Raw genomic sequence first — 56752 nt, 5'->3', positions numbered from 1 at the left:
ACCGGACTGCGACATTGACCTGTATCCCTTACTTCGCCTGGCTGCCGACATCCTTCTCCCAGCGCTCGATCAGGCGCTTGCGTTCGGCCGCCGTGCCATATTTGGCGAAATCGTAATTGATCAGCTTGGTCGCTTCGAGACGCGGCGCCTTGGGCGGCAGCGGCGTATCGACGTTGGACGGCACCTGATAGGACTTGCCGCGCACCGCCAGTGCCTGGCCTTCGGCCGACAGCGCATATTCATACCACTTCCTGGCATTCTCCGGGTTACGCGCGCCTTTGATGATCGACATCGAACCGATCTCATAGCCGGTACCTTCGCAAGGCGCCTGTACGGCAACCGGGAAGCCTTCGACGGCTTCGGCGACGGCGTCATGCAGGAACATTACGCCGATCATGGTTTCGCCGCGCGCGGTGTTGCGCGCCGGCGCCGGGCCCGAGCGGGTATACTGGTTCACGCTGCCATGCAGCTGCTTCAGATAGGCGAAGGCCTGATCTTCGCCCATCAGCTGCACCAGCGTGGCGATCGCGGTGTAAGCCGTGCCCGAGGAAGACGGATTCGAGATCTGGATTTCGTCCTTGAACTCCGGTTTCAGCAGGTCTTTCCAGCATTGCGGTGCGGCGGCGCCTTTCTTCTTGGCTAACAGCTCGGTGTTGTAGGCAAAGCCAAGCAGGCCGGCATAAATGCCGACCGTGCGGTATTTCGACTGTTCGGCCTGCTGGCGTGCCCAGGGATGCAGCTTGGCCAGCGTCGGCGAGCGGTATTCTTCGCTCAGGTTCAGCTCGGCCATCTGCAGATGCGGGTCGCCGGTGCCGCCCCACCAGATGTCGCCCTTCGGGTTGCTGGCCTCGGCGCGGATCTGCGCGAAGGTTTCGCCTGAGCCTTTCTGCGTCATGGTCACCTTGACGCCGGTTTTCTTCTGGAACTCGTTGCTCATCAGCTGGCACCAGTCGATCAGCGCGCTGCAATAGACGGTCAGTTCACCGGCGGACTGTGCCTTGGCTTGCGGAGCGGCAAAGGCGGCGAGGCCCGCGACAGCTAGCGCGGGCAGAAGACGGACAGACATGGTTTCCTCCTGTTATGAAATCTTGGCGGGTTACTTGGGCAGGCTGGAGATTTCTTTCTCCCAGCGATCCAGAATGCGCTTGCGCTCGGATGCCTGGCCGTATCTGGCGAAGTCATAGTTGATCAGCTTCACCTCTTCCAGCTTCGGCGTGTTGGGTGGGATTGGCGCATCGACATTGCTGGGAATCTGGAAGCTCTTGGCCTTCACGCCGGTCGCCTGCGCAGCAGGCGTCAGCGCGAATTCATACCACGTCTTCGCATTTTTCAGGTTGCGGCTGCCCTTGATGATCGACATCGATCCGATCTCATAGCCGGTACCCTCGCAGGGCGCTACGGAGGTGACCGGCGCGCCGAGTTGGGCTTCGGCCACGGCAGCGAACATCCAGGTGATCGCGGTAACGGATTCGCCGCGCGCCACATTGGCCATCGGCGCCGCCCCCGAGCGCGGATACTGGTTGATGTTGGCATGCAGCGCCTTGAGATAGGCGAAGGCGGGCTCCTCGCCCATGATCTGGATCAGCGTCGCCAGCATCACGTAGGATGTACCCGAGGTCGTCGGGTTCGACATCTGCACTTCCTCGCGATAGGCCGGCTTCACCATATCCGACCAGCAGCGCGGGGCGGGCAGTTTGCGTTTGGCCAGCGCTTCGGTGTTCCACACGATACCCAGCGTGCCGGCATAGATACCGACACTGCGGTATTTCGAAATCTCGGCGGCACGCTGTGCCCAGGGATGCAGCTTGGACAGAGTGGGCGAGCGGTATTCCTCCAGCAGGCCGAGTTCAGCGGCCTGCAGATGGGAGTCGCTCGGGCCGCCCCACCAGACATCCGCCCGGGGATTGCCGGCTTCGGCACGGATCTGCGCAAAGGTTTCGCCTGTGCTCTTGGTGCTGACGGCGGCCTTGATCCCGGTGCTGCGCTCGAATTCGGCGCGCATGATCTCGCACCATTCCGCCAGCAGGCTGCAATACACAGTCACGTCGCCTTGCTGGGCGGCAGCGGGTTTGGCGGCGGAGACTGCCAGAACCGCAAGGACGGCGATCAGGCTGGTCTGGATCAGTTTCATGAAGCGCTCCTGCTGGGGATGTCAGGCGGTGGTCGGGATGGGAGTTGTGGCAATGCTGCGCCGGCCGATGCGGCGCTCGCCGACCGCCAGCTGGATCACGCCGATGGCAAGCACCATCACCAGGATCAGCACCGAAGAATAGGCAATCGCCAGACCGAGTTCACCGGCCTCGACGCGGCCGACGATATAGGCGGTGGCCATATTATACTGGGCGGTGACCAGGAAGATGATGGCGCTAACCGCCGTCATGGCGCGCACAAAGCTGTAGATCAGCGCCGCCGTAATGGCCGGTCGCAGCAGCGGCATGGTGATGCGGCGAAAGGTGCCGGCGGCACCGGCGCCCAGCGTCAGTGAGGCTTCATCCAGGCTTTTGTCGATCTGGCTCAGGGATGCGATGCCGGCCCGCACCCCGACCGGCATGTTCCGGAACACGAAGCAGATCACCAGAATGATGCCGGTGCCGGTGAGTTCCAGCGGCGGGACGTTGAAAGCCAGCACATAGGAAATGCCAATCACCGTGCCTGGGATGGCGAAACTGAGCATGGTGCCGAATTCAAAGGCGCGGCGGCCGGTGAACTGCTGGCGCGTCAGCAGATAGGCGGTCAGCACGCCGATACCGGCAGTCAGTGGCGCGGCGATGGCGGAAATCCACAGCGTGATACCGAAGGAACCCCAGGCCGAGCCGCTGAACAGCAGGCCGCTCGCACCCCACTCGATGGCGAAACCGGCGAGGTAATGCGACAGCGTGAAGCTGTGGTCGCGACCGACCGCCTTGACGAAACCGCCGAAGAAGATGGTGACGTAGATGACAACGGTGAACAGCGCCCAGGGCAGGGCCAATGCGTAGCTGAGGAGGCTGACATTGCGCGGCAGTGGCGCGGGCAGGCCGGAATCGCCCTTGCCGGTCACCGTGGTATAGGACTTGTTGCCGAGCCAGTGCTGCTGTGCCCAGAAGGCCAGCAGGGTGAAGACGAGCAGGATCATCGCAAGAATCGCGGCGCGGCTTTCGTCATGCGAGGCGCCGACGATGGCGAAGAAGATCTTGGTCGCCAGCACGTCGTAAGACCCGCCCAGAACCAGCGGATTGCCGAAATCCGCCAGGCTCTCGACGAAACCGAGCAGGAAGGCATTGGCGATGCCAGGGCGCAGCAGCGGCCATGTCACGGTGCGAAAGACGGCCCAGCGATTGGCGCGGAGTGTCTGGGCGGCTTCCTCCAGGGAGGGTGCAACGCCTTGCACCACGCCGATCAGCACCAGGAAGGCAATCGGCGTGAAGGCGAGCAGCTGTGCGATGGCGATGCCGGTGAAGCCGTAGATCCAGCGCGAGCGCGGGATATCGAACCAGTCCATCATCAGCGCGGTGACGGCACCGGACCGGCCGAACAGCAGGATCAGCGCCAGGCCGATCACGAAGGGCGGCGTGATGATCGGCAGCACGGTGAGGATGCGCAGGACGGGTTTGAACCGGAAGCCGGTGCGGACCGCGATCAGGGCGAAGGCGAGGCCGAGCAGCGTGGTGCCGGCGCCGACCACGATGGCGAGAAACAATGTGTTCCACGCCACGCCGCAGCGCAGCGGGCCAAGAATGCAGGCCAGACTCCAGATCGAGGCATCGAAGGTCTTGGCGATCATCTCCGTCATCGGTCCGGTAAAAGCCTGCAGCAGGACGACCAGAACCGGGAAGAAGACGAAAAGCGCGATCAGGGTGACGATCAGCGTGATGGCGCCGACCGTGAAGGCATCGCCGCGGCAGAAACCGCGCCGCGACAGGCCGCGGGCGAACAGCATCAGATGCGCGAAGCCGAGCAGCGCCGCGCCGGCGCCGAGCCCGCTCTGCTTTGTACTGGATACGGAGAGGATATGCTGCAGTGCATCCAGTGTCGGGCCGCGATGATCGATGGCGAAGCCCTGCGCCAGCAGCAAGGCAAGACCGAGCATTCCGCTGCAGGCCAGCAGGCGGCCATGCAGCGGCTGTTCCCGCGGCACGAAGAGGGCGGCGAAGGCGCCCAGCAGCGGCAGCGCCGGCAGCAGCAGCCATGGCTTTCCGTTCCAGATCTGCCAGATTGCCGGCGCCGAGGCGGGAGACGGGAAGCTGCCGAACCAGCCGGCTGAGAAAATACCGGCGCCGCCCAGCGCATACCAGGGAACCACCGCCAGGCCGGCAAGACCCAGGGCAATCCAGCCCCAGACGCCCTGTCCGGCCGACCGTCTGTCCGGCCCCTCTATCATCGTAGGAATCGTCATCGGCTCCCCTTTAAGGAAGACAGATTAGGGCGTCTGCGGAAAGATTGCAGTTTCTTTTCAATTTTGTGACGATGCCGGATCACGTCGGGCCAAATGGCCGGTTCTGGGAGGAACATCATGATCCGCCGTCGTCGTCTGCTTCTGGGCGCCCAATTCGTTTTGTCGATGCTGGGCGCTATGTCCGTTTCCGCCATTGCCCATGCGCAGACCGGCAAGGTCACGGTGGTGACCTCCTTCTCCAAGGACGTCACGACGCCGATCAAAACTGCTTTTGAGAAAGCCAATCCCGGCGCCACGCTGGATGTGCAGAACCGCAATACCAATGCCGGCGTGAAATACCTGCAGGAAACCAAGTCGAACAACCAGGTCGACCTGTTCTGGGCCTCGGCGCCCGATGCCTTCGAGGTGCTGAAATCCAGCCAGCTGCTGCAGGCCTACAAGCCGAAGGCGACCGGCATTCCGGAGAAGGTCGGTTCCTATCCGATCAACGATCCGCAGGGCTATTACATCGGTTTCGCGGCTTCGGGCTATGGCATCATGTGGAACACTCGCTACATGCAGGCCAAGAAGCTGCCTGAGCCGAAAGAGTGGGACGACCTGCTGAAGCCCGTCTATTTCGACCACACTGCCATCGCAGCGCCGTCACGCTCCGGCACCACGCATCTGACCGTCGAGACGATTCTGCAGGGCGAAGGGTGGGAAAAGGGCTGGCGCACGCTGCGCCTGATGGCCGGTAATTTCCGTCAGATCACCGAACGCAGCTTCGGCGTGCCGGAGGGCGTCAACAGCGGTCAGTTTGGCCTCGGCATTGTGATCGATTTCTTCGGCTTCTCGTCGGAAGCCTCCGGCTTCCCGGTGAAGTTCGCCTATCCGACCGTGACCACGCTGGTGCCGGCCAATGTCGCCATCGTCGCCAATGCGCCCAACACTGCCGGCGCGCAGGCTTTCGTCGAATTCCTGCTTTCGCCGACCGGCCAGGAAGTGCTGCTCGAACCGGGTATCCGTCGTCTGCCGGTCAATCCGGCGGTCTATGACAAGCCGGCGGCGAAAGGCCTGCCCAATCCGTTCAAGGACAAGACACTGGGTGCGCGCGTGAAATTCGACGTCGATGTATCGGAAAAGCGCACGGCTGCGGTGGACTCGCTCTACGACCAGACCATCACCTTCCAGCATGAAGCGCTGAAGGCGGCGACCAAGGCCGTGCATGACGCCGAGGCTAAGCTGGCCAAGAAAGATAACGCCCGGGGCCGCGCGCTGGTGAAGGAAGCACGCGATCTGATCGCCGCCATGCCGGTGACCGAAGCCGAAGTGGCCAGCGATGCCATCGCGAAAGCCTTCACCGGCAGCAAGCAGCCCGGTGCACGGCAGGCCGAGTTGGAGCAGCAGTGGGCCGCTTTCGCCAAGACGAACTACGCCAAGGCCAAGGATAAGGCGGAAGAGGCCGGCAAGCTGGCGCGCTGACCAGTCTTTCATAGCGACATGCAGGCTTCCGTGCTTCCCCGCCTGCGGCGGGCGGCCGGCAGCGCCACGGCCGGCCAGATTGTGGCCGCCCTGGCGATCGCCGCTTTCCTGCTGCTGTTTCTTGTCCTGCCGGTGGCGCAGGTGATGATCGCCGCCTTCCAGCCCAGGGGCGGCGGCGGCTTCACCCTGGTCAACTTCGTCGATTTCTTCAACACCGACTTGTTCATGCGGTCGTTCTGGAATTCGCTCTATGTCTCCGGCATGGCGGTGCTGGTTGCGTCTGTCATCAGCCTGCCGCTGGCTTATATCACCGCACGCTTTGAATTCCGCGGTGCGCTGCTCATCCAGACGCTGGGCGTGATACCGCTGATCATGCCGCCCTTCGTGGGCGCCGTGTCGATGCAGCTGCTGTTCGGCCGCAACGGCACGATCAACCTGCTGCTGCAGGATTATTTCGATATCACCATTCCTTTCATGGAAGGTCTGAACGGCGTCGTGCTGGTGCAGGCCATTCACTATTTCCCCTTCATCCTGATCAACCTCTCCACGGCGCTGGCCAATATCGACCGCAGCATGGAGGAGGCGGCCCAGAGCCTCGGCAGCAGCGGATTACGACTGTTCCGCCGCATCGTGTTTCCGCTCGCCATGCCGGGCTATATCGCCGGTGCAGCGCTGGTCTTCATCAAGGTGTTCGACGACCTGGCCACGCCGCTGCTGCTGAACGTGAAGGACATGCTGGCGCCACAGGCCTACCTTCGCGTCACCTCGATCGGCATCGCCGATCCGATGGGCTATGTGATTTCGGTGGTGTTGATCGTCTTCTCGCTGCTGTCCATGTCGGTATCGTCGCTGGCGCTGCGTGGCCGCGATTACGCCACCACCCAGCGCGGTGGTGGTGGACTGGATCGCCGCCGGCTGTCGCCAGTGCAGGCCGTGCTGGCTTATGGCATCGTGGTCTTCATCCTGCTGCTGGTGCTGTCGCCGCATATCGCGCTGACGCTGCTGTCGTTTGCTACGGTGTGGTCGTTCAGCCCGTTGCCGGATTCCTTCACGCTCGCGCATTATGGCAGGGTCTTTGCCGAGAGTGCGGGTTACATGAAGAATACCGTGCTGTATGCCGGTCTCGCAGCTGGCATCGACATCGTGCTGGGCATCGCCATTGCCTATCTGGTGCTGCGTACCAAGATGATCGGCCGGCAATGGCTGGATTATGGCGCCATGGCGGCACTGGCGGTGCCCGGCGTCGTGCTGGGCATTGGCTACCTGCGCAGCTTCTACGATATCACCCTGCCGGGCGGCGTGCCGCTCGCCACGCTCTGGATCGTCATCGTTCTGGCGCTCGCGGTGCGTCGGCTGCCCTATGCGTTGCGCGCCTGTACGGCGGCGCTGCAGCAGGTCAGCGTCGCGCTGGAGGAAGCCGGCGAGAATCTCGGTGCCACGAAATTGCGGGTGATCCGGCGCATCGTGGTGCCGCTGATGACCGGCGGCATCCTGGCCGGCTTCGTCACCAGCTTTGCCACGGCCGCGGTTGAGCTGTCTGCCACGCTCATGCTGGTGCAATCAAATGCCGACGCACCGCTGACTTACGGTCTCTATGTTTTCATGCAGTCGCCAGCCGGCCGCGGCCCTGGTGCAGCGCTTGGCATCATTGCCGTGATCCTGGTCGCCGGCTGCACATTGGTCTCGCATCTGCTGATCGAGCGGCATCGCCGCCGCTCCGGCGCCACCCGATAGGATCGTTTCATGTCGCTTGCGGACAGTTCGCTCGCCAAAGCCATCCAGCCGGTCTCCGTCACCGTCGACCGGGTTTCGCTCAGCTATGGCAATCATGCCGTATTGAAGGATGTCAGCCTGCAGGTGCAGCCGGGCGAGTTCTTCGCCTTCCTCGGCCCTTCGGGTTGCGGCAAGACCACGCTGCTGCGCCTGATCGCCGGCTTTGCCCATGCCCAGGACGGTCGCATCCTGATTGGTGAGCGCGATGTGACGGATCTGCGGCCGTGGCAGCGCGACGTCGGCCTGGTCTTCCAGAACTATGCGCTCTGGCCGCATATGACCGTGGCGCAGAATGTCGCCTTCGGTCTGGAGGAGCGGCGGCTGCCGTCGGCCGAGGTCAGAAAGCGGGTCGGCGATATGCTCGATCTTGTCGGGCTTTCTGCTCTCGCGGACCGCCGGCCCTCGCAGCTTTCGGGCGGTCAGCAACAGCGCGTTGCCCTGGCGCGCACCCTGGCGGTGCGTCCACGCGTCCTGCTGCTGGATGAACCGCTGTCTAATCTGGATGCCAAAATGCGGGTGCAGGTACGCCGCGAGCTGCGCGACCTGCAGCGCAGCCTCGGGATCACTGCGATCTTCGTGACGCACGACCAGGAAGAGGCTAACACGGTCTGCGACCGTATCGCGGTGATGAACAGCGGCGTGGTGCAGCAGGTGGCGACGCCAATGGAACTGTTTTCCCGGCCCGCCAACCTGTTCGTGGCGAATTTCCTGGGCACGGCGAATATCCTGGCGGGACAGGTCGATGGCGTCGTCTATCGGCTAGCCGGCGGGACCGTCATGCCGGTGCCTGCCGGCACGCAGCCCGGATCGAAACTGGTGTTACGGTCGCAGGATATCCTGCTGGTCACCGGAAATTCCGAGCCGGCGGCAGGCGGCATCCGGCTGAGCGGTCAGGTGCGCGACCGGGAATTCCTCGGCAATACCATGCGGTATACCGTGGGGACGGCTGCCGGCGACCTGCAGGTCGATGTGCTGATTACGGTGACTGCAATGCCGCAGTCTATCGGGGATGCAGTCGAGCTGGAACTGACACCACAGCGCGCGCTTTACCTGACGCATTGATCGCTAATTCTATGGTTTACTTTGCGCACCGTCCGAAATGAGCCGCAATTCAGAGCAGTGTTGTCGCCGGCCGGGCAGGCCTATCGCGGCACCGATCCGAGATGGATGGTGCCGGATGATTGAGGTTTTGCTGGCCCGCTGGCTGACGTGTATACCAACTTTTACAAAGGCTTAGCTATTCCTGTCGCTCGCAACGGCCCTACCTCTCGGCTGTGCCTGCAGATTTCGAGCGAATGATCACCTTTCGACATTGGTCGGGCAGGGAATCGGCCCTGCCGGTCCAAGCTTTTAGGAACGGCTCAACAGCAGATCAGTTGACCGCGCGAAGATGCCGCACGGGCCGGCCGGGGACCAGAGCTTCGGCGGCAGAGGCAATCGCGTCGGCATCTATGCCGTGGTGACGATACATATCGTCAACGGTGCCGGTCTGGCCGAAATGCTCCACGCCCAGCGCAGATACGGGATGGCCCTGCACCGAGCCAAGCCATGCCAGCGTGGCCGGATGACCGTCAATGACCGTCACGATACCGCAATGAGATGGAATAGTCGCAAATAGCCGCTCGATATGGCTGCGCGCCTGCATCATGCCGCGCCGGCGTGCGCGCTGCGCAGCGGACCAGCCGGCATTCAGGCGGTCGGCCGAGGTAATCGCCAGCACTGCCACATCGCGACGGTCTTCCGACAGCATCCCGGCAGCCTGGATCGCCTCCGGCGCCAATACGCCGGTATAGGCGATGGCGATCTCGGTATTCGGCGTCGGCGTGCGCAGCCAGTAGGCACCATCGACGACGTCCTGCTGCAGGTCCGTAGTCATCTCGCGCTTCGGCTGCTCCAGCGGGCGGGTGGAGAGGCGCAGATAGACTGAGCCGCCGGTCTCGTCGCGCAGCCAGGTGCGCTCATCCGGCTGCCCTTCGCCATCGCGCTGCAGGTAATCGAAGGCGAAACGCATGATCACGGACAGTTCGTCGACATAGGCCGGTTCGAACGAGGCCAGTCCGTCCTGCGCCATGCCGATCAGGGGCGTGGAGATCGACTGATGCGCGCCGCCTTCGGGCGCCAGCGTCACACCGGACGGCGTCGCTACCACCATGAACCGCGCATCCTGGTAGCAGGCGTAGTTCAACGCATCGAGGCCGCGGCAGATGAAGGGGTCATATAATGTGCCGATCGGCAACAGTCGCTCGCCGAACAGCGAATGCGACAGGCCAAGCGCCGAGAGCAGGGTGAACAGATTCATCTCGGCGATGCCGAGTTCGAGATGCTGGCCGTTGCGCGAGAACTCCCAGTTGAAGGTGGAGGGAATTCGCTCCTTCTTGAACAGGTCGGCCACGGCCTCCTGCGCGAACAGGCCGCGCCGGTTCACCCAGGCGCCGAGGTTCGTGGACACCGTCACGTCCGGCGCGGTGGTGACGATGCGGTCGGCCAGTGGCCCCGGCAGGCGCGCCAACTCGTGCATGATCAGGCCGAAGCCATGCTGGGTCGACATTTCCTCCTGATTCGGCGCCGGCAGCGTGGCTGGCACCTCCACGCGCGTCGAGGTCAGTCGACGCTGCTTCAGCCCATTATAGGGTGTGGCTCGGATGAAGCCTGTCAGCTCGGCTTCGGAATGCTGCATGGCCTCAAACTTGTCCCATTCGTGGCCGGGCCGGATGCCGAGTTCGGTCTGGAAGGCCTCCAGTTGTACCGGCGTCAGCATGCCGGCATGGTTGTCCTTGTGGCCGGCGAGCGGTAGGCCGAAGCCCTTTACGGTATAGGCCAAGAATACCACCGGCCGGTCGTGGTCGATGCCGTCGAAGGCTGCGATGAGCGAGGCGAGGTCATGGCCTGCCAAGTTGGTCATCAGTTCGGCCAGTTCGCGGTCGCTGCGGCTTTCGATCAGCTGCGTGACGTCACCCTGATCGCCAAGATCATCCAGCAGACGCTTGCGCCAGGCCGTACCGCCCTGGAAGGTCAGGGCGGAATACAATTGGTTGGGGCAGCAGTCGATCCAGTCGCGTAAGCGTTCGCCGCCAGGCTCCGTGAAGGCGGCCTCCAGCAACTGGCCGTATTTCAGCGTCACGATGTCCCAGCCGAAAGCACGGAACAGCGCCTCCAGCCGGTCATACAGGCCCTCGCGCACCACGGCGTCCAGGCTCTGGCGGTTATAGTCGATGATCCACCATGTGTTGCGCAGGCCGTGCTTCCAGCCTTCCAGCAGCGCCTCGAAGATATTGCCTTCATCCATCTCGGCATCGCCGATCAGCGAAATCATGCGGCCGGTCTCGATGTTGGCGGCCCAGCTATGCGCTTTCACATAGTCCTGTACCAGGCTGGCAAAGATGGTCTGCGATGCGCCAAGGCCGACCGAGCCGGTCGAGAAGTCGACATCCGCTGTGTCCTTTGTGCGCGAGGGATAAGACTGAACACCCTTATAGCCGCGGAAATTCTCCATCTTCTCCTGGCTCTGCCGGTCCATCAAATAATGGATGGCATGGAAGATCGGGCTGGCATGCGGTTTCACGGCGACGCGGTCATACGGTCGCAGCGAATGGAAATAGAGCGCAGTCATGATCGTGGCCAGCGAGGCGCTTGAGGCCTGGTGGCCGCCGACCTTCAGACCGTCGGTCTTTTCGCGCAGATGGTTGGCGTTGTGGATCATCCAGGTCGACAGCCAGAGAACCTTCTGTTCCAGGTCGCGGAGGATCTTCAGGTCGTCGAGACTGATGGTCGTCATGGTTTTCACCCTAGCCAAATATCCCGGACCCTAATCGGTTCCAGCGGACATAGCTTTGCAAACCATCCCGCCATATCTATAGTTTTCGCAAAATCTTTGCGTGTGAGGTGGGTTATGAGCAAAGAAGTTGTCGTGCTGGATCAGATCGACAAAAGAATCGTCAAGGCGCTGCAGGATAATGCGCGCCTTTCCAGCCAGGAACTATCCGCTCAGGTCGGCATCTCGGCCTCGCCCTGCTGGCGCCGGGTGAAGGCGCTGGAGGAGGCGGGGGTGATCACGAAATACGTCACCCTGGTCGATCCGGAAGCGCTCGGCCTGTCGATCAGCATCTTCACCAGCGTGTCGCTCGACAAGCAGATCGAGACAGCGCTGGAAACCTTCCAGAAAGCGGTGCGCAAGCGACCGGAAGTGATGGAATGCTATCTGATGACCGGCGATTTCGACTATCTGCTGCGCGTCGTCGTCGGCAGCCTGCATGACTACGAGCGTTTCCTGCTCGACCATCTGACGAGGATTCCCGGTGTTGCGAGCATCAAATCCAGCTTTGCGCTCAAGCAGGTGAAGTATACCACGGCGCTGCCGGTCGGCTGATTTCGCTCGTGTCTGGCGCGTACTGCGAGGATCGCGTGATCTCGTCGGTACCCGCATCGACCGATGATGTCTGCAGTGTGCCTGCGACCCGGCAGGTTACCGAATATTTAGCGGTGTCGTTCTGGCGAACACATCCATCCCTGCGGACAGGCTCACCTATCCCTTAGCATAGTGAAGCATGATGCGGTGGCGTCGTATTGTGCGGGGACGCTAATCGGAAGCATTTGAGACACCAGCACAATTAACGATTCTCTCTCGGCTATGATGGATGTGACGTAGTTGCCGCGTACATGCCGCGCCGCATACGAATTTCGTAGTGACTCGAAAATGCTCACTGATTCTGCGGCAATATATCCCATCATTTCCGAGTACCGCTCTTGCGGGTATCGGATTACCTTTCATGCAAACGGATTATCGGTGGGAAGACGACGATGGTTACGCAGCTTACCCAGAATGAACGCTTCCTGGGCCTGATCATTCTGATCGCGCTGGGATGCCTTGGCCTCGTGATGGCGGCGGCCGGACAGCATGACCCGATCGGCATGCATGGCTGGCTGGTTGTCGTCTGCTCTATCGTGATGATTTTCGTGCTGGCCAACGGCTACTTCGCACCCGAGCCGAGCGAAGCGCGGCTTGAGCATTACTACGACGATCCCAGCAAGGTCGGCATCGTGGTGGCGATGCTCTGGGCGATCTTTGGTATGTTCATCGGCGACTGGGTTGCCTGGCAGCTGGTCTATCCCGATCTCACCTTCGACGCGGCCTGGTCCAGCTTCGGTCGTATCCGTCCCGCCCACACCACCGGCGTGATCTTCGGCTTTGGCGGCAATGCGCTGATCGCAACGTCATTCCACGTTCTGCAGCGTACAACGCGGGCACGCCTGCCTGACCAGTTGAGCCCATGGTTCGTGCTGCTCGGCTACAACCTGTTCTGCCTGATCGCTATCAGCGGCTACTTCATGGGCATCACCCAGTCGAAGGAATATGCCGAACCGGAATGGTATGCCGATATCTGGCTGGTGATCGTGTGGGTTACCTATTTCCTGATCTACCTGCGCACGCTGGCGCGCCGTCGCGAGCCGCATATTTATGTGGCAAACTGGTATTACATGGCCTTCATCCTGGTGGTGGCGATCCTGCATATCGTCAACAACCTGGCCATGCCGATCGCCTGGAATCAGGCCAAAAGCTATTCAGCCTTTTCCGGTGTGCAGGATGCGATGACGCAATGGTGGTACGGTCATAACGCCGTCGCCTTCTTCCTGACCGCGGGCTTCCTCGGTATGATGTACTACTACATGCCCAAGCGAGCCGGCCGTCCGATCTTCTCGTATCGCCTGTCGATCATTAGCTTCTGGGGCATCACCTTCATGTATATGTGGGCGGGCTCGCACCATCTGCATTACACGGCGCTGCCGCACTGGGTGCAGACGCTGGGCATGACTTTCTCGGTGATGCTGCTGGTGCCCAGCTGGGCCTCGGCCACCAATGCGCTGCTGACGCTGAACGGTGCCTGGCACAAGGTGCGCGATGACGCCACTTTGCGCTTCATGATGATGGCGGCGATCTTTTATGGCCTCTCCACCTTCGAAGGTTCGTTCATGGCGATCCGCGCGGTGAATTCGCTGTCGCATTACACCGACTGGACGGTCGGCCACGTGCATGCCGGCGCGCTGGGCTGGGTGGCGCTGATCACCTTCGGCTCGATCTACGCCGTCGTGCCCTGGCTGTGGAAGCAGCCGCGCATGTACTCGCCCAAGCTGATCGAATGGCACTTCTGGCTCGCGATGGCCGGCACGCTGATCTATGTCTTCGCGATGTGGAACTCGGGCGTGATCCAGGGCTTGATGTGGCGCACGTACAACGAAAGCGGCACGCTGTCATACTCGTTCATCGACTCGCTGGTGGCGATGCATCCGTACTATTTTGCGCGCGCTTTCGGCGGCCTGCTGTTCCTGCTCGGCGCCATCATCGGATTCTACAATGTGTTGATGACCATCCGCATGGCGGCCAATGTCGAAACCGGCGATGAAGCCGTGATCGGCAATCCCGCCGCGGCCGGGGAGTAGGTCAGATGTCGATCTTCGGTCTGCATTACAAACTGGAACGCAGCGCCATCGGTTTCACGTTGGCCGTCATCGTGGCCGCCAGCATCGGCGGTCTGGTCGAGATCGCACCGCTGTTCACTATCGACGAGACGGTGGAGCCGGCACCCGATATGCGTGTTTACACCCCGCTGGAACTGGCCGGGCGCAACATCTACATCCGCGAAGGCTGCTATGCCTGTCATTCGCAGATGATTCGCACACTGCGAGACGAAGTGGAACGCTATGGACCATATTCGCTTGCGGTGGAGTCGAAATACGACCACCCGATGCTCTGGGGCTCCAAGCGCACTGGGCCTGATCTGGCTCGCGTCGGCAGCAAGTATTCCGATCAATGGCATGTGGCGCACCTGATCAATCCGCGCGACGTGGTGGTCGAGTCCAAGATGCCTCCCTATGGCTGGCTGATGCGCAACAAGCTTGAGCTGAACGACCTCGGTCTGCATCTGAAGGCAATGCGCAAAGTCGGCGTGCCCTACAGCGATGCGCAGATCGCCAATGCGGTGAAGGATGCTATCGGGCAGGCTTCGCCCGACAGCGATGAAGCGACTGGCGTATCCGAACGTTATGGCGAGGCGACCAACGTGCGCGCCTTTGACGGCTTGCCCGGCACGGTGACCGAGATGGATGCAGTGGTGGCGTATCTGCAGATACTCGGCCGCCTGACCGATGCGGCCCACAAGACGCCGATGAAGGCGGAGTAACACCATGTTCGACTTTGACCACGGCAGCATCGTCGCCTTCTCGAAATCCTTCGGGCTGTTCTACCTGATCGCCCTCTCGATCGGTGTGCTGATCTACGTCTACTGGCCCTCCAACAAGCAGCGCTTCGAGGACGCGGCCCGCAACATCATCCATGATGAGGACAAGCCATGTCGGTAGGCGAGCGCGATCCCTACACCGGTCATATGACGACCGGGCATGAATGGAACGGCATCAAGGAGCTGAACGCCCCGGTGCCGAAGGCGGTGCTGTTCTTCCTGGCTGCGACCTTCATCTTCGCGCTTGGCTACTGGATTCTGATGCCGGCCTGGCCGACAGGCGTCGCTTATACCAGAGGCCTGCTCGGCATCGATCAGCGTATGACCGTCGCGGAAAGCGTGGCGGCTGCGACGCGGGATCGCGCCGTCTGGGCGCAGAAGGTCATCGACGGCGACTATGCTGCCGTGCAGGCCGATGTCGCGCTCATGCGCACCGTGCGCCAGACCGGTCGCACGCTGTTCGGCGACAACTGCGCCGTCTGCCATGGCCAGCAAGGCCAGGGCGGCAAGGGCTATCCGGCGATTGCCAAGGCTCCCTGGCTGTGGGGCGGTGAGCCGGAAACAGTGGCCGAAACCATTCGCGTTGGCATCAATGCCGCGCATCCCGATACCCGCGTGTCTCAGATGATGGCTTTTGGTCGCGACAATATCCTGGAGCGTCCGGAGCTGCTCAAAGTCGCAGCCTATGTACATTCGCTGTCGCACAAGTCCGACGCACCTGCCGCCACGCTGAAGGACGGCAAGGCTGTGTTCGAGGCCAATTGCGTTGCCTGTCACGGCGACGATGCCAAGGGCAAGCGCGACGTCGGCGCACCTGACCTGACCGACAATTTCTGGATTTATGGCAGCGATCTGCAGGGCATCTACGAGACAATTTATAGGGGGCGTCAGGGCCAGATGCCGGGCTGGGAAAATCGCCTGTCGTCGCTGGAGCGCAAGATCCTGACGCTCTACCTGCTCGACCTGCGCCAGACCAGGAACTGAAGCATGACCGTGACGCGCAAAAAGCTGGCCATATATCTCGGCATCGCCGCTGCAGTATTGCTGCTGGTGCTGGCCAATGCGCACCTGGTCTATGTCGCCACCACATCGCAGCCCGGCTGCGTGGCCCATTTGAAGTCTTCCGGCGAAGCGACCGGAAACTTCCGGGCTGCGCGCTCGTCCTGCTGACGGAGAGATTGCCATGACGACGATTCCGGCCGTTGTTCCGCCGCTACCGCGCGAAAAAGCATACAGCCGCAACCTTGCGCCGGGCGTAGCGTTCGCTTGGCTGAGTGCCGGCTGGCGCGATCTCCGGGTCAAACCCAGCATCAGCCTTTTTTACGGCTTCGGCGTTTTCTTCGCTTCGTTGATCATCGTCGTCGGTCTGTTCCGGCTCGAACTCGATTACATCCTGTTCCCGGCGCTGGCTGGATTCATGGTGATCGGTCCGGCCCTGGCCGTCGGCCTGTATGAGAAAAGCCGCCGGCTCACCGCCGGCGAGCCGGTGATGTTCGGCGAGATCCTGTTCGTACAGGCGAAGGCCGGAGCGCAAATTCTATTCATAGGCGCCATTCTCTGCCTGCTAATGCTGACCTGGATGCGTGCCGCCGTGATCATCTATGCGTTGTTCTTCGGTCTCACCCCGTTCCCGGGACTGGAGCATATCGCGCCGATGCTGTTCACCACGCCGCTCGGCTGGGCTATGCTGATCGTGGGCGGTGCGGTTGGTGGGTTGTTCGCGGCGTTTTCGTTTGCCATCAGCGTCTTCTCGATCCCGATGCTGCTGAACGAGGATGTCGACGCCTTCACCGCGATGGGCACCAGCATGGTCTTGGTCTGGAACAATCTCGCTGTCATGCTGGCCTGGGGCGCTATCGTGCTGCTGCTGTTTCTGCTCAGCCTGATCACCGGCACGCTCGGCCTGGTGCTGGTCTTCCCGCTGGTCGGCCATGCCACCTGGCATGCCTACAAGGCAATCCGGCAACCGGTCAAAGAAGTCTAGAATGAGCTGCTGCCTGCCAGGGAATGTGCCAGAAAGACGGCCGCAGGAGACCGGCCAGGAATGGCTGGTGGGCCCTTCGCAGCAGGAAATCCTGCTGGCAAGTCATTCGATTGGTGATGGCCTGCAGCAGACTGAAGTCTCGGTTCCGACGATCCATTGCGGCGGCTGTATCCACACCATTGAGCAGGGCTTGAGCAGCCTGCCCGGCATTGCCCGGGCACGCGTCAATCTGTCGACTAAAAGGGTCACGGTGCAGTGGCGGCAGGCCTCGCCGCCACCGCTGTTCGCCACGCTGGATCGCCTTGGCTATCCTGCACATCTGTACGATCCTGGTGACAACGACAAAGACCCGGTGCTGACTCAGCTGCTGCGCGCACTGGCCATCTCGGGCTTCGCCGCCGGCAACGTGATGCTGTTCTCGATGTCGATCTGGGCCGGGGCCGATGCGGCCTCGCGCGACCTGTTCCACTGGCTGTCGGCGCTGGTGTCGATCCCGTCGGCGGCGTATTCGGGCCAGATCTTTTTCCGCTCGGCCTGGCAGGTGCTGCGCCGTGGCCAGGCCAACATGGACGTGCCGATCTCGATCGGCGTGCTGCTCGCCTTCGGCATGAGCATATACGACACCGTTACTCATGGCGAATACGCTTATTTCGATGCAGCCATCTCTTTGCTGTTCTTCCTGCTGATTGGCCGCGTGCTCGACCACATGATGCGCGAGCGTGCACGGCAGGCAGTGAAAGGCCTGGAGCGTATGGCGGCACGCGGCGCCGTGGTGCGCCGGGCTGATGGCAGTCACGATTATCTTCCGGTCAACGAACTGCAGCCCGGGATGCAGATCATTCTGGCCGCTGGCGAGCGCGTGCCGGTCGATGGTCGGGTGATCGCCGGTACCTCCGATATCGACTGCGCGCTGGTCAACGGTGAAAGCCAGCCGCAGGCTGCCGGTATCGGCACCGAACTGCAGGCCGGTACATTAAACCTGACCGCGCCGCTGACACTGCAGGCCACGACGACGGCACAGAATTCCTTTCTGGCCGAAATGCTGCGTCTGATGGAAGCTGCCGAGTCCGGCCGCGCCGGATATCGACGTATTGCCGATCGCGCCGCGCAGCTTTATGCCCCCGTCGTGCATACCGCTGCTTTCGTCAGCTTCGTCGGCTGGATGCTGGCGATGGGCGATGTGCATCGCGCCCTCACCATTGCAATTGCCGTCTTGATTATTACTTGCCCCTGTGCGTTGGCACTTGCCGTGCCAATGGTGCAGGTAGTCGCGGCGCGTCGGTTGTTCGAGGCCGGCATCATGGTCAAGGACGGCGCTGCACTGGAACGGCTCGATCAGATCGATACCGTGGTGTTCGACAAGACCGGCACGCTCACACTGGGGCAACTTACTCTTACCAATCGCACCGAGATAGATCCGCAGCATCTGGCTATTGCCGCTGCCATGGCCATGCATTCGCGGCATCCGCAGTCGCGCGCCATATCTGCTGCGACGGTAGGGGCCGCATTGCCATTTTCCCGTATCGAGGAACATCCCGGCCTTGGTCTGGAAGCCGAAGCGCTTGGCTGCGTCTATCGGCTGGGTCGCGCCGGCTGGGCGCTTGGTCAAGGGAACGAGGCCGCCGGCACCGTACTGGTGAAAGATGGCGTGCAGTTGGCGACCCTATGCTTTGACGATCGCCTGCGTCCCGACGCCAGGGATGTCGTGACCCAACTGCACCAGCGCGGCCTGCGCGTCGAGATTCTCTCGGGCGACCGGCTGGAGACTGTGGCGGCCATCGCGCAACAACTCGGTGTTGCCGAATATCAGGCTGCCATGCTGCCGGGTGGCAAGGCGGCGCGTCTGGCCGCATTGGCTGCCGAGGGCCGCAAGGTACTGATGGTCGGCGACGGACTGAATGATGCGCCGGCGCTTGCGGCTGCTCACGCGTCGATGGCGCCGGCCTCTGCTGCTGATATCGGGCGTAACGCCGCCGATTTCGTCTTTCTGCGCGACAGCCTGGCGGCGGTGCCGCTGGCTATGGATGTGGCGCGCCAAGCCGGAAAGCTGATCCGGCAGAATTTCGTGTTGTCGCTCGGCTATAATGCCATCGCACTGCCATTTGCCGTTGCCGGTTATATCACGCCTTTGATCGCCGCCCTGGTGATGTCCTCGTCGTCCATTATCGTGGTCGGCAATGCGCTGCGGCTGAACCCACTGCGTCGGGCGCTTCCCGCGCCCCAGGGCAATCTGCCGGACGCGCTGCCGGAAGGGGCGGAGTGATGGATGAGTTCTTCTATCTCGTACCGCTGTCGCTGGTGCTGGGCATCGCCGGCTTGGGCCTGTTCCTGTGGTCGCTGCGCAATGGCCAGTACCAGGATCTCGACGGTGCGGCTGAACGCATCCTCTACGACGAGGACAAGCCGGCCAGTTAATGTTGCTGCGCTGCACAATCGCTGGATCGCGAGAAGACGGCAGCCGGATAATTGACGTTAAATTGCAGCAGCTTCACAATCCCCGCCGCCGTGGCCAGCAGATGTGGCACGGCGAACAAAAAAATTAGCGGAGGACATAATGCAATTTACGAAACTGGCTGTCGCAGCGGCCGCAGCCGCCATGGTACTGGGCAGCCCCGCCTTCGCGCAGAACAGCGTGCTTCTGCCTGTGATCATCGAACTCTCGGGCGGTGGCGCCACGGTCGGCAACAACTGGAAAAATGGCGTTGAGCTTGCCGCAGCCGAAGTGAACGCTGCTGGTGGCATCCTTGGCAAGAAGGTCGAGATTCCGGCCGTCGATACCCAGACCAATCCGGGCGTGGCCCGTGCCGCGATCCAGCGCGCGCTGGACGACAAGCCGGTGGCGATTCTCGGCCCGATCTATTCCGGTTCGGTCAAGGCCAGCATGCAACTGACCGCCGATGCCGAAGTGCCGCAGATCATGGGTGGCGAGGCTGGCGACCTGACCGCGCAGGGCTCGAAATACATCTTCCGCACTTCGTTCGGCCAGAATATCTCGATGCCGAAGCTGGCCAACTATCTCCGCGATGGCGAAAAGGCCCAGTCGGTGGCGGTGGTGTTTGTGAACAACGACTTCGGCAAGGGCGGTCGCGACGCCATCATCAAGGAACTGAACAGCCGTAACATCAAGGTGGTAGCCGACCTTTCGACTGAAGCTGGCCAAGCCGACTTTGCCGCCGACGTGATCAAGCTGAAGAGTGCCAATGCCGATGCCGTATTCATTTACCTCAACGAGGAAGAGAGCGCGCGCTTCCTGCGCGAGGCCAAGAAGCAGGGTCTCAACAAGCCGATGATCGGCGAGACCACGCTGCTGGGCCAGAAGGTGATCGACTTGGCAGGCGATGCTGCAAACGGCGTGAAAGGTCATGTCGGCCTCACCGTCGATGCACCGATCCCGGCCGTGCAGGAATTCGGCAAGAAATTCCAGGCCAAGTTCAACTACAAGCCCGACCACAACGGCCTGAAGGGCTATATTTCGGTCTATATGGTGAAGGCGGCCGCCGAGAAGGCCGGCAAGCTGGATCCGAAGGCTATTGCCGCCGCCCTGCATGGCCTGACCATCACGCCGAACAAGGTGCCGGGCATCCTGATGGAAGCCAGCTGGGACAGTACCGGCGAGATCGACCGCATCAGCTTCCTGGCGGAAGTGAAGAACGGCAAGCAGGTAATCACCCAGACCCTGCCGAAGCTGAAGAACTGAAGTCTGGCGCTCCGGTCGTCGATCAGGTGACCGGAGCGTTTCTTACCGCGGCCTGCCGCGAGGAATGACAGGCATATGGCCGAAATACTCCAGCTGGTGATTGCGGGTCTGGCGACCGGCGCGATCTATGCGCTTGCGGCAATCGGCTTCACCCTGCTCTGGCAGACATCGCAGACGATCAATTTCGCCCAAGGTGAATTTGTCATGCTGCCGGCCTTCTTTGCGCTGGTGGCGATGAACTGGCTCGGCGGGCCGTTCTGGCTGTCCTGCCTTGTCGCTATCCTCGTCTCGATCCTGTTGCTCGGCATGGTCTTCAAGCTGATCGTGGTCGATCCGATGCTGAAGCAGGGCGTGCTACCGCTGGTGATCTCCACCATCGCGCTCGGCCTGCTGTTGCGTGAAGGCGCCAAGGATTTCTACAGCGCCGAGGCGCAGCCTTTCCCCTATATTTTCCCGGATCGTCAGATCAGCGTGCTTGGCGTGCAACTGTCGCTGTCGCAGATCGGCGTATTGCTGATCGCGCTGGCGGTGATTGCCGCTTTGCAGCTGTTCCTATCGCGCACCCGCACCGGCCGGCAGATGCAGGCCACCGCGCAGAATCCGACCGTGGCGCGCATCCTCGGCGTGCCGGTCGAGCGCATGATCATGTACACTTTCATCATCAATGCGGCACTGGCGGCCATGGCCTCGCTGCTGATCTCGCCGATCTATCTGGCGAAATTCTCCAACGGCGAACATCTCGGCCTGGCCGCTTTCGTTGCCGCCATCGTCGGTGGTTTCAACCAGGTGCGCGGCGCCATTGCCGGTGGATTACTGGTCGGCGTGATCGACAATCTGGCGGCGGCCTATGTCTCGACCGGCTATCGCCAGTCGGTACCGCTGATACTGCTGGTGCTGTTCATCCTGTTCCGGCCGCAGGGCCTGCTCGGCCGGCGTGAGGAGCGCGCGGTATGAGCCGTTCTTCGCTGTGCTGGTCGCTCGGCCTTATCCTGTTCGGGCTGGTTTTGGTATTCGCGCCGGTCAACCTGACCGACTACGGTCTGCCATACCCGGGGCTGAAGCGTTACGGCACCTATATCATGACGCTCTGGTTGGTGACGGCCATCGCCGCGATGGGTGTCAATCTGATCGTCGGCTATTCGGGACAGGAAACGCTGGCGCAAGCGGCTTTTCTCGGCATCGGTGCCTATACCGCGGCGCTGCTGACCAAGGCCGGCATTCCCTTCGGTCTGGCTTTTGCTGCCTCAGGGCTGCTCGCCTTCGTCGTCGGCATTCTGCTGGGCATACCGGCGCTGCGCGTGCAGAAGCACTATCTCGCTTTCGTTACACTGGCCTTCGCAGTGATGGCCTGGCTGGTTTTCCGTAACGAACAGTGGTTGACCGGCGGCGTGATGGGACTGTCGGGCATCAAGCGTCCTGTTGTGTTCGGCATCAACACGCGACCTTTCCTGAATTTCTACTGGTTCGTACTGGCGGTGATGGCGGTCATGGCCTTTTGCATGTGGTGGATGCTGCGCTCGCCATGGGGCCGTGCCTTTACGGCGTTGCGCGAAAATCCGGTGCGCGCCGAAAGCCTCGGCGTCGACGTCCGACTTTACAAGCTGCTGACCTTCGCCATTGGCTCGGCCTATGGCGGTTTCGCCGGCGCGCTCTATGCGCCGCTGGTGGAGTTCATCGATCCCAGCCCGTTTGCGCTCAGTCAGTCCTTCCTCTACCTGCTGATGGTGATCGTCGGTGGCGCCGGTTCTTTCCTGGGGCCGTTTGTCGGCGCAGCTATTGCCGTGCTGCTGCCGGAATGGCTACGCTTCACGGAAACCTGGTATCTGCTGATCTATGCCTTCCTGGTCATGGTGCTGATGGCCTTCTGCCCGGGTGGCGTCGTGGTGCTCGTGCTGCGTATCAAGGCCGTGCTACTGCCGCAGGCCGCTAAGGTGCGGCCATGACCAGCGTTCTGGATGTGAAAAGACTGTCTCGGTCTTTCGGTGGTCTGCAGGCTGTACGCAATGTCAGTTTCGATGTGCAGGAAGGCGAAATCCTCGGCATCATCGGACCCAACGGATCGGGGAAGTCGACGCTGTTCAATTGCATCCTCGGTCAACTGGTGCCGGATGAGGGCGAGGTACGGGTCGACGGCGACGTGGTGACTGGTCTGCGCCCGTCCGAACTCAATCGCCGTGGTGTCAGCCGGACTTTTCAATTGCTGCAGGTCTTTCCGGAGCTCAGCGTGCGTGAAAATCTGATCCTGGCCGCACAGGAGCATCGTGGCTCGCGGTTGAAGCGCCTGTTCGGGCCGCGCGATGCCGGGCTGACGCCAGACGCTAACCGCATGATCGAATTCTTTCGGCTTGGTCATCTGGCTGAGGAAAAAGCCGGTAGTTTGTCCTATGGCCAGCAGAAGCTGCTCGATGCCGCCATGGCTTTCATGGCTGGGCCGCGGCTGGTGCTGCTGGATGAACCGGCCGGCGGCGTCAATCTGACCATGCTGGCCAACCTGAAGGAGCGGTTGCAGGCGATCAACGCCGAAACCCGCGCCACCTTCGTGGTGATCGAGCATAATATGGAATTTGTCATGTCGCTGTGCACGCGGATTCTTGTGTTGGCTGAAGGCCGCCTGATCGCGGCCGGCAAGCCGGCCGAAATCCGCAGCAACCCGGATGTGATCGAGGCTTATCTTGGACACCAGGCCAACGATGAGTGATAGCATCCTGCAACTTGATGCCGTGGTGGGCGGCTACGGCAAGATGACCATCCTGAATGGCACCACGACCAGTATCCGCCGCGGCAGGATCACCACGGTGATCGGACCGAATGGCGCCGGCAAGTCGACCATGTTCAAGGCAATCTTCGGCCTGCTACCATTGCGGTCTGGCCGCATCCTGTTCGAGGGCAGGGATGTCACCGGCCATACGCCGCGCATGATGCTGGATGCTGGCGTTTGCTATGTGCCGCAGGGTCGCAATATCTTCCCCGAGCTGTCGGTGCGGCACAATCTTGAGCTCGGCGCCGTCGCGCTGAAGGACCAATCAGGTCTGCCCGATCGTGTCGCCGCGATGCTGAAGGGCTTTCCCATCCTGGCCGAGAAGGCGGACAGTCAGGCTTCTACCTTGTCGGGCGGGCAGCAGAAGCTGCTGGAAGTGGCACGCGGCCTGCTGCTCGATCCGAAGCTGATCCTGATCGACGAACCGTCCATCGGCCTGTCGCCGCTGATGGTGCAGGAGGTGTTCGGCATTCTGAAAGCATTGCGCGGCAAAGGCGTCACGATCCTGCTCATCGAGCAGAATGCCAAACAGGCGCTGCAGATGTCGGATTACGGCTTGGTACTGGAACTGGGGCAGACGCGAATCGAAGATACTGCGGCAAACATCCGCGCCGATCCGCGTATTGCACAGCTTTTCCTCGGCGGCGGATTGCAGCCGATCCGGTGACGCCGTTTCGAACCTTCAGCTGAACCATTGAGCCGAGCCGGTTTCCGAATTCCGGCATTGACTCCCAGGTAAATGTTCTATCAGTATAACAATAGGTGAGGTGCTAACGGAGGGGAACGGTGAAAGTAGTCGACGCGCGTATTCCGACGCCCCTGTATCACCAGATTTTCCTGATCCTGCGCGGCCAGATCGTCGAAGGTCGCCTGAAGCCCGGCGTCCAGGTGCCCGGTGAGGAGGAACTCGCCCGTCAGTTCAATGTCTCGCGCATCACGGCCCGGCGTGCGCTGGCGGAACTCGCCGCTGAAGGCCTGGTCACGCGCGGGCGCGGCAAGGGCACGCATGTCGCGGCCCACGATCACGAACCGCCACCGGTGCATGGCGGCGTGGAAGGCCTGATCGAGAATCTGATGGCAATGGGTCTGAAGACCCACGTCGAACTGCTCGATTTCAGCTATGAACCCGCTGCCCCGGACGTGGCTGCCGCACTGCGGATTGCACCGGGTGAGGAAGTGCAGCGCTCGGTGCGCGTGCGTTCGCTGGCCGATGGGCCGTTTTCCTATCTTATCACCTGTGTGCCCGCCGATATCGGTCGCAAATTCGGCCGCAAGGAATTGGGGCGCGAGCCTTTGCTCGGCCTGCTGGAGAAATCCGGGGTGGTGATCGACAGCGCCGACCAGACACTGTCCGCCACCCTGGCCGATACCCGCGTGGCGCCGGCACTGAAAACGGCCATCGGAGCGCCGCTTTTGCGCATCAGCCGCATCGTGCAGGATCGCAGCGGCCGGCCGGTGGAATACATTGTCGGGCTGTACCGCCCGGATCGCTACCAGTTCCGTATGAGCCTCGACCGCGTGCGCGGCGAGGATCGCAATACTTGGTCGGCCAGCGTGGCGCCGGCGACCGGGGAGTCCAGCGCTGCGCCACGATCCAAAAACAGGGAGAAGAAGTGATGATCAAGACACCGCGCGTATCCCGCAGACATTTTCTCGCCGGAACGGCCGCCGCTGCTGGCGTCGCCGGCTTCCCGGGCATCCTCAAGGCGCAGCCGCGCACCATCAAGGTCGGCGTGCTGCATCCGGTGACCGGTCCGATCGCCCCCTCGGGCCAGCAGTGTCGCCTCGGCGCCAAGCTCGCCATCGACACGATCAATGCCAATGGCGGTATTGCCTCGATGGGCGGCGCCAAGCTTGAGCCGATCTATGCCGACGCACAGTCCAAGCCTGATGTCGGTGCGGCCGAGGTCGAGAAGCTGAACGAAGCCGGCGTCTCTGCCATCATCGGGCCCTTTGCCTCGGGCATCGCGCTTGCCACCACGCAGGCGGCAGCCAAGCACAATATCCCGCATATCGTCGATGTCGGCGTGGTGGACCAGGTGGTGACCCGCGGCCTGACCAATACCTTCCGCTTTGGTCCCGGCCTGAGCAAGATCGTCGACTCGGCGATGGAAAACCTCGTCGCGCTCAACAATCAGGCCGGCAAGCCGGTCAAGACCGTGATGATCGTCCACGAAGAGTCCGCTTTCGGCGCCGGCATGGCCAAGACGCTGAACGAAAAGTTGCCGGCGCTGGGCTTCGAGGTACTGGAGACCATCCCGCACGCCAATCCGACGCGCGATTTCAACAACATCGCGCTGAAGGTGAAGGGCCGCAATCCGGACCTGCTGATCCCGTCGAACTACTATAACGAATTCGTGCTGCTGGCTCGCACATTGCGTCAGCAGAAGATTCGTCCGAAAGCGGTTTATGCCATTCTGGGCGGCGCGGCGTCGCAGTATCGTTTCGTGAAGGAATTCCCCGATGCGGCGGAATTCATCATGGACTGCAATCACTGGTTCGATCCGCGCAATCCGGTGGCGCTGGAACTGAAGAAAAAGGTGGAAGCCGAGAAGGCTTTCTTCTCCTACGAAGTGTTCCTCAACTATGAATGCGTGCGCCTGCTGGCCGATGCGTTGGAGCGTGCTAAGTCGACGGACCGTGCCGCCGTCACTCATGCGCTGGCTTCGTCGGGCTGGAGCAACCACTTCATGCCCTATGGCCCGACCAAGTTTGTCAACGGCCAGAATCAGGGGGCGGCGCCGGTGAACACCCAGATCCTGCAGAAAGACATCAAGGTGATCTTCCCGAAGGACTTCGCCAATGCCAAGCCGGTCTTCCCGGCACCGAAGGCCTGAGGCCTGTATCGCGGCGGAGCCGGGCGACCGGCTCCGCCATTCATTATTCAGCGTGACGGTATGCTTGAATTCTCCATCCTGTTGCCGGCGATCCTGAACGGCCTGACCATCGGCGCGATTTACGCCCTGATCGCGTTGGGCCTCACGCTGATCTACGGCGTTCTGCATATCATCAACTTCGCCCATGGCAGCCTGCTCATGCTGGCGCTCTATGGAGTATTCTTCCTGCACAGCCTGTTCGGTATCGATCCCTATCTGGCACTGCCGGTGGTCGGTATTGCTCTGTTCGGCATCGGCTACGGATTGCAGCGTTTCGTCATTGGCCATGCCGGCCACGGCAGGGATGAAAACATCCTGCTGGTCACGCTCGGCTTATCGGTGATCATCGAAAATCTCGCGCTCTACCTCTGGCGCGCCGACACTCGCACCATCGAAACGCCGTACTCCTTTGAAACCCTCGATTTCGGGATTGCCTTCATTGCTGTGCCGAAGGCCGTGGCTTTCGCCGGTGCACTGCTGGTGGCTGCGCTGCTCTGGTTGCTGATGACCCGCACCGATCTTGGCCGCGCCATTCGCGCGCTGGCCAAAGAGCGCCAGGGCGCCAAATTAGTTGGCATCAATGTCGAGCATATCTTCGCCATGTCATTCGGCATCGGCTGCGCCTGCCTCGGGGTTGCTGCCTGTCTGCTGCTGCCCAGTTTTTACGTCAGTCCGCAGGTCGGCCATGCCTTTGTGCTCGTGGCTTTCACCGTCGTGGTGCTCGGCGGTATGGGTAGCTTTGTCGGCGCGCTGCTCGGTGGCCTGATCATTGGCGTCACCGAAAGCCTCGGTGGCCTGTTCTTTGGCGAAAGCTTGGGCCAGCTCGGCATCTTCCTGATCTTTATCATCGTCCTGCTGTTCCGGCCGACCGGACTGCTGGGCCAGAAGGCCTGACATGCGCACGCCCACTCTTCGCACATTCTGGGCAATTTTGATTTTCGCGCTGGTGCTGCTGCCCCTGCCGCTACTGGTGCGGTCGGAATTCTGGCTCACCTGGGCCACGCTGGCGCTGTTCTATGCCTATCTCGGTCAGGCCTGGAATCTGCTGGGCGGCTATGGCGGGCAGTTTTCCTTCGGCCATGCGCTGTTCTTCGGCACCGGCGCTTATTGCACGGCGGTGCTGCAGATCCACGTCGGCGTCAATGCCTGGGCCGGCTTCGTGGTGGCGGCAGTGGCCGCCGGAATCGTCGGTGCTGCCACCGGCTGGCTAGTCTTCCGCTACGGCCTGCGTGGCTCATATTTTGCGCTGGTCACGCTCGCCTTCGCCGAAGTTTTCCGCATTCTCGCCAACAGCTTCGCCTTCACCGGCGCCGGCGTGGGCTTGCTGGTGCCGCTGATGCCCGGCGCTTGGCAGATGCAGTTTGAGACCAAGGCCGGCTTCTTCTGGTTGCTGCTGGTTTTGGTCATTGCCTGTCTGCTGTTGACCTGGTGGCTGCAGAATGCCCGCTTCGGTGCCCGCCTGATGGCCGTGCGCGAGAATGAAGATGCTGCCCGCGCACTCGGTGTCGATCCGTTCAATACCAAGTTGCTGGCCATCATCGCATCGGGCGCCATTGCGGGCTCGGCCGGTGCTGTTTATGTGCAGCTCTTCCTCTATATCGACCCGGGCATCGCTTACGGTCCGTCCATGTCGATCGAGGCGCTGCTGGTGCCGATCATTGGCGGGCTGGGCACCGTCTTCGGTCCGGTACTGGGGGCATTCGCGCTGCATACAATTGCTGAGATCGGGCGTCTGGTCTTTGGCGAGGCACCCGGCCTCAATCTGGTGCTCTATGGCGTATTGCTGGTGCTGATGGTGCTGTTCCTGCCCAACGGCCTGTTCGGGTTGGGGCGTTTCGGCTTCGGCCTGCGCCGCTATTTCAAGCGGGGAGGGGCCAATGCTTGAGGTCGCCAACCTCTCCAAACGCTTCGGTGGGCTGGTTGCGAGCAACAAGGTCAGCTTCACTGTACAGCCTGGCAGCATCTCGGCGCTGATCGGGCCGAACGGCGCCGGTAAGACCACCATCTTCGCGCAGATCTCCGGCTTCCACCGACCGGATGAGGGCGACATTCGTTTCGAAGGCGCTTCGCTGCTTGGCCTGACCCCGGAGCGGATCTGTATGCTGGGTGTCGCACGCACCTTCCAGATCGTGCAGCCCTTCGCCGGGCTGACGGTTCGCGAGAATATCGCCGTCGGCGCCCATCTGCATCGTGCCGGTCGTAAGGCGGCACTCGGTCACGCCGAAGCCGTGGCGCAGCGCGTCGGCCTCGGTCCGCAGCTCGATAAACCGGCGGCGGCGCTCACGGTAGCCGGCCGCAAGCGGCTGGAACTCGCCAAAGCATTGGCGACCGATCCCAAGCTGCTGTTGCTGGACGAGGTGATGGCCGGTCTCAATCCGGCCGAGATTGATGAGATCATCCCGATCATCCGCGGCATCCGCCAGTCCGGCGTCACCATTCTCCTGATCGAGCATGTGATGCGCGCGGTGATGAACCTGTCGGATCATGCCTGGGTGCTGAACAACGGCAGCCTGATCGCCAGCGGAACGCCAGCGCAGATTGCCGCCGATCCGCAGGTGATCGAGGCCTATCTTGGCCATGGCGCGGCCGAACGCATGCAGCAGGCCCGCATAGAGGCACAGCATGCTTGAAATACGCGGGCTGCATGCTGGCTATAACGAAGTGGAAGTGCTGCGCGGCATCGATCTCAATGTCGCGAAGGGCGAGATTGTCGCACTGCTGGGCGCCAATGGCGTCGGCAAATCGACGCTGAACAACACACTCTCTGGCATCTACCGGCCATTTGCCGGGCGGATTCAGTTTATGGGCCGCAATATCGCCGGCATGCGGAGCGACGCTATCGTCGATGCCGGCCTGATCCAGGTTCCGGAAGGACGCCGGGTTTTCCCGAACCTGACAGTGCAGGAGAATCTGGAGCTTGGCAGCTACCGGCGCGGTCGTGAGCAGCGCAGTCTGAACCTCGAAAGAGTCTATACGATCTTTCCGCGTTTGAAGGAGCGCATCGCGCAGCTGGCCGGCACGCTGTCTGGTGGAGAACAGCAGATGCTGGCGATCGGCCGCGGCCTGATGGCGCAGCCTGAACTTCTGGTGCTCGACGAGCCCTCGCTCGGCCTGTCGCCGCTGCTGGTCGAAGAAATGTTTGGCCTGATCCAGGCGCTGAACCGCGGTGGACTTTCGATCCTGCTGGTTGAGCAGAACGTGGTGCAGTCTCTGGCCATCGCGCATCGTGCTTTCGTGCTGGAACACGGCAGGATTGCGCTATCCGGTGTAGCGAGCGATTTGCTGAACGATCCGGGCCTGAAGGCCTCGTATCTGGGGGTGTGACATGGCGCAGAAACCCCCGATGACCTTGGCCGAGAAGCTGGTGGCGCGTGCCGCGGGGCTGGAGGTCGTGCGACCGGGCGAAGTGGTCACGGCGAAAGTGGATCTCGCCATGATGCACGATTCTGGCGGGCCCCGTCGCGTGGCCCCGATGCTGGAACGCCTGCAAGCCAGACTCTGGGATCCCGACAAGGTTGTCGTGATCTCGGACCACTACGTGCCGGCGGTGGATGCTGAAAGCGCAGGCATCCTCGACCTCACTCGCAAATGGGTGAAGGCCGCCGGTGTGACCAAATTCCACGACATGCAGGGCATCTGCCATGTCGTGCTGCCCGAGCGTGGCCATCTGCGTCCGGGTCTGTTCGTAGTCGGTGGCGACAGTCATTCGCCCACCGGCGGTGCTTTTGGTACCTACATGTTCGGTGTCGGCGCCACCGAGATGTGCGGAGTTCTGGTGACTGGTGAGATCTGGCTGCGCGTGCCCGAAACCATCCTGTTGCACTGGGCCGGCAAACTTGGTCCCGGCGTCGCGGCGAAAGATATGATCCTTGCCATGTGTGCGAGACTGGGCATGGATGGCGGCCGTTACCAGGCGATCCAGTATGCCGGCGACACGCTGGCTGGCTTAGCCATGCAGGAACGCATGACGCTGTCGAATATGGCAGCCGAACTTGGTGCCCAGACCGGCCTGATCGCGCCGGACGCTGTCACGCGCGACTATCTGCTCTCGGTTGGTGTCCCGGCCGGTGAGATCGATATCGCCACCTGGCAGAGCGATGCTGATGCGAAGGTGACCGAACGCCATGATTTCGATGCTGCAGCACTGTCGCCTATGGTGGCTGCGCCGCACAGCCCCGCCAACAGTGCCGCGGTCGCCGAACATAAGGGCGTGAGTGTCGATCAGGCCTACATCGGCGCCTGCACCGGCGCCAAGATCAATGACCTGCGCATGGCCGCAAGTGTGCTGAAGGGCCGTAAGGTGGCGAGCGGCACGCGACTGCTGATCGCACCGGCATCGGCGCGCACCACTGCGGAAGCCGCCGCCGACGGCACTCTGGCGACGCTTACCGAAGCCGGTGCCATCCTGCTCTCGTCGGGCTGCGGCGCCTGTGCCGGCTATGGCGCGGGCGTGCTGGCCGAGAACGAGACCTGCATCGCTTCGACGGCGCGCAATTTCAAGGGCCGCATGGGCGCGGGCTCGTCGAAAGTCTATCTCGGTTCACCCTATACCGTAGCTGCGGCGGCAGTGGCCGGCCATATCGTCGATCCCCGGGAGATGCTGTCATGAGCGCTGCATCGACCGGCCGGGTCTGGAAATTCGGTGACAATATCGACACCGATGTGCTGGCGCCGGGTCTCTATATGAAGGGGCCGTTGACCGAACTCGCAAAGCATTGTCTGGAGGCCGTCGAGCCGCGGTTTGCCAAAGAGGTGAAGCCCAGCGATATCGTGGTCGGTGGACGCAATTTCGGCATGGGCTCGTCGCGCGAACAGGCGGTGATGGTTTTGCGCGAATTGGGCGTGGGCGCCGTGGTGGCGCCGTCTTTTGCGGGCATCTTTTACCGTAACGCCCTTAATCTTGGCCTACTGGCACTGGTCTGTTCCGAGGCTGGCCAGATCCGTGCCGACGCCGTGCTGTCGGTCGATGCAGCCAATGCCGAATTGTGCGATCTCGATACCGGCAAGCGCTATGCCTGCGAACCGCTGCCGGCACATCTGCTGCAGATGATTGCTGATGGCGGCCTGTTGCCCAATCTGCAAAAGAAACTCAAAGTTCAACGCTCAAAGGAGGCGCAGGCATGACTGAGCTGCGCGCACGTCTGGACCGCGGCGACATCGTCGTGGCCCCTGGCGTCTACGATGGCCTGAGTGCGCTGGTCGCGACCCAGGCCGGTTTCGAGACGCTGTATCTCTCGGGCGCCAGCATCGCCTATACCCGTTTCGGCCGCTCCGACATTGGTCTGGTCTCGATGACAGAAGTGGCTGATACGCTCGGCACGATCTGCGAGCGGGTCGAAACGCCGATCATCGTCGATGCCGATACCGGTTTTGGCAATGCGCTCAACGTGCAGCGCACGGTGAAACTGTTTGAGCGCAATGGTGCCGCCGGCATTCAGCTGGAGGATCAGTCGACGCCCAAACGCTGCGGACATCTGGATGGCAAGACATTGGTCTCTGCGGCTGAGATGGTTGGCAAGATCAAGGCAGCTTTAGACGCGCGCGTCAGCGCTGACACCCTGATCGTGGCGCGCACTGACGCTATCGCCGTCGAAGGCATTGCGGCCGCCATGGAACGCGCCGACCGCTATGTCGAGGCCGGCTGCGACCTGCTGTTTATTGAGGCGCCACGGAGCGTGGACGAGATGCGCAGCATCATCAGCCGCTTCGGCAATCGCGTGCCGCTGATGGCCAATATGGTGGAAGGCGGCAAGACGCCGCTGCTGTCGTCTGCCGAGCTGGCGCAGATCGGTTATCGGCTGGCGATCTTCCCCGGTGGGCTGACGCGGGCGTTGGCGCATTGCATGCAAACTTATTTCGCATCGCTGCAACAACATGGTACGACTGCACCATTCCGCGACCGCATGCTGGATTTCTCGGCTCTCAATGCCCTGATCGGCACACCCGAACTGCTGCAAGAGGGCCGCAAATACGACCCGGCCAGCCATGAGGGTCGGTCATGATCGATCCGATCACACTTGCCGTTCTGAAAGGCCGGCTTGAGCAGGTTGCTGACGAGATGGACGCGACGCTATTCCGCTCGGCCTTCAACCCGATCATCGCCGAGGCACATGACGCCAGCCATGGTCTCTATCATGCCGTCACCGGCGAAACACTGGTGCAGGGCAAGTCCGGCCTGCCGATCTTCGTTGGCGCCATGGCTTTCGCCGTGAAGGCTGTGATCGACAAGGCTGTCCGCGACGGCAACCTGCAGGACGGCGACGTCTATATCTTCAACGACCCCTATGATGGCGGCACGCACCTGAGCGACTTCAAGCTGGTGCGACCATTCTTCCGCGACGGCAAGGTCTTCTGCTATCTGGCGTCTGTGGGTCACTGGCACGATGTCGGCGGCAATGTGCCGGGCAACTACAACCCGGTCGCCACCGAATGCTTCCAGGAAGGTATGGTGATCCCGCCGGTAAAGCTCTATGCCGCGGGCCAGCTGCGCCAGGACGTGGTTGACATCCTGCGTGCCAACACCCGTCTGCCGGACAGCCTCTATGGCGACATGAACGGCCAGGTCAATGCCTTGGATCTTGGCAACCGGCGCCTCAATGCGCTGCTGGACGAGTATACCGACGCCATCGTAGAAGAGGCCCTCGCCGAGCTGAAGAAGCGCGCCGCCCTGCAGTTCCGCAGCTTGATCCGCGACCTGCCGGACGGCCGTTATGCGGCGGAAGACTTCCTCGACAATGACGGCATCCGCGACGAGGCTTTGCGCATCGGCCTCGAGGTGGTAATCAAAGATGAGAGCCTGACGCTGGATTTCTCACGCACCTCGAATGCCTGTGCCGGTCCGGTGAATATCGCGCGCTCGACGGCGATTGCTGCCTGCTATGTGGCGATCAAGCATATCTTCCCCGATGTGCCGGCCAATTCCGGCGTGCTGGAGCCGGTGACGTTTGTCATCCCCGAGACCAGCCTGATCAGCGTCAGGGCGCCCAAGCCGGTCGGCGGCTATACCGAGACCATCCTGCGCGTGATCGACGTGATCTTTTCTGCCTTTGCACAGATCGCGCCTGATCGTGTCAATGGCTGCGCCTACGGCACGATCAATGCACTGTCGCTGGCGGGTCATCGCAAGGACGGCCGGCGCTGGGTGATGTTCAGCTTCTTCGGCGGCGGCCATGGCGGCCATCCGAACGGCGACGGCCTCAATCACGGCAATGCGCCGATCTCGATGGCGACCATCCCGCCGCTGGAGATTCTCGAAGCGGCCTATCCAGTGGCCTTCACCGAATGGAGCCTGCGTGCTGACAGCGGCGGCGCTGGTAAACATCGCGGCGGGCTGGGCGCGGTCTATGAAATCGAGTTGTTGGAGGAAGCGGCCGATCTCTTCCTGTTTGGCGAACGCGGCAAATATGCTCCCGCTGGCGTGCTGGGTGGTCAGGCAGCGCAGCGCAACCGCTTCACCTATCCCAAGGACGGCCAGCCAGCCGAACCTGGCATGGTGTCGAAGCTGCATGACGCCAAGCTGAAGAAGGGTGAGCGGATCCGGCTGGAGACGCCGGGCGGTGGCGGTTACGGCCCGCCGGCCGAACGCAAAGCCGACGCCATCGCAGAAGACCTGCGTCTGGGTTACGTCACCGAAGAGGGGGTTGCCCGCAACTATAAAAAGCCTGCCGCCACGAAGTAGGTATCGTAATACGAGAGAGGAAACGCTATGCGAAAGCTGATCACTGTCTTGCTGGGGCTGACATTGTTGCCTGTGGCTTCCTTGGCCCAGTCCTATCCGACCCGCCCAGTCACACTGGTCGTGCCGTATCCACCCGGTGGTACCACCGACATCGTTGCGCGTCTGGTGGCGCCGAAGATCGGCGAGTTGATCGGTCAGTCCATCGTAATCGAAAACCGGGCCGGTGCCGGTGGCACTATCGGTGCAGGCTTTGTGACCAAGGCAGAACCAGACGGATACACCCTGCTGCTCGGGACTCCGCCGGACCAGGTGACGGCACAGTTCCTCACCAAACAGATCGCTTATAATCCGGCGCGCGATTTTGCACCGATCTCGCTACTGGTGCGTGGCCCGAATGTGTTCGTCGTCAATCCCGGCGTGCCGGCCAAGACGCTGGCCGAATTTGGGGCACTGGCCAAACAGCAGCCGGGTAAGCTGAATTTCGCGTCCGCGGGCAAGGGCAATACCAGTCATCTTTCGGGTGAACTGTTCAAAGTACGCGCTGGTATCGATATCACCCACGTACCCTATCGTGGCAATGCGCCGGCTTCGCAAGATCTGGTGGCCGGCCATGTGCAGGCGCTGTTCGAGGCTCCGGCTGCATCGCTCGGGAATATCCGTGATGGTCGTGTGCGTCCGCTGGCCGTCACCTCGGGTCAACGGCTGAAGACGCTGCCGGATGTGCCGACTTTTGCCGAAGCCGGTGTGAATGGTGTTGAAGTCTATACCTGGTTCAGCATCCTGGCGCCCGCCAAAACGTCGTCGGACATTATTGCAAAGCTGAACAAGGCCGCGAGTGACGCGCTGGCCGATCCCAACATCCGCCACCGGCTGGAAGAGATGAGTTTCGAAGTGGTTGGCGGCGCTCCGGGCGTGCTGGGAAAATTCATCGCCGATGAGACCGTGAAATGGGAGAGAGTCATTAAAGATGCCAATATCACGACAGATTGAGGCAGGCCGTCTGGCTGTTGGCGTCGATGTCGGCGGCACATTCACGGACGTCTTTTTCCTCGACGAAGCCAGTGGGCGCATCGACATCGCCAAGGTGCCATCGACCCGTGGCGATCAGGCGACAGGCTTCATCGAAGGCCTGCGCTCGAAGGCCGAGGTCGGACAGATCGCGACCGTTGTGCATGGCACCACCGTGGGCACCAACGCGCTGCTGGAGCGCAAGGGCGCGCGGACCGGCATCATCACCACGCGCGGCTTCCGCGATGTGCTGGAAATGCGCCGCCGCGACCGTCCGACCACCTGGGGCCTCTGGGGTCAGTTCACCCCGGTGGTGCCACGCGACCTGCGGCTGGAGGTCGGCGAGCGCGTGCTGGCCGATGGCAGCATCCGTGAGGCGGTCGATGCCGAGGAAGTCAGGCAGGCCGCCCGTGAACTGCTGGCACGCGGTGCCGAATCTGTCGCTGTCGTGTTCATCAACGCCTATGCCAATCCCGACAACGAGCGGGTCGCGCTGGCGGCCGTGAAGGATGTCTGGCCGAATGCCCATGTCACGGCCTCCAGCGACATCCTGCCTGAAATCCGTGAATTCGAGCGTACCTCGACTGCGGCGCTGAATGCCTATCTGCAGCCTCCGGTGGGAAGCTACCTGCGCAAGCTGGAAAGCCGGCTGCAGGGCGATGGCTTCGCGGGCCAGCTTCTCATCGTGCAGTCCAACGGCGGCGTGATGAGCGTGGACAGTGCCGCCAGCCGCCCGGTGCGCACGGCGCTCTCCGGTCCTGCCGCCGGTGTGATCGCCTGCCAGCATATCGCCACCGCGGCCGGTTTCCCCAATGTCGTGACCTGCGACATGGGCGGCACCAGTTTCGACGTCTCGCTGATCGCCGATGGCGCGCCGGCCATGAGCGCGCAGACCGCCATCGATTTCGGCATGGTGGTGCGCGCGCCGATGGTCGAGATCACCACCATTGGTGCCGGCGGCGGCTCGATTGCCTGGATCGACCGTGGCGGCATTCTGCAGATCGGCCCGGAAAGCGCCGGCTCCGATCCCGGCCCGGTCGCCTATGGCGTGGGCAATGACCGGCCGACCGTGACCGATGCCAATGTGGTGATGGGGCGTATCGATGCCGAACGCCCGATCGGCGGCAAACTCAAGCGGCTCGATGTCGAGGCTGCCAGGGCCGCCATCGCCAAACACATCGCCGAACCGCTCGGCCTCGATGTCATGGCGGCGGCCGAAGCGATCATCAAGGTGGCCAATTCGCGCATGGCCGGCGCGATCCGTCTGGTGTCGATCGAACGCGGCCACAATCCGCGCGACTTCGCCGCCATGCCGTTCGGCGGCGGCGGTGCGCTGCATGTCGGCGCGCTGATCAAGGAGGTCGGTCTGGCTTCGGCGCTGGTGCCGCGCTTCCCCGGCGTCACTTCGGCGCTCGGCTGCGTGATTGCCGATATGCGGCATGATTTCGTCCGCACGGTGAACAAGACGCTGGACGATACCGATCCGGCTGTGCTCGACGGCGCCATTTCCGAGGCGGCCGGCGAGGGCATGCGCCTGCTGGATCAGGCCGGCATCAGCTTCGAGGGCCGCACGATCTCGGTCGAACTCGACATGTCCTATCTCGGCCAGACCCATACCGTCGCCGTGCCGCTGGAGGGCGATTTCAGTAAGCCGGCGAAGCTGACACGAGCCCAGATCAAGGTTGCATTTGAGGCCGCCTATGCCGCAGCCTTCGGCCGCGTGCTGGAAAAGATCAGCATCCGCGTGCTGAACCTGCGTGTCGCGGCTATCGGCCGGCGCAAGAAGTTCGATCTCAGCCTGCTTGCGCCGCCTGTCGAGGGCTCGCTGGAAGCGGCGAAGCGCACCACGCGCAAGGTCTGGATCGACGGAGCCTGGCATGAGGCCGGCATCTATCGCCGGCTGGAACTGCCGCTTGGCGCAGTGGTTCCCGGCCCCGCGATTCTTGAGCAGTCCGACACGACGATCCTGATCGAAGCCGATCTGGTCGGTGAGGTCGATAGATTCGGTAACCTGATCGTGAAGCGGAAAGCCTGATGAGCACCACCAAGCTGGACCTGAAGCGCAGTGCACTGCTGATCGTCGATCTGCAGAACGACTTCCTGCATGAGAAGGGTGCTTATGCCCGTGGTGGCGCCAATCTGCCGGGCGCAGCAGCGCTGATCGCCAGTATGAAATCGGTGGTCGATGCGATGCGCGCCGCTGGCGGCTGGATAGTTTCGACCCAGTTCACGCTTGTTCCGGGGCGGGACGGCGAACCACTGATCAGTCCGCATCTGCAGCAGTTGCGACCGTTTCTGCGCAAGGGCGACTTCCAGCCTGGCAGCTGGGGCCATGGACTGATTGACGAACTGGCGCCCGCTGATTTCGTGATCGAAAAGGTGGCCTATTCGGCTTTCTATATGACGCGGCTGGAATTCGTGCTGCGCAAGGTTGGCATCGACACGCTGCTGATCAGCGGCATCATTACCAATGGTGGTGTCGCCAGCACGCTGCGCGACGCTCATGTGCGCGACTTCCACGCGATGCTGCTGACCGACGGTTGTGCCGCTTTCAGCCGCGAAGCGCATGAGGCCAGCATCGCCTCGCTCGGCACCGTGGCGCCGAAACTGACCTGCGCCGAGGCCGCGACGCTGATCCGGGGCGCATGAGCGGGGTGTTGCCGGCCGCGGGCGTCGATTTCCCGCTGAGCGTACCGGTCCTGGTGATCGGCGGCGGTGCCTGTGGTCTGGTCGCCGCGCTGGCCGCGTATGATGCCGGTGCAGAGGTATTGGTGCTGGAGCGTGACCCGTCACCCAGCGGCTCCACCGCGATGTCGTCAGGGATGATTCCCGCAGCGGGCACGGCTTTGCAGGCGTTGCGCGGTGTGAACGATACGCCGGCGATCATGGCGGCGGATGTGCAGGCCAAGGCACATGGGGAGAATGATCCGGCCATGGTGGAGTCCATCTGTGCCGCCTCGGGGCCTGTAGTGGACTGGCTAGTGCAGCAGCATCATGTCCCGCTCATCCTGGTCGAAGGCTTTCTCTATCCCGGCCATAGTCGGGCGCGTATGCATGCGCCGGCCTCGCGCAGCGGTGCCGATCTGATCGCCGGCCTGCTGAGGGCAGCTAATACGGCTGCCATCGATGTCGTCTGCGATGCGACTGTCACGACGCTGTTTGCCGACACGGACGGCCGCGTAGCCGGTGTCGAGCTACAGCGACCGGATGGTTCTGCCGAGCGCATCGGCTGCGCTGCTCTGGTGCTGGCCTGTTCAGGCTTTGGCGGCAATGCCGAGTTGTTGGCGTGCCATATTCCGGAACTGAAGGGCGCAATGTATTATGGCCATACCGGGAACCGCGGCGATGCTTTGCTCTGGGGCGAGCAACTCGGCGCGGCGACGCAGCATCTCGGTGCCTATCAGGGCCATGGCTCGCTGGCGATGCCGCACGCCATCCTGATTTCCTGGGCGCTGATGATGGAGGGTGGCTTCCAGGTCAACGCCAATGGCGAGCGGTTCTCCTGCGAGCATGACGGTTATTCCGAGCAGGCGATGCGCGTCATCGCGCAGCCCGGCGCGATCGCCTGGAATATCTACGACGAACGCCTGCATCAACTCGGCCTCGAGTTCGAGGATTATCGCGATGCCATCAAGGGTGGTGCTATCCGCTCGGCTGACAGCGTTGAAAGGCTGGCCGAATTCTGCGGACTACCAGCGGCGGCGCTGGTTGCAACAGTAGCGGAAACGCAGACGCTGGCGGCAGGGCAGGGCAGCGACCGTTTCGGCCGCGACTTCACCGGCAGGCCGGCGCTGGCGGCGCCGTTCTATGCCGTGAAGGTGACCGGTGCGCTGTTCCATACACAAGGCGGTCTCCGGGTCGATACTGACGCCCGCGTGCTCCGCAGCGACGGCATGCCGCTGCCGAATCTGCTCGCTGGCGGCGGCGCAGCCTGTGGCCTTTCCGGTCAGGGACGCGACGGCTATCTCTCCGGCAATGGCCTGCTGACGGCGACCGTGCTCGGCGCCAAAGCTGGACGGACTGCTGCTGAACTTGTCAAATCAGGAGGCTGACATGCCGGTGATCCGTGTAACCCTGATCGAAGGCTATGACGAGGCGGTGCGTGATCGCCTGTTGGAGGGCTATAGCGCCGTAACGCGCACGGTGCTGGAAGCCGTCCCGGACGGCGTCACTGTCGCGATCGAGGAAGTGAAACAGAGCAATTACCGCCGCGGCAATCAACGGAAGCATCCCAAGGCACCCCCACCGCCGCCGGAGCAGATTGTGCGAGATTTCCTCGGTGCGATGGAACGTCGCGATCTGGCAGCCGCTAAGGCCATGCTGGCATCGGATTTCACCATGGTCTTTCCCGGCAGTACGACCTTCACGAAGCTGGAAGAGCTGATCGACTGGGCCCGGCCGCGTTACCAGCGCATTGGCAAGGTCTATGAGCGTTTCGATGCCGTGCCGGGTATGGAAAACGCCGTGGTCTATTGCTCCGGTACACTGGAAGGCGTATGGCCGGATGGCACGGCCTTCTCCGGTATCCGCTTCATTGATCGCTTCACGGTGCGTGGCGGACTGCTGGTCGATCAGAAAGTCTGGAACGATCTCGATGCGATACTCAGGCAGGCCTGACGGTAGGAAGCATGGATATTATCGGACGCGGTTTCATTTGGGACGACCTGAAGCTGGGTTACAAATTCCGGACTGCCGGCCGAACCATCACTGAGGCCGATCTGGTGAACTTCGTCGGCGTCAGTTGGATGAACGAGGAACTCTTCACCAATACGCAGGGCCGGGATAGTCGGGCCATTCGAGGCCATGTCATACCGGGCGTATGGTTTACGCCATTGCCGAGGGTCTGCTGACACCCAGCATGCAGGACACCGGTCTGGCCTTCCTCAATGCCACCGTCGATATCAAGGCGCCAACCTGTATTGGCGACACAGTGCATGTCGAATGCGAGGTGGTCGAATTGCGGCCAACCTCCAAGACGGATCGCGGCCTGGTCCGGACCATGAATCAGGTTGTTACTCATACCGGTACAGTTACGCTGACCTATAATCCTCTGCGGATGATGCGGCGCAGAGGGGATTGAACCCTCGCACCGCCTCCGCTTCTTTGCTATGCCGGAAGGGTAGGGGCGAATCGGCGCCCAAGCGTTCGGCATGGCATTGATTTCAACACATTCTGTCTCGCTGGCTGCAGCGGAAGCGACGCTGCACAGGGTTTTCGGCTTCGAGCGCTTCCGCGCTGGTCAGGCTGAGATCGTGCAGGCGCTGCTGGACGGGGAAGATGTGCTGGCGGTGATGCCGACCGGAAGTGGCAAGTCACTGTGCTATCAGCTGCCGGCGATTCTGCGTGATGGCCTCACCGTTGTAGTGTCGCCGCTGATTGCCCTGATGCGCGATCAGGTGCGGCAACTCCAGGGTTTTGGGGTTAATGCTGCCAGTCTCAACTCGGCCAATGACGAGGTGGAGAACCAGCGCGTCTATCGCGACCTGCGTGAGGGCAGCCTGCGGCTGCTCTATGTCGCACCTGAACGTCTGGTGCGATCCGACACGGTGGTGTTGCTCAAGCGCTCCGGCGCCAGCCTGCTGGCCATCGACGAGGCGCATTGCGTCTCGCAATGGGGCCATGATTTCCGCCCCGAATATCTGGCGCTGGGGCAGATCCGCGCCGAGCTGGGCAATATCACCACCATTGCGCTCACCGCGACGGCGGACGCGCCGACGCGGGCCGATATCGTGCAGAAACTGTTTTCTGACGAGCCCCGCACCTTCATCCGCAGTTTCGACCGTCCGAACCTGCATCTGATGATGCAGCCCAAGGCCAGCGCAAAGAAGCAAATCGGCGATTTCATCGGTGCGCGCCGCGGCGTGAGCGGCATCGTCTACTGCTCGTCGCGCAAACGGACCGAAGACCTGGCCGCAGGGCTGAATGCCATGGGTCATATCGCGCTGGCCTATCATGCCGGGATGGAGCAGCGGCTGCGAGACGCCAACCAGGATACTTTCCTGCGCGAGGATGGCGTGGTGATGGTGGCGACGGTGGCATTTGGCATGGGCATCGACAAACCGGACGTGCGTTACGTCTGCCATGCCGATATGCCCCGCAACGTCGAAGCCTATTACCAGGAGATCGGCCGCGCCGGCCGCGACGGTCTGCCGGCTGAGACGCTGACGCTCTATGGTCTCGACGACATGCGCCTGCGCAGGCTTCAGATTGAAGAAGGTGAATCCGCACCGGAGCGCAAACGCATCGAACGTCAGCGTTTCAATGCGCTGATCGCTCTGTGTGAATCGCCGCGGTGCCGCCGCCAGACCCTGTTGGCTTACTTTGGCGAAAGCTCCGAGCCTTGCGGGCATTGCGACCTCTGCCAGGACGGCGTGGCGCGGTTCGATGGCACGACGGAAGCGCAGAAGGCACTGTCGGCGATCGCACGCACGGGGCAGCGCTATGGCACCGAACATCTGGTGCAGATTCTGCTCGGCAACACAACAGATGCCATCCTGCGCAGCGAGCATGACCGACTGCCGACCTTCGGTGTTGGCAAGGATCGCGATGCCAACAGCTGGCGCTCAATCTTTCGCCAGCTTTACGGCGGCGGTTTGATCGAACTGGACATCGCGGGTTATGGCGGCTGGTTCATCACTGATGCCGGTCGCCTGGTGCTGCGCGGTCAGAGCAAAGTCGAGATGCGGCAGGAATCGCTGTCGGCAAAGCGCGACCGCAGCCGGCGCGGCAGTTCCTCCATGGCCGAGGCGGCGTTGCAGCCTTCCGATCAGCGCCTGCTGTCGGCGTTGAAGGATCTGCGGCGCCAGCTTGCCACCGAACTTCAGCAGCCGGCCTATGTGATCTTCTCCGACCGCACGCTGCTTGAACTGGCCGCGAAACGACCGACCAGTCTGTATCGTCTCACCGATATTCACGGCATCGGACAGGCCAAGCTGGAGCGTTTCGGACAGGCGTTCCTCGATGTCGTGCTGGCGCACGAAGACGATCGCGCGGCGTGACGATCCTGTGTAGCGGGGCTTCGCTGTTACGGGTTCCCTTAAGCGACTGAAAAGTCACAGGGGTATTGCGGCATTGTTGGCTCAATCCCACAACGGCGCGCAACCGGGCGCACTATATACAATGCTGGTGAAACGGATGAGAGAGGGATGCCATGAGACGCAATCTCGCCGCTGTTTCCGCCGTCGCATTGCTGTTGGCCTTGCCGCTTGTCGCTATCGCGCAGGATGCCAGCAAACCGACCGCCGGTAACAGGACAAAGTCAGATACGATTGTGCCGATTCCCGGAACAGGGACGGCGGAAGTGAAGGGCGCGCAGTTGATTGGCGCCGATGTGGTCAACACGACGAACGACAAGCTTGGCGACGTGGATGAGGTGCTGGTCACCACCGACGGCCGGGTCAATGCTGTCATCGTCGCGACCGGCGGCATTTTTGGGCTCGGCGAACGTAAGGTGGTGCTAGCCTGGGAGCGCCTGCGCTTCAGCAGCCAGGGAAGCGATCTCGTTGTCAAGACGGATGTCAGTCGCGAGACATTGAACGCCATGCCGGAATATCGCGACCCAAGTCGCGCATCCACCGATCAGCAGCCATCCATGCAGCGTGCGCCGGACACGCAGAATCGCGCCAACAATGATGCAGCCCCGCTGCCCGGACCGCTGGACACGACGCGGCCGATCCGCCCGGCGCCGCCCACTAACTAGGAGTACGGCGCCGCCAATCACAGGAAAGAAGCCCCCGTCCGGTGTAGTGGACGGGGCAAGTGGGTACTGGCGGGGGGAAAGGGAAACGGTTCAGCAGGTTTCGTTGCTGAAGAGGGAGACTGGCTGGCGCGAGCCATAGTTTGCGGTCAGGGCAGTCATCGCGCCTGATTTGCCATAACCGGCGCCGAGCTGGCTCTGTTTGGTGGCGCCGCGGATCACCGCGTTGAGCAGTTTCTGGTTGGCGTCGCGGGCCGTGCGGACAAGGATTTCGTTGCGCTTGCCGACAACCTGCATTTCCGTCAACAGCTTTTCCAGTTTCCGGCGCTCGTTTTCCGGTGCGCTGGCCAGCGCGTCCGGATGCTTGCGAAGCACCTTCTGCTTGTCACGCAGCAGGCCGGAGATGATGCGCTTCTGCTCGGTCGAACGCGCCAACCCGTCATAGGCAAAGCGCTCCAGCGCAGCGGTCTCTTCCTGCATCACATCCTTGAGCTGGATCACCAGGTCGCTGAGTTCCGCTACAGTAGGGGGCACGGCACCCTGGCCGATATTGTCCATCACGCGGGGGCGCGTATCGATACCCAGGCGCTGCGCTGCGCGCGGCGAGAGGGGCTGGCGGGCAGGCTGCTGCGATTTCTGGTTCACGGCTGAGCCTCCTGCATCTTGATCATCTGGTTGTAGACCATGTCGGCGATGCCGATACCGCGGCCCTTCGACATTACCTTGCCGTATTCGTCGTTCAGGAACGAACGCCATTTTCCTTCGGCCTGACCGCCACCCATCGGGCCGTCGGTCTTCACGCCGGCTGACATCGCTTCGAACATCTGCGACAGGAAGAAGGCTTCGAATTCCTGCGCGGTCTTGCGCGGATCGTCCTTCCCGTTGCCGAGCTTGTTCAGCTTGGCGCGGTCGGCCTGAGCCTGCTCGATACCGAAGCTTTTGATGGCAGATGCGTTGATGACTGTGGACATGGCGGCCTCACATCACCTGGATTTCAGCCTGCAGGGCGCCGGCGGCCTTGATTGCCTGCAGAATGGTGATCATGTCGCGCGGGCCGACGCCCAGCGCATTCAGGCCATCCACCAGTTCCTGCAGCGACACACCGCGCGGCAGAACGCCAAGGCGCCGTTGATTCTGGTCGTCAACCTGGATGTCGGTGCGCGGCACCACCACGGTCTGCGCACCGCCGGCGGCCGAACCTGGGATGGTGGGTGTGCCGGTGCCGGGCACGGCCTGCGTAATCGTGTCGAACACGAAGTTGCCCTGCGCGTTACGCACCGGCTGACCGTCCGGGCCGATACGCGGCACCTGTACGGAACCGGTCGCGGCCGAAGTGCCGGACAGGCCCGGGATGGCGGTAGAGGCCGGCGAGAAGGGCAGCGGCTGCGACACCTGCGGGGTTTCGGTGATGCGGACGGTGAGCGAGCCTTGGGCGATGGCAACTGTATCGATGCGTACATTCGGGCCCATCACGATGGTGCCGGAGCGTTCGTCGATCACCACGCGCGCCATCTGGTCGGTTTCGACCTGCAGCTGTTCGACCTCGGTCATGAAGCCGACGATGTCGCGGCGGAAGCGTTCCGGGATGTCGATATGTACGGTGGATGGATCCAGTGCACGCGCGGTCGGTACACCGGCCAGAGTGGAGACGGCCTGGCTGACGCGACGCGCAGTGGTCAAATCGGGATTCTTCAGGGAGAGACGCAGCACCGGCAGCGAGGTGAGTTCGAAACCGACCTCGCGTTCGACGATGGCGCCATTGGCAATGCGGCCCGAGGTGGGCGTGCCACGGGTAATCTGGGCGGCGGCGCCCTGGGCGCGGAAGCCGCTGATGGCGACGGCGCCCTGTGCCACGCTATAGACTTCGCCGTCAGCACCGAGCAGCGGCGTGACCAGCAGCGTGCCGCCCTGCAGGCTCTTGGCGTCGCCCATGGTGGAGATGGTGACGTCCAGGCGGCTGCCATGGCGGGCGAAGGGGGGCAGGGTAGCGGTGACCATCACCGCAGCGATATTGGCGGTACGGAAGGTGCCGGCATCGCGGATGTTGACACCGAAGCGCTCCAGCATCGCCTGCAGGCTCTGACGGGTGAACGGGGCATTGGTCAGGCTGTCGCCGGTGCCATCCAGACCGACCACGAGGCCGTAACCGACCAGCATGTTGTCGCGGATGCCTTCAAAATCGGCGATGTCCTTGATGCGAGAACCGGCCTGGGCCTGCAGCGGCAGAGCCAGCAGCGCCACCGCAAAGGTGGCCTGCAGCAGGCGACGGATCATATCCTTGGCAAAACGGTTCATCGTCATCTTCCTCTACGCAAAGCCGGCCATGCATGCCGGTTCTGTCGTGCCTTTCAATGCGATTGTCATGCCAATGGTTAACTATTTGAATAATATAAGAATTGGGGCGAAAAAGCGGCTCAGCCCGGCAAAAAATGCCGTCTTTACCCGGTCAGTCTTATCGGGCACCATGACGGCCATTAAGAGACATTGTTTCCCATGAGCATCGACAAAATCCGCGGTCCGGGCGGCGTTGCGCCCGGCAGTCCCAAACGTTCGGCTGGCAGCAGTTCTCCCGCCGGAGGGCCGAGCTTTGCCAGTATGTTGAAGGGGGCAGAGAAGCCTGCGGCTCAGGTTGGCCAGGCAGCCCCGGTCGCGGCTCTCGACGCCATGCTGACCATCCAGGCCGTGGATGAACAGGCCGGAGGCCGGCAGAACCGGCAGCGCGCCTATCAGCGCGGTTCGACCCTGCTGGATCGGTTGGATGAAATCCGCCATGGCCTGCTGATGGGCACCCTTCCGGCGGACCGCCTGCAGCGGCTGGCCCAGACGCTGCGCAGCGAAAGACTGATGGTGCAGGATCCGAAACTGGCCGAGGTCATGGCTGAGATCGAACTGCGTTGTGAGGTCGAGTTGGCCAAGCTCGGATTGTAATTTTATTACCCGGAAGCTGGGCTATTCATACTTCTGTCGTTAAATCAATAACTTACTCGCCAATCGACAGCCTTGCCCGGGGGCGGGCCGATTCATATACTCCCGCGCGCCGCGGCAGGGGTTCTGGAGTCGCCACGGCGCCTGGAGGGTCTCTTACATGGGTATCCAATTGAAGGCGAATTATCGGCCAACCGAGAGTGAGCCCTTCATGAACCCGCGCATGAAGGAATACTTCCGCCGCAAGCTGACGGCCTGGAAGGAAGACATTCTGCGGGAATCGAACCAGACGTTGCAGCATCTGCAGGAAGACACCTCGCAGGAGCCCGACATCGCCGATCGTGCCTCTACCGAGACCGACCGGTCGCTGGAGCTGCGCACGCGCGACCGCCAGCGCAAGCTGATCGCGAAGATCGACGCTGCCATGAAGCGGATCGATGACGGATCCTATGGCTATTGCGAAGAGACCGGTGAGCCGATCTCGCTCAAGCGCCTGGAAGCCCGCCCGATCGCGACGCTGTCGATCGAAGCGCAGGAGCGCCATGAACGTCGCGAGCGCACGCACAGGGATGATACCTGATTGCTTCGTGAAGCGCTGAACTGAAAAACGAAAAGGCCGGTCTTCTGACCGGCCTTTTGCGTTTTACTCTCTCGCCCTGGCTTTTTTGCCGCGGTCCGCATTCTGCGGTCCTTACGCACCTTCTGACGTGCCTGAATTTTCAGACTGGGCGAAGATCCTTCTGGTTTTTAGAAGGGGAAGAGGATGTCGTAGACCTGCTGGCCCCAGCGGCCCTGCTGCACATCGGTCAACTGACCGCGACCGCCGTAGGAGATGCGCGCTTCGGCCATCTGGGTATGCACGACCGTGTTGGTGGCGGTGATGTCTTCCGGTCGCACGATGCCCTGGATCATCAGTTCGCGTACTTCGTTGTTGACGCGCACTTCCTGGCGGCCCTGCACGACGAGGTTGCCGTTCGGCAGTACCTGCGTCACCAGCGCGGCGACATTCATGGTGATCTGCTCCTGCCGGTTCACCTGGCCTTTGCCTTGAACCTGCGAACTGGAATTCATCGTCACCATGTTTTCGGGATCGACATTACGGAAGATCTTGTTCAGCGCGGTGGGAGAGCCTTGAGCGGTCAGCACGCCGCCAGCGCCATCGCGGGCCGCTTCCCAGCCGAGGAAGTTCGGCAGGCCCTGGCCCTCGCTGTTGTCGCGCGACGTGGTCGTGTCGTTCTGCAGCGTCGCCTTTTCCTGGATGTTGATGTTCACCGTCAGGATGTCGCCCACCTTGGTGGCGCGAGGATCCTTGAAGAACTGACGCGCACCCGGGCGCCACAGCGAATTGGCATGACGCGGCGCCACTTCCGGCGACGGCATCGGCAGGCTGACCGGGCGGTAGTCGCGCTTTTCGGTCGGGTTGTCGATGCCGCTCAGCGACGGCGCGCTGCCGATATCGCCGAGCCGGCTAAGATTACCGCAGGCGCCAAGCGTCACGGCGAGGCCGGTGACAGCGGCGATCCGCAGCATGCGGGCGAGCGTGGGATGGGTGAAGTGGGTCATGACGGTAATCCTTCCGCTCGTCTCTTAGTTCGACGCAATGATGTTGGGGGCGGTGATGACCTGGACCAGGTTCATGCCGGTCACGGTCGCCTGAATGGTGCGCTTGCTCTGCAGGTTCATCACCTGCACCACGTCGCCGATGCTGCCCGATTCCATGGCGCGGCCGGTGGTGGTGATGGTGATGCCAGGGCCCTGGGCCATCATGGTGACAAGGCTGTTCCTGGCGATGGCTTCCGGCTTACCGATATCGTTGGTGCGGATCGGCATGCCGGCGGCCAGCGCGCGACGCGGCGTCTGACCGATCAGGTCGTCGAAGCGGTCGACATAGCCGGCGCCGTAGCGGTTGGCGGGCACCTGCAGCCATTCGACATCGCTGCGCGAGATCACATGGCCGGCGGCGATGCGGCTTTTCAGTACCGGGATCGCCTCCACGGTCTGAGCCCGGCCGCTGACCTTGATGCTGGCGGCGGCGCTGGCAACGGTGCCGTAGAAGCGGCCGCTGCGCGAGTCATAGCTGAAGTCGTCGACTTGGAAAGCGGCGGCGCTGGCCGGCACTTCGAGTTCGTTGCCCATGCCATGGAACATGATTTCCACCGGCCGGCCACCGTTGCGCTGCTTCACCATGTCGGCGATGCGACGGCTGATTTCGCGCTCGCCGATAATGCGTGTAGGTGCCGTGGCGCTGGCGACCTGGGTCTGCGCGGCAACCTGCTGCGGGACAGCGAGAGATGCAGCCAGCGTGGTGCAGGCGATGCCGGCGAGAAGGAGTGTGCGAAGCGAGGCCATGGTCGGTCTCCGTAATCCTAGGCGTTAGCGCAGACGGGTTGCGGTCTGCAGCATTTCATCCGAAGCGGTAATGATCTTCGAATTCATTTCGTAGGCGCGCTGCGCGGTGATCAGGTTGGTGATTTCCTGCACCGGATTGACGTTCGAGGTTTCGACGTAACCCTGGCGCAGCACACCGAAGCCCACCGCGTTGGGGTTACCCACCGTGGGCTGGCCCGAAGCAGCGGTTTCCAGGAACAGGTTGTCACCGGTCGCTTCCAGGCCGGCTTCATTCACGAAGCTGGCGAGCTGGATCTGGCCGAGCTGCTGGGTGTTGGTCTGGCCCGCGATGCGCGCCTCGACAATGCCGGTCGCATCGATGTTCACCGACAGCGCGCCCTGCGGCACGGTGATGGCCGGGTTCAGCAGATAGCCGTCGACGGTGACCATCTGGCCCTGCGCATTGATCTGGAACGAACCGGCGCGGGTGTAGGAAGTTTCGCCGGAGGGAAGTGTGACCTGGAAGTAGCCCTTGCCGCTGATCGCGAGATCGTAGGTATTGCCGGTGTTGTTCAGGTTGCCCTGTTCATTGATGCGGTACACACCAGCGGTGCGCACACCGACACCGACCTGGATGCCCGACGGCACGATCGTGTTCGCATCCGACGAGGTCGAGCCCGGGCGGCGCATGTTCTGATACAGCAGATCCTGGAATTCGGCACGCTGGCGCTTGAAGCCGGTCGTGCTCATGTTGGCGATATTGTTCGAGATGACTTCAACATTGAGCTGTTGAGCCATCATGCCGGTGGCACCGGTGCTGAGCGAACGCATGATCAGGTCTCCTGGTCCGTCAATTCATTAATTCGAGTTGCGGCCGAGCCGCTGGATGGCCATCTTCAGGCGGTCATTCTCGCCATCGATCAGGCTCTGCGTGCTCTGATACTGCCGCGTCAGTTCAATCATGTTGGTCATTTCAAGGATCGGCTCGACGTTCGAGGCTTCCACCATGCCCTGCACCAGCGTAGTGGTGGCCGGGGCCGGGATCGAATCCTGGGTGGTGGCGAAGAGGCCGTTGGCGGTCTTGCGCAGTTCCTGCTCGTTCTCGAAATGCACGAGGTCGATCTTGGCAACCTGCTGCTGGCCGACATTGATGGTGCCGTCGACCGAAACGGCCGGAATGCCCAGGCCATCAGGGATGACGATGTCGCGACCGCGGTTATCAAGCACCGGATGGCCGCCCGAGGTGACCAGGCGCCGGTCCGCATCCATCCGCAGGTGGCCGTCACGGGTGTAGCGGCGGCCCTGCGGCGTATCGACCGAGAGGTAGCCGCTGCCGTTGATGGCGAAATCGAAGGTGTTGCCGGTCTGCTCAAGCTTGCCGACGCGGAAATCGCGCAGCACGCCCCAGTCCTGAACGAAGCTGGTCTTCTGCTGCTGGGCCGGGCCCTTGAGGAATTCCTCGAACATCACCCGCTCGCCCTTGTAGGCGTTCGAGTTCATGTTCGCCATGTTGTTGGCGATCACGTCCATTTCACGCCGCATGGCCGAAAGGCGGGACAGGCCGATGTAAGTCGTGTTTTCCATGACACCGAAACTCGCGGTTAGCTGTTGCTGGCCATTCTGTTGCAGGCGGCGTGCCAGTTTATTTTTTGGCGGAAAACAGATGAAATACTTCGAATTTGGGCCGGCCGGGTGGTTTTTGACCAGTGCCGGCGGCGTCACGCCCGGCAAAAACTGCCGGGCGGTGACAAAGTGTTAACTGACGCCCCTTAGGAATGACGCTGGAGTGAACCGGATGCGCCGGCGAGTCCCGGCGCCAGGGATGTACAGGCATGAGTGACGAGACCGAAGGCCTTGAAGGCGAGGGTGGCGAAGGCGCACCCAAGAAGCGCGGCAAACGGGCCATAGTCATTATTGCGGCCGTCGTCGTGTTGCTGCTGCTCGTGGGCGGCGGTGGTGCCGCTTATTTCTTCCTGTTCGCCCATAAGCATGAAGAGGCCGAGGTGAAGCCCGAGGCCCCCAAGGTCACGGTCTTCTATGATCTGCCGGATATTCTGGTAAACTTGAATTCAACCGGTCGGCAGGCCTCCTATCTCAAGCTGAAGGTGTCGCTGGAGCATAACGATCCGCTCTCGACGCCGAAGCTGAACGAACTGCTGCCCCGCGTTGTCGATAACTTCCAGATCTATCTGCGCGAGTTGCGTCCGGACGATCTGGTCGGCTCGGCCGGTCTGTATCGTCTGAAAGAAGAGCTTTTGATCCGCGTCAATCAGGCGGTGGCCCCGCTGAAGATCAATGACGTGCTGTTCAAGGAAATGTTGATCCAGTGACCAGTCGAGGCGCGTATGGCGGATAATCCCGAAGACGGCGCAGCCTGGGCTGGCGGCGACGGCGGCGATGAAGCCGGCGGTTCCACCCGGATTCTGAATCAGGACGAAATCGACAGTCTGCTTGGCTTTGACGCCAGCGTCGAAGAGGATGCGGACAAGGCCGGCATACGCGCGATCATCAACAGCGCGCTGGTGTCCTATGAACGTCTGCCGATGCTCGAGGTGGTGTTCGACCGCCTTGTGCGCCTCATGACGACGTCTCTGCGCAACTTCACCTCGGACAACGTCGAAGTCTCGCTGGACAATATTACCTCGATCCGTTTCGGCGATTACCTCAACTCGATTCCGTTGCCGGCCATTCTCAGCGTGTTCCGCGCGGTGGAGTGGGATAACTACGGTCTACTCACCGTCGACAGCTCGCTCATCTATTCTATCGTCGATGTACTGCTCGGCGGTCGCCGCGGCACCGCGGCGATGCGTATCGAAGGTCGTCCGTATACGACCATCGAGCGCAACCTGGTCGAGCGCATGGTCAACGTGGTGCTCGACGACATGCGCGCCGCCTTCGAGCCGCTGGCGCCGGTCAACTTCTCTTACGATCGCATCGAAACCAATCCGCGCTTTGCCACCATCGCCCGTCCGGCCAATGCGGCAATTCTTGCCCGCCTGCGCGTGGACATGGAAGACCGCGGCGGTCGCCTTGAACTGCTGTTGCCCTATGCGACGCTGGAGCCGGTCCGCGAACTGCTGCTCCAGATGTTCATGGGCGAAAAGTTCGGCCGTGACTCGATCTGGGAAAACCACCTTGCGACCGAATTGTGGTCGACCGACGTGGAAATCGAAGCTGTGCTGGACGAACAGGTGATGACTCTCGGCCAGGTGATGAACCTGGAGGTGGGTAAAACCATTATGTTCAATGCTACACCAGAGTCCGTGATCATGATGCGTTGCGGCGGCATCTCGATGGTGGAAGGCCGGATGGGGCGCATGGGCAACAACATTGCCGTCAAGATCGACCGGACCCTGAAGAACCTGGGAGGTGTGTGATGACGCTGGCCCTGATGGTCGAAATCGTTGTCGCCGTATTGCTGCTTGTCACGCTCGCCATTTCGCTGGTGCTGAACCGGCGGCTCGGCAACCTGCGCGCCAACCAGGATGAGATGCGCCGCCTGATCGGTGATTTCGACAAGGCCCTGACCAAGGCGCGCCAGGGCCTGACTGAACTGAAGACGGCATCTGCCACGGCCGATACTGCGCATGAAGAACGCATGAAGCAGGCCAAGATCCTGCGCGATGAACTCGGCTTCATGATCGAAACCGGCGACCGTCTGGCGGATCGCCTGGCCGGTGAAGCCAGTGGTAACCGTGCCGCGCGGCAGGATCGTCCGGCCGCCGCCGAGCGCATGGTTTCCGATCGCGCCAGCATGGAACGCGTGATGGATCGCGTGACAACCGAACGCCCCGAGATGGCGCGTAATGGCGCAGGGGCACCAGTGACGCCTTTCCCGCCGAAGAAGCCGTCGATCGCGCCGGTGGCATCGGCCGGTGGCAACGGTCGCGATTTCAAGATCGAGCCGCGCTCTGAAGCCGAGCGCGAATTGTTGACGGCCCTAAGGCAGGCGCGATGAACACAGGTGGTCAAAGTCCGGTGACTGCAACCCGCCGCCCGCTGGCCGGACGTGTCCGGATTCTGCCGCTGACCATCTTGGGCGTTGCGCTGCTGCTGGGCCTGAAGGTCGGCGCACTCTGGGAGGGCAGGGCGGAGCTGTTCGTTACGCCGGCCGGGGCGCAGGGCGCAGGCCAGCCAACGCAACTGACCCCGACGCAACAGGCGCTGGCGCAGCAGGCCCAGGCGCAACGACAGATCCCGGCACAGCAGACCCCGGCTCAGCAGTCGCCGGCTCCCGCCCAGATGGCGCAGGCGGCCCCGCCCGCTGCAGTCCCCGCACCGGCACAGCAGCAGTCGGGCCAGCCGGCCGCGCGTCCGTCGTCCAGTATCCAGTCGCTGGCTGACAAGGATCCGACCACCTTCACCCGCGCCGAGATCGACTTGCTGGCCAACCTGGCGCAGCGTCGCGATCAGATCGAGCAGCGCGCCCGCGAAGTCGATTTGCGCGAAAGCCTGCTGGCGGCGGCGGAGAAGCGGCTGGATGAACGCATCGCCGAGATCAAGAAGCTGGAAGCCAGCGTCAAGCAAATCGTGCAGCAGTACGACAAGCAGGAAGAACAGAACCTGCAGGGCCTGGTGAAGGTCTACGAGAATATGAAGCCGAAAGATGCCGCCCGTATCTTCGAAAAGCTGGAGCCCAATGTGTTGCTCGGCGTGGTCGAACGCATGAAGGAAGCGAAGCTGGCGCTGGTGCTGGCCGACATGGCTCCAGCCACAGCCCAGGATCTCACCGTGCGCCTCGCAACGCGTAAGCAGATTCCGCCCAGCTTGCGCGCCGGCGTGGAGACCCAGTTGCAGCAGCCCGCCGCTGCTGCCGCCCCTGCCACCTCTCCGGCGCAGCGCGTCCCTGTTGCGCCTGCGCAGCCGCAAGGCAGCCAGCCCTCGGCCGGCGCGGCACCCGCCCGGCGACCGGCGGCAGGCGGCTGAAATACAGTTAATCAGAAGTTAATGCGTTGATCCGGCTGTAAAAAGCTGGTGTTGCTGCGCCTGCGATACCTGTTAAAATCGGCGTCGGACAAACAGTCCAGCGCGTCAGCCCAGAACCGGGTGGACGCCCCATCGTCACTGCCGCAGGAGGCGAGCAAGGATGGCTATCGATTTATCCGTACTTATCTCGGGCGCGTCGACGATGTCGTCGGCGACCATGTCGCCTATGGCGATGTACAAGAAGCTGCAGAAGCTCGCCGAAGAGAATTCCGGGGCCAGCGAAATAGAGCAGGCCAAGGAAAAGGCCGATGCGGCCACGCGTGAGATGGACAACGCCGCCATCCGGGTGCGCAACAGGCAGTACAAGATACAGAATGTGCAGGTTCAGGATGACGCGTTCTTTTATAAGAACCGTGCCGCCACTGCGACCACCGCTGACGAATTGATCAATGACGACCGCTTCCTGAGAGTGTTGGCGACTGCGAATGGCTTCGAAGACACGTATAACTTCGATCGTCAGCGGTTGCGCGACATTCTGACAAGCGATCTCAGCGATCCCAATTCGGTTGCCCGGACCGGCACGGTCAAGGAGCTTGAGCTCGCCCAGAAATACAATTTTGCGGCTACCGGCGATCAATACGATACCGACGGAAATCTGGTGACGATCACGGCTGACGGCAAGCTGGTCAATGACGGTAGCGGCGGCACGCCGCTACCCGCGTCGCTCGCCAAGCTGCGTGGGCTGGTCACCGATATAAATGGCAATGCGACGATTGAGGTTAGGCCGGATGATCCCGATATCGATGGGGATCTGATGCTTACCGCCGGCCCGTCGGGCAGCGACATCATCAATTATACCCGCAGCCAGACCAAGACGCTGTTGCGGGAAAAGGCTGCGCCGGACAAGTCGAGCGTCAGCGGCGCCTATGAATTCGAAGGCACCGAGTTCCAGAAGTTTCGCGAGCGCAAGGATATCCAGAAGGATATCGACTACTTCAAGGAAAATATCGGCTCGCTCAAGTCGGTCGACGAACTCTTTGAAAGCCAGAACCACCGCCTGCTGAAATTCATCCTTTCTGCCTACGATCTTGAAAGCGAAGCACAGTACCCGGGCAAGATCCGGAAGATTCTTGAAAGCGACCTGACCGACGTCGATTCGCTGGCCAACCGTTACAAGGATCCGCGCTTCCAGCAGATGACAAAGGATCTCAATTTCAATTTCATGGGCCTGACCAAGCTGCAGCTCGGCAGCACCATCCAGGATCTGACTACGCGTTACGAGCGGATTTCTTACGAAAAACATCTCGACGAGCAGGCACCCGGCGTGCGCGCTGCCATTGAGTTCGGCCGGCGCATCAAGGATGTGACCCAGACCCTTCAGTTGCTGGGCGACAACGTCCTGCGCGAAGTGGTGACGGTGGCCAACAACATCCCGAAGGAAATCGCCTATCAGGGAGTCGAAAGCCAGGTAACGGCGGTTGAGCGCAAGGTCGATCTGAATTCGCTGAAAGGCGACCAGAACGAGATCGAAAAGATGGTCATGCGCTACCTGACCTTCAAGGACACCGGTTTCACCAGCGCCAATTCCAAGAGCTACCTGACCGACCTGTTCGGCTAGGTTTCCCGCGGAATCTGCGCTAAGCATTGGCATGGTCATCGACTGGTCCATGCCGATTCTCGTTGTCGACGATCACCGCACCATGCAGGCGATTGTTGCCCATCAGCTGCGCGATCTCGGCTTTCTCAGCGTCGATACGGCAGGGGATGCTGTCACTGCGCTGATCATGCTGGCGCAACGGCGCTACCGCCTAATCCTGTCAGACTGGAACATGGAGCCGATGAGTGGCATCGCCCTGCTGGAAAACCTGCGGCGCGATCCGTCCTACGCCTCCACACCCTTCATCCTGATCACGGCCGAAACCCGGCCGGAGAATGTCCTGGAAGCCCGCCGCCTCGGTGTCGACGGTTATCTGGTGAAACCTTTCGACCGTGCCGGCCTGAAGGCGAAACTCGCGGCGGTGCTGGGGGCATTCTGAACCCGCCCCCAAGGGCGGCGATCCGGCCGATCTGGCCGTAAGAACAATCTGTTAACGGTATCGCCTTATCCTGCGAGGCTCTTATAATCCGCCTGCCGGGATAGCGAGTCCCTCACAGCGGATCGATGGACAGGCGCAGACAGGGAGTATGGCGAAAAGGCACGGCAGAGATGAGAGCAGGGTCGCCGGTCTTTTTGTGACCTGCGCCGTCGGTTTCGTCTTGTCCGTCGTGCAGCCCGGCACCGCCTTTGCGCAGCAGAGCAATACACCGCCGACCGGCGCGCAGCGGCCCGAGCCAGCTGCGACACAAGCGCCTGCGCCGCCAGCAGCAGCGCCTGCCATTCGACTGCGTGCCGGGGACCATCCTACCTATACGCGACTGGTGTTCGACTGGCCCGAGCGCGTCGACTTTACCGTGAACACCGACGGCCAGCAGGCGAGTGTACGTTTCGAGCGCAACGCTGCCATCGACATCGGCCGGCTGGCGCAGTTTCCACCGCGTGGCATCGGCGGTCTGGCCGTGCGTAACGAAGGTAACGCCAGCATCGTCAGTTTCACCATCAGCGATGGTGCCAGCATCAAGTCCTGGCGCGATGGTGCAAAGGTGGTGCTCGATGTGAATCGCGCGCCCGACGCGAAGCCGGTCGAGGCGAAAGCGCCTGAGCCGCCGAAGCCGGCGGAAGCCGCGCGTCCGGCACAGCCTCCGGCGCAAGTACCTGCGCCTGCCCAGGCACCGGCACCGCAGCGACTTGCCACCGGGCAACCCGCACCGCCGCCGACTGCGGCTCCCGCACCAGCCCAGCCGCCAGCAATGCAAATGCCGGCAACGCCTCCGCGCAGCACAACGGTTGCGCCACAGGCCAACACGGCGCCTGCTGCCGCATCTGTCACGCAACCGCCTGCCGCCGCCGCTACGCCGGGCAGTGGCGGCGTGCCGCTGGCGGCGCCGGTTGCCGGCGTTGGCACCGCGCCGCTCGGCACCTTCATGCCGGCTCCTGCGACCGACCGCCTGACCGGCGCGCCCTTGGTGCCGGCGGTGGATTCCACACGCACCGGCCCGCTGCTGAACTTCCCCTGGACGCGTCCGGTTGCCGTCAGCGCCTTCATGCGCAACGGCATGCTGTGGATCGTGTTCGATCGCGATGCGGTGGTCGATCTGCGGCCCATCACCACGCGCGACTGGGGGGGTGCCATCAACGGCATTGAGCAACTGCCGGTGCCGGGCATGACCGTTCTGCGCCTTAAAGTACCAAGCTCCACTACTGCCACTTTCGCCCGCCGCAATGCGGGCTGGCAGATCAGCATCAACACCGTGCAGCCCGAGCAACTCGTGGCGCGCGAGGCTGCGGCCGGTGCCGTACCGGAAGATCCCAATGCCCTGCGCAGCCGCCTGCCGGAAATCGACGTGCGGCGCCAGCTCGACGCCGACGGCGGCGCGAAACTGTTCTTTGCCGCCAACGATCCCGGCAATGAACTGAGCGTGCCCGATCCAGACACGGGCGACCGACTGATCGTCATTCCCTTTGCCGGCGCGAATGCCGGCGTGCCAAACCGGCGGGACTTCATCGAACTGAGTGTGCTGCCGAGTTTCCAAGGCTTCGCGGTCCAGCCCAATACCGACAACCTGATTATCAGCCGCTTTCCCCGCGGCGTCGAGATCGGCAATCCGAACGGTCTTTCGCTGTCGGCGCCGCGCGGCATCAATCCGCGCAGCGGCACCATCGACATCCTGCAGTTCAGCGAATGGCGCCGTGTCGAGGGCACGACCTATTCGGAGCAGGAGGAGAACTTGCTCCGTCGCGTCGGGCTGAGCGGCGCGAACCAGCGGCAGCCCGCGCGCATGGCGCTGGCAGAGTTCTATTCCGCCAACGACATGCAGCCAGAAGCGCTCGGCGTGCTGGCTCGGGCTCGCGCGGAGCAACCCGATCTCGAGCGCGACAAGCTGTATCGCGCACTGCGCGGCATCGCTTATCTGCGCATCGGCCGGCTGACCGATGCC

55 protein-coding genes and 1 pseudogene (1 of these 56 cut by a window edge) are annotated in these 56752 nt (G+C 62.3%); 44 read left to right on the top strand and 12 right to left on the bottom strand.

What is annotated here, in order from left to right; genetic code table 11:
• The 4 genes in view from CTR53_RS04365 to CTR53_RS04350 are tightly spaced (at most 30 nt apart) and all read right to left on the bottom strand, a layout consistent with a single transcriptional unit that may run on beyond the window.
• Nucleotides 1-15: the beginning of an ABC transporter ATP-binding protein gene (locus CTR53_RS04365; protein ID WP_290809575.1), read on the bottom strand. It extends 1080 nt beyond the left edge of the window; only the first 15 of its 1095 coding nucleotides appear in the window; its start codon is at nt 13-15; the stop codon falls past the left edge of the window.
• A gap of 13 nt (nt 16-28) precedes the next feature.
• Nucleotides 29-1066: an ABC transporter substrate-binding protein gene (locus CTR53_RS04360; RefSeq protein WP_290809574.1), complete on the bottom strand. Its 1038-nt coding sequence runs from the start codon at nt 1064-1066 to the stop codon at nt 29-31.
• A 30-nt stretch (nt 1067-1096) separates the two neighbouring features.
• A complete protein-coding gene (locus tag CTR53_RS04355) occupies nt 1097-2131 on the bottom strand; it encodes an ABC transporter substrate-binding protein (RefSeq protein WP_290809573.1) in 1035 nt (344 codons plus the stop codon).
• 21 nt (nt 2132-2152) lie between these two features.
• A complete protein-coding gene (locus CTR53_RS04350) occupies nt 2153-4375 on the bottom strand; it encodes an iron ABC transporter permease (protein ID WP_290809572.1) in 2223 nt (740 codons plus the stop codon).
• Between the two features lie 117 nt (nt 4376-4492).
• On the opposite strand from CTR53_RS04350, the gene CTR53_RS04345 reads away from it, so the two are divergent.
• From CTR53_RS04345 to CTR53_RS04335, 3 genes are read left to right on the top strand one after another with little or no spacing between them, the layout of a single operon-like run.
• Entirely contained in the window at nt 4493-5836 is a 1344-nt protein-coding gene (locus CTR53_RS04345; protein WP_290809571.1) for an extracellular solute-binding protein, read from the top strand.
• A 30-nt stretch (nt 5837-5866) separates the two neighbouring features.
• Complete coding sequence (locus CTR53_RS04340; RefSeq protein ID WP_290809570.1) at nt 5867-7570, top strand: iron ABC transporter permease; 1704 nt, start codon at nt 5867-5869, stop codon at nt 7568-7570.
• A gap of 9 nt (nt 7571-7579) precedes the next feature.
• Nucleotides 7580-8671 (top strand): ABC transporter ATP-binding protein, encoded by a 1092-nt coding sequence (locus tag CTR53_RS04335; RefSeq protein WP_290809569.1) that lies wholly within the window; start codon nt 7580-7582, stop codon nt 8669-8671.
• A 310-nt stretch (nt 8672-8981) separates the two neighbouring features.
• Here the strand turns inward: CTR53_RS04335 and CTR53_RS04330 are convergent, their stop codons facing one another.
• Nucleotides 8982-11384, bottom strand: a complete 2403-nt coding sequence (locus tag CTR53_RS04330) for a 1-deoxy-D-xylulose-5-phosphate synthase N-terminal domain-containing protein (RefSeq protein WP_290809568.1) — start codon at nt 11382-11384, stop codon at nt 8982-8984.
• A 114-nt stretch (nt 11385-11498) separates the two neighbouring features.
• Here CTR53_RS04330 and CTR53_RS04325 point away from each other — a divergent pair, with 114 nt between their 5' ends.
• From CTR53_RS04325 to CTR53_RS04170, 32 genes are all read left to right on the top strand, one after another.
• Nucleotides 11499-11975 (top strand): Lrp/AsnC family transcriptional regulator, encoded by a 477-nt coding sequence (locus CTR53_RS04325; protein ID WP_290809567.1) that lies wholly within the window; start codon nt 11499-11501, stop codon nt 11973-11975.
• A gap of 431 nt (nt 11976-12406) precedes the next feature.
• Complete coding sequence (gene ccoN, locus CTR53_RS04320) at nt 12407-14044, top strand: cytochrome-c oxidase, cbb3-type subunit I (RefSeq protein WP_290809566.1); 1638 nt, start codon at nt 12407-12409, stop codon at nt 14042-14044.
• A gap of 5 nt (nt 14045-14049) precedes the next feature.
• On the top strand, nt 14050-14784 hold the full coding sequence (gene ccoO, locus CTR53_RS04315; RefSeq protein ID WP_290809565.1) for a cytochrome-c oxidase, cbb3-type subunit II: 735 nt from the start codon (nt 14050-14052) through the stop codon (nt 14782-14784).
• 4 nt (nt 14785-14788) lie between these two features.
• Entirely contained in the window at nt 14789-14962 is a 174-nt protein-coding gene (locus tag CTR53_RS04310; protein ID WP_290809564.1) for a cbb3-type cytochrome c oxidase subunit 3, read from the top strand.
• Nucleotides 14953-15825, top strand: a complete 873-nt coding sequence (ccoP, locus tag CTR53_RS04305) for a cytochrome-c oxidase, cbb3-type subunit III (protein WP_290809563.1) — start codon at nt 14953-14955, stop codon at nt 15823-15825. Before CTR53_RS04310 ends, ccoP begins: the two co-directional genes overlap by 10 nt.
• Nucleotides 15826-15828: 3 nt before the next feature.
• A complete protein-coding gene (locus CTR53_RS04300; RefSeq protein WP_290809562.1) occupies nt 15829-16011 on the top strand; it encodes a hypothetical protein in 183 nt (60 codons plus the stop codon).
• Between the two features lie 13 nt (nt 16012-16024).
• Complete coding sequence (locus CTR53_RS04295) at nt 16025-16825, top strand: DUF2189 domain-containing protein (protein WP_290809561.1); 801 nt, start codon at nt 16025-16027, stop codon at nt 16823-16825.
• A gap of 67 nt (nt 16826-16892) precedes the next feature.
• The gene (locus CTR53_RS04290) at nt 16893-19088 is read left to right on the top strand and encodes a heavy metal translocating P-type ATPase (protein ID WP_290809560.1); all 2196 of its coding nucleotides are present in this window, start codon (nt 16893-16895) and stop codon (nt 19086-19088) included.
• Nucleotides 19088-19240, top strand: coding sequence for a cbb3-type cytochrome oxidase assembly protein CcoS (gene ccoS / locus CTR53_RS04285; protein WP_290809559.1), 153 nt, complete (start codon nt 19088-19090; stop codon nt 19238-19240). The genes CTR53_RS04290 and ccoS overlap by 1 nt, the downstream gene beginning before the upstream one ends.
• A 139-nt stretch (nt 19241-19379) precedes the next feature.
• Nucleotides 19380-20522: an ABC transporter substrate-binding protein gene (locus tag CTR53_RS04280; RefSeq protein ID WP_290809558.1), complete on the top strand. Its 1143-nt coding sequence runs from the start codon at nt 19380-19382 to the stop codon at nt 20520-20522.
• Between the two features lie 75 nt (nt 20523-20597).
• On the top strand, nt 20598-21476 hold the full coding sequence (locus CTR53_RS04275; RefSeq protein WP_290809557.1) for a branched-chain amino acid ABC transporter permease: 879 nt from the start codon (nt 20598-20600) through the stop codon (nt 21474-21476).
• Nucleotides 21473-22465 (top strand): branched-chain amino acid ABC transporter permease, encoded by a 993-nt coding sequence (locus CTR53_RS04270; protein ID WP_290809556.1) that lies wholly within the window; start codon nt 21473-21475, stop codon nt 22463-22465. The genes CTR53_RS04275 and CTR53_RS04270 overlap by 4 nt, the downstream gene beginning before the upstream one ends.
• Nucleotides 22462-23220, top strand: coding sequence for an ABC transporter ATP-binding protein (locus CTR53_RS04265; RefSeq protein ID WP_290809555.1), 759 nt, complete (start codon nt 22462-22464; stop codon nt 23218-23220). The genes CTR53_RS04270 and CTR53_RS04265 overlap by 4 nt, the downstream gene beginning before the upstream one ends.
• Entirely contained in the window at nt 23213-23947 is a 735-nt protein-coding gene (locus CTR53_RS04260) for an ABC transporter ATP-binding protein (protein ID WP_290809554.1), read from the top strand. The genes CTR53_RS04265 and CTR53_RS04260 overlap by 8 nt, the downstream gene beginning before the upstream one ends.
• Nucleotides 23948-24066: 119 nt before the next feature.
• Complete coding sequence (locus CTR53_RS04255; RefSeq protein ID WP_290809553.1) at nt 24067-24897, top strand: GntR family transcriptional regulator; 831 nt, start codon at nt 24067-24069, stop codon at nt 24895-24897.
• Complete coding sequence (locus tag CTR53_RS04250) at nt 24897-26117, top strand: ABC transporter substrate-binding protein (RefSeq protein ID WP_290809552.1); 1221 nt, start codon at nt 24897-24899, stop codon at nt 26115-26117. The genes CTR53_RS04255 and CTR53_RS04250 overlap by 1 nt, the downstream gene beginning before the upstream one ends.
• A 60-nt stretch (nt 26118-26177) precedes the next feature.
• Nucleotides 26178-27050 (top strand): branched-chain amino acid ABC transporter permease, encoded by an 873-nt coding sequence (locus CTR53_RS04245; RefSeq protein ID WP_290809551.1) that lies wholly within the window; start codon nt 26178-26180, stop codon nt 27048-27050.
• Between the two features lies 1 nt (nt 27051).
• The gene (locus CTR53_RS04240; protein ID WP_290809550.1) at nt 27052-28041 is read left to right on the top strand and encodes a branched-chain amino acid ABC transporter permease; all 990 of its coding nucleotides are present in this window, start codon (nt 27052-27054) and stop codon (nt 28039-28041) included.
• Complete coding sequence (locus tag CTR53_RS04235) at nt 28034-28786, top strand: ABC transporter ATP-binding protein (RefSeq protein WP_290809549.1); 753 nt, start codon at nt 28034-28036, stop codon at nt 28784-28786. Before CTR53_RS04240 ends, CTR53_RS04235 begins: the two co-directional genes overlap by 8 nt.
• Nucleotides 28779-29480 carry an ABC transporter ATP-binding protein gene (locus CTR53_RS04230; protein ID WP_290809548.1) on the top strand — a complete coding sequence of 234 codons (702 nt, stop codon included), beginning with the start codon at nt 28779-28781 and terminating at the stop codon, nt 29478-29480. The genes CTR53_RS04235 and CTR53_RS04230 overlap by 8 nt, the downstream gene beginning before the upstream one ends.
• Before the next feature lies 1 nt (nt 29481).
• Nucleotides 29482-30765, top strand: a complete 1284-nt coding sequence (locus tag CTR53_RS04225; RefSeq protein WP_290809547.1) for a 3-isopropylmalate dehydratase large subunit — start codon at nt 29482-29484, stop codon at nt 30763-30765.
• Entirely contained in the window at nt 30762-31280 is a 519-nt protein-coding gene (locus CTR53_RS04220) for a 3-isopropylmalate dehydratase small subunit (protein ID WP_290809546.1), read from the top strand. The genes CTR53_RS04225 and CTR53_RS04220 overlap by 4 nt, the downstream gene beginning before the upstream one ends.
• Nucleotides 31277-32158, top strand: coding sequence for an isocitrate lyase/PEP mutase family protein (locus tag CTR53_RS04215; RefSeq protein WP_290809545.1), 882 nt, complete (start codon nt 31277-31279; stop codon nt 32156-32158). Before CTR53_RS04220 ends, CTR53_RS04215 begins: the two co-directional genes overlap by 4 nt.
• A complete protein-coding gene (locus CTR53_RS04210) occupies nt 32155-33834 on the top strand; it encodes a hydantoinase B/oxoprolinase family protein (RefSeq protein ID WP_290809544.1) in 1680 nt (559 codons plus the stop codon). Before CTR53_RS04215 ends, CTR53_RS04210 begins: the two co-directional genes overlap by 4 nt.
• Before the next feature lie 27 nt (nt 33835-33861).
• Nucleotides 33862-34824 carry a tripartite tricarboxylate transporter substrate binding protein gene (locus tag CTR53_RS04205; RefSeq protein WP_290809543.1) on the top strand — a complete coding sequence of 321 codons (963 nt, stop codon included), beginning with the start codon at nt 33862-33864 and terminating at the stop codon, nt 34822-34824.
• Nucleotides 34802-36877: a hydantoinase/oxoprolinase family protein gene (locus CTR53_RS04200; protein WP_290809542.1), complete on the top strand. Its 2076-nt coding sequence runs from the start codon at nt 34802-34804 to the stop codon at nt 36875-36877. The genes CTR53_RS04205 and CTR53_RS04200 overlap by 23 nt, the downstream gene beginning before the upstream one ends.
• Nucleotides 36877-37491, top strand: a complete 615-nt coding sequence (locus CTR53_RS04195; protein ID WP_290809541.1) for a cysteine hydrolase — start codon at nt 36877-36879, stop codon at nt 37489-37491. The genes CTR53_RS04200 and CTR53_RS04195 overlap by 1 nt, the downstream gene beginning before the upstream one ends.
• Nucleotides 37488-38894, top strand: coding sequence for an FAD-dependent oxidoreductase (locus CTR53_RS04190; RefSeq protein ID WP_290809540.1), 1407 nt, complete (start codon nt 37488-37490; stop codon nt 38892-38894). The genes CTR53_RS04195 and CTR53_RS04190 overlap by 4 nt, the downstream gene beginning before the upstream one ends.
• A 1-nt stretch (nt 38895) precedes the next feature.
• Nucleotides 38896-39459 carry a nuclear transport factor 2 family protein gene (locus CTR53_RS04185; RefSeq protein ID WP_290809539.1) on the top strand — a complete coding sequence of 188 codons (564 nt, stop codon included), beginning with the start codon at nt 38896-38898 and terminating at the stop codon, nt 39457-39459.
• Nucleotides 39460-39661: 202 nt separating this feature from the next.
• Nucleotides 39662-39922, top strand: a complete 261-nt coding sequence (locus CTR53_RS04180) for a hypothetical protein (protein WP_290809538.1) — start codon at nt 39662-39664, stop codon at nt 39920-39922.
• Between the two features lie 70 nt (nt 39923-39992).
• A complete protein-coding gene (recQ, locus tag CTR53_RS04175) occupies nt 39993-41840 on the top strand; it encodes a DNA helicase RecQ (RefSeq protein ID WP_290809537.1) in 1848 nt (615 codons plus the stop codon).
• A gap of 152 nt (nt 41841-41992) precedes the next feature.
• Nucleotides 41993-42541 (top strand): PRC-barrel domain-containing protein, encoded by a 549-nt coding sequence (locus CTR53_RS04170; protein WP_290809536.1) that lies wholly within the window; start codon nt 41993-41995, stop codon nt 42539-42541.
• Nucleotides 42542-42631: 90 nt separating this feature from the next.
• On the opposite strand, the gene CTR53_RS04165 is transcribed toward CTR53_RS04170, so the two are convergent.
• From CTR53_RS04165 to CTR53_RS04155, 3 genes are read right to left on the bottom strand one after another with little or no spacing between them, the layout of a single operon-like run.
• Nucleotides 42632-43183 (bottom strand): hypothetical protein, encoded by a 552-nt coding sequence (locus CTR53_RS04165; RefSeq protein ID WP_290809535.1) that lies wholly within the window; start codon nt 43181-43183, stop codon nt 42632-42634.
• Nucleotides 43180-43509: a rod-binding protein gene (locus CTR53_RS04160; protein ID WP_290809534.1), complete on the bottom strand. Its 330-nt coding sequence runs from the start codon at nt 43507-43509 to the stop codon at nt 43180-43182. The genes CTR53_RS04165 and CTR53_RS04160 overlap by 4 nt, the downstream gene beginning before the upstream one ends.
• Nucleotides 43510-43516: 7 nt before the next feature.
• Nucleotides 43517-44833: a flagellar basal body P-ring protein FlgI gene (locus CTR53_RS04155; protein ID WP_290809533.1), complete on the bottom strand. Its 1317-nt coding sequence runs from the start codon at nt 44831-44833 to the stop codon at nt 43517-43519.
• A 198-nt stretch (nt 44834-45031) separates the two neighbouring features.
• Here CTR53_RS04155 and CTR53_RS04150 point away from each other — a divergent pair, with 198 nt between their 5' ends.
• Together CTR53_RS04150 and dksA are read left to right on the top strand one after the other, a co-directional pair.
• The gene (locus CTR53_RS04150; protein ID WP_290809532.1) at nt 45032-45466 is read left to right on the top strand and encodes a flagellar assembly protein FliX; all 435 of its coding nucleotides are present in this window, start codon (nt 45032-45034) and stop codon (nt 45464-45466) included.
• Between the two features lie 157 nt (nt 45467-45623).
• Nucleotides 45624-46043 (top strand): RNA polymerase-binding protein DksA, encoded by a 420-nt coding sequence (gene dksA / locus CTR53_RS04145; RefSeq protein ID WP_290809531.1) that lies wholly within the window; start codon nt 45624-45626, stop codon nt 46041-46043.
• Between the two features lie 167 nt (nt 46044-46210).
• Here dksA and flgH read toward each other — a convergent pair whose 3' ends face one another.
• The 4 genes from flgH to flgF are packed head-to-tail and all read right to left on the bottom strand — an operon-like array spanning nt 46211 to nt 49375.
• On the bottom strand, nt 46211-47026 hold the full coding sequence (gene flgH, locus CTR53_RS04140; RefSeq protein ID WP_290809530.1) for a flagellar basal body L-ring protein FlgH: 816 nt from the start codon (nt 47024-47026) through the stop codon (nt 46211-46213).
• 24 nt (nt 47027-47050) lie between these two features.
• Nucleotides 47051-47812, bottom strand: a complete 762-nt coding sequence (flgA, locus tag CTR53_RS04135; protein ID WP_290809529.1) for a flagellar basal body P-ring formation chaperone FlgA — start codon at nt 47810-47812, stop codon at nt 47051-47053.
• Nucleotides 47813-47836: 24 nt separating this feature from the next.
• Nucleotides 47837-48622, bottom strand: coding sequence for a flagellar basal-body rod protein FlgG (gene flgG, locus CTR53_RS04130; RefSeq protein ID WP_290809528.1), 786 nt, complete (start codon nt 48620-48622; stop codon nt 47837-47839).
• Nucleotides 48623-48649: 27 nt separating this feature from the next.
• Nucleotides 48650-49375, bottom strand: coding sequence for a flagellar basal-body rod protein FlgF (gene flgF / locus CTR53_RS04125; protein WP_290809527.1), 726 nt, complete (start codon nt 49373-49375; stop codon nt 48650-48652).
• A 248-nt stretch (nt 49376-49623) separates the two neighbouring features.
• Here flgF and CTR53_RS04120 point away from each other — a divergent pair, with 248 nt between their 5' ends.
• The 7 genes and pseudogenes from CTR53_RS04120 to CTR53_RS04090 form a co-directional block, all read left to right on the top strand.
• Nucleotides 49624-50121, top strand: coding sequence for a flagellar basal body-associated FliL family protein (locus tag CTR53_RS04120; protein ID WP_290809526.1), 498 nt, complete (start codon nt 49624-49626; stop codon nt 50119-50121).
• A 15-nt stretch (nt 50122-50136) separates the two neighbouring features.
• Nucleotides 50137-51168, top strand: coding sequence for a flagellar motor switch protein FliM (gene fliM, locus CTR53_RS04115; RefSeq protein ID WP_290809525.1), 1032 nt, complete (start codon nt 50137-50139; stop codon nt 51166-51168).
• Nucleotides 51168-51749 (top strand): DUF6468 domain-containing protein, encoded by a 582-nt coding sequence (locus tag CTR53_RS04110; protein ID WP_290809524.1) that lies wholly within the window; start codon nt 51168-51170, stop codon nt 51747-51749. The genes fliM and CTR53_RS04110 overlap by 1 nt, the downstream gene beginning before the upstream one ends.
• Nucleotides 51750-51769: 20 nt before the next feature.
• Nucleotides 51770-52717 (top strand): hypothetical protein, encoded by a 948-nt coding sequence (locus CTR53_RS04105; RefSeq protein ID WP_290809523.1) that lies wholly within the window; start codon nt 51770-51772, stop codon nt 52715-52717.
• Nucleotides 52718-52877: 160 nt separating this feature from the next.
• The gene (locus tag CTR53_RS04100; RefSeq protein ID WP_290809522.1) at nt 52878-54335 is read left to right on the top strand and encodes a DUF1217 domain-containing protein; all 1458 of its coding nucleotides are present in this window, start codon (nt 52878-52880) and stop codon (nt 54333-54335) included.
• 49 nt (nt 54336-54384) lie between these two features.
• Nucleotides 54385-54753, top strand: a complete 369-nt coding sequence (locus CTR53_RS04095; RefSeq protein WP_290809521.1) for a response regulator — start codon at nt 54385-54387, stop codon at nt 54751-54753.
• A 220-nt stretch (nt 54754-54973) separates the two neighbouring features.
• Nucleotides 54974-56752: pseudogene (locus CTR53_RS04090) on the top strand (hypothetical protein); the annotation flags it as partial.

The organism is Ferrovibrio sp., assembly GCF_002796975.1.
In the GTDB taxonomy this organism is placed as follows: Bacteria; Pseudomonadota; Alphaproteobacteria; order Ferrovibrionales; family Ferrovibrionaceae; genus Ferrovibrio.
The sequence above is the reverse complement of the archived record's forward strand: the minus strand, read 5'-3'. Positions and strand labels throughout refer to the sequence as shown.

Coding starts and splice junctions, on each gene's coding strand:
- CTR53_RS04360 (WP_290809574.1), bottom strand. CDS start 1,066: ATGTCTGTCCGTCTTCTGCCCGCGCTAGCTGTCGCGGGCCTCGCCGCC.
- CTR53_RS04355 (WP_290809573.1), bottom strand. CDS start 2,131: ATGAAACTGATCCAGACCAGCCTGATCGCCGTCCTTGCGGTTCTGGCA.
- CTR53_RS04350 (WP_290809572.1), bottom strand. CDS start 4,375: ATGACGATTCCTACGATGATAGAGGGGCCGGACAGACGGTCGGCCGGA.
- CTR53_RS04345 (WP_290809571.1), top strand. CDS start 4,493: ATGATCCGCCGTCGTCGTCTGCTTCTGGGCGCCCAATTCGTTTTGTCG.
- CTR53_RS04335 (WP_290809569.1), top strand. CDS start 7,580: ATGTCGCTTGCGGACAGTTCGCTCGCCAAAGCCATCCAGCCGGTCTCC.
- CTR53_RS04330 (WP_290809568.1), bottom strand. CDS start 11,384: ATGACGACCATCAGTCTCGACGACCTGAAGATCCTCCGCGACCTGGAA.
- CTR53_RS04325 (WP_290809567.1), top strand. CDS start 11,499: ATGAGCAAAGAAGTTGTCGTGCTGGATCAGATCGACAAAAGAATCGTC.
- ccoN (WP_290809566.1), top strand. CDS start 12,407: ATGGTTACGCAGCTTACCCAGAATGAACGCTTCCTGGGCCTGATCATT.
- ccoO (WP_290809565.1), top strand. CDS start 14,050: ATGTCGATCTTCGGTCTGCATTACAAACTGGAACGCAGCGCCATCGGT.
- CTR53_RS04310 (WP_290809564.1), top strand. CDS start 14,789: ATGTTCGACTTTGACCACGGCAGCATCGTCGCCTTCTCGAAATCCTTC.
- ccoP (WP_290809563.1), top strand. CDS start 14,953: ATGTCGGTAGGCGAGCGCGATCCCTACACCGGTCATATGACGACCGGG.
- CTR53_RS04300 (WP_290809562.1), top strand. CDS start 15,829: ATGACCGTGACGCGCAAAAAGCTGGCCATATATCTCGGCATCGCCGCT.
- CTR53_RS04295 (WP_290809561.1), top strand. CDS start 16,025: ATGACGACGATTCCGGCCGTTGTTCCGCCGCTACCGCGCGAAAAAGCA.
- ccoS (WP_290809559.1), top strand. CDS start 19,088: ATGGATGAGTTCTTCTATCTCGTACCGCTGTCGCTGGTGCTGGGCATC.
- CTR53_RS04280 (WP_290809558.1), top strand. CDS start 19,380: ATGCAATTTACGAAACTGGCTGTCGCAGCGGCCGCAGCCGCCATGGTA.
- CTR53_RS04275 (WP_290809557.1), top strand. CDS start 20,598: ATGGCCGAAATACTCCAGCTGGTGATTGCGGGTCTGGCGACCGGCGCG.
- CTR53_RS04270 (WP_290809556.1), top strand. CDS start 21,473: ATGAGCCGTTCTTCGCTGTGCTGGTCGCTCGGCCTTATCCTGTTCGGG.
- CTR53_RS04265 (WP_290809555.1), top strand. CDS start 22,462: ATGACCAGCGTTCTGGATGTGAAAAGACTGTCTCGGTCTTTCGGTGGT.
- CTR53_RS04260 (WP_290809554.1), top strand. CDS start 23,213: ATGAGTGATAGCATCCTGCAACTTGATGCCGTGGTGGGCGGCTACGGC.
- CTR53_RS04250 (WP_290809552.1), top strand. CDS start 24,897: ATGATCAAGACACCGCGCGTATCCCGCAGACATTTTCTCGCCGGAACG.
- CTR53_RS04245 (WP_290809551.1), top strand. CDS start 26,178: ATGCTTGAATTCTCCATCCTGTTGCCGGCGATCCTGAACGGCCTGACC.
- CTR53_RS04240 (WP_290809550.1), top strand. CDS start 27,052: ATGCGCACGCCCACTCTTCGCACATTCTGGGCAATTTTGATTTTCGCG.
- CTR53_RS04235 (WP_290809549.1), top strand. CDS start 28,034: ATGCTTGAGGTCGCCAACCTCTCCAAACGCTTCGGTGGGCTGGTTGCG.
- CTR53_RS04230 (WP_290809548.1), top strand. CDS start 28,779: ATGCTTGAAATACGCGGGCTGCATGCTGGCTATAACGAAGTGGAAGTG.
- CTR53_RS04225 (WP_290809547.1), top strand. CDS start 29,482: ATGGCGCAGAAACCCCCGATGACCTTGGCCGAGAAGCTGGTGGCGCGT.
- CTR53_RS04220 (WP_290809546.1), top strand. CDS start 30,762: ATGAGCGCTGCATCGACCGGCCGGGTCTGGAAATTCGGTGACAATATC.
- CTR53_RS04215 (WP_290809545.1), top strand. CDS start 31,277: ATGACTGAGCTGCGCGCACGTCTGGACCGCGGCGACATCGTCGTGGCC.
- CTR53_RS04210 (WP_290809544.1), top strand. CDS start 32,155: ATGATCGATCCGATCACACTTGCCGTTCTGAAAGGCCGGCTTGAGCAG.
- CTR53_RS04205 (WP_290809543.1), top strand. CDS start 33,862: ATGCGAAAGCTGATCACTGTCTTGCTGGGGCTGACATTGTTGCCTGTG.
- CTR53_RS04200 (WP_290809542.1), top strand. CDS start 34,802: ATGCCAATATCACGACAGATTGAGGCAGGCCGTCTGGCTGTTGGCGTC.
- CTR53_RS04195 (WP_290809541.1), top strand. CDS start 36,877: ATGAGCACCACCAAGCTGGACCTGAAGCGCAGTGCACTGCTGATCGTC.
- CTR53_RS04190 (WP_290809540.1), top strand. CDS start 37,488: ATGAGCGGGGTGTTGCCGGCCGCGGGCGTCGATTTCCCGCTGAGCGTA.
- CTR53_RS04185 (WP_290809539.1), top strand. CDS start 38,896: ATGCCGGTGATCCGTGTAACCCTGATCGAAGGCTATGACGAGGCGGTG.
- CTR53_RS04180 (WP_290809538.1), top strand. CDS start 39,662: ATGGTTTACGCCATTGCCGAGGGTCTGCTGACACCCAGCATGCAGGAC.
- recQ (WP_290809537.1), top strand. CDS start 39,993: ATGGCATTGATTTCAACACATTCTGTCTCGCTGGCTGCAGCGGAAGCG.
- CTR53_RS04170 (WP_290809536.1), top strand. CDS start 41,993: ATGAGACGCAATCTCGCCGCTGTTTCCGCCGTCGCATTGCTGTTGGCC.
- CTR53_RS04160 (WP_290809534.1), bottom strand. CDS start 43,509: ATGTCCACAGTCATCAACGCATCTGCCATCAAAAGCTTCGGTATCGAG.
- CTR53_RS04155 (WP_290809533.1), bottom strand. CDS start 44,833: ATGAACCGTTTTGCCAAGGATATGATCCGTCGCCTGCTGCAGGCCACC.
- CTR53_RS04150 (WP_290809532.1), top strand. CDS start 45,032: ATGAGCATCGACAAAATCCGCGGTCCGGGCGGCGTTGCGCCCGGCAGT.
- dksA (WP_290809531.1), top strand. CDS start 45,624: ATGGGTATCCAATTGAAGGCGAATTATCGGCCAACCGAGAGTGAGCCC.
- flgH (WP_290809530.1), bottom strand. CDS start 47,026: ATGACCCACTTCACCCATCCCACGCTCGCCCGCATGCTGCGGATCGCC.
- flgA (WP_290809529.1), bottom strand. CDS start 47,812: ATGGCCTCGCTTCGCACACTCCTTCTCGCCGGCATCGCCTGCACCACG.
- flgG (WP_290809528.1), bottom strand. CDS start 48,622: ATGCGTTCGCTCAGCACCGGTGCCACCGGCATGATGGCTCAACAGCTC.
- flgF (WP_290809527.1), bottom strand. CDS start 49,375: ATGGAAAACACGACTTACATCGGCCTGTCCCGCCTTTCGGCCATGCGG.
- CTR53_RS04120 (WP_290809526.1), top strand. CDS start 49,624: ATGAGTGACGAGACCGAAGGCCTTGAAGGCGAGGGTGGCGAAGGCGCA.
- fliM (WP_290809525.1), top strand. CDS start 50,137: ATGGCGGATAATCCCGAAGACGGCGCAGCCTGGGCTGGCGGCGACGGC.
- CTR53_RS04110 (WP_290809524.1), top strand. CDS start 51,168: ATGACGCTGGCCCTGATGGTCGAAATCGTTGTCGCCGTATTGCTGCTT.
- CTR53_RS04100 (WP_290809522.1), top strand. CDS start 52,878: ATGGCTATCGATTTATCCGTACTTATCTCGGGCGCGTCGACGATGTCG.
- CTR53_RS04095 (WP_290809521.1), top strand. CDS start 54,385: ATGCCGATTCTCGTTGTCGACGATCACCGCACCATGCAGGCGATTGTT.